The following is a 57,671-nucleotide window of genomic DNA, read 5'->3' on the forward strand; positions in this document are numbered from 1 at the left end:
GCGGGCGTGCCGGCGCCGGGCGTCGCGCGTCCCGGACCACGCCCGGGGCGTGGCAGGCTTGTCCGCCGGGTCCCGCGTGCGCGGGGCGCAGAACGGAGCGGGTGTGCAGGTCTGGACCGACGTGTCGCAGGTGCCCACGGCGTGGGGGCCGTCCGTCGTGACGCTCGGCAACTTCGACGGCGTGCACCGCGGGCACGTCGCGGTGCTCACGCGCATGGTCGCGGACGCGCGCGCCGTGGGCGCGCACGCGGTCGCGGTGACGTTCACGCCCCATCCCGCGCAGGTGCACCGTCCGCTCGAGGCGCCCCCGCTGCTGCTGGGCGACGCCGACCGCCTCGAGCTGCTCGCGGGCACCGGGCTGGACGCCGCGCTGCTGGTGACGTACACGCTGGACTTCGCGCGGCAGTCGCCCGAGGAGTTCGTGCGCCGCTACCTGGTCGACGCGCTGCACGCGCGCACGGTCGTGGTGGGACGTGACGTGCGGTTCGGCTGGCAGAACGCCGGGGACCTCACGACGATGCGCCGGCTGGGGGAGCGGCACGGCTTCACGGTCGAGGTCATCGAGGACGTGCGTCCCGACGACGCCGACGAGCCGGGCGGCTACCGCCGCTGGTCCTCGACGTGGGTGCGCGAGCTGCTCGCGGCCGGCGACGTGCGGGCTGCGGCCGACGTGCTGGGGCGCACCCACCACGTGCGCGGCGTCGTCGTGCACGGCGACGCGCGGGGCCGTGAGCTGGGCTACCCGACGGCCAACCTCGGGCACGTCGCGGGCATGGTCCCGGCCGACGGCGTCTACGCGGGCTGGCTGCGGCGCGAACGACGCGCCGACGGCACGCCGGTGCCGGCCGCCGAGCGCGTGCTGCCCGCGGCGGTGTCGATCGGCACCAACCCGACGTTCGACGGTCACGACCGCCGCGTCGAGGCGTACGTGCTCGACCGCACCGACCTCGACCTCTACGACGACGAGGTCGCGCTCGAGCTCGTCGAGCGACTGCGGCCGACGCTGCGCTTCGACTCGGTCGAGGCCCTGCTCGAGCGCATGGCCCGCGACGTCGAGGACGTCCGCGCGGTGCTCGGGCTGCCGCGCGCCTGACGGCCGCGGGTCGTCGTCCTGCGCCCGCCGCCGGGAACGCCCGGACCAGGCGCCCTCGTGCGGTAGAGTTGGCGTGCCGTTCGACCGGCCGCGGACCGAGAGAGCCCGGGTGGACATGCCCCGGCGCACCGCGCAACGAGAAACCTGAGGAGCACCGTGTCGCTCGACCCCGCCACGAAGCAGGCCATCATGGCCGAGTACGCCACCCACGAGGGCGACACCGGCTCGCCCGAGGTCCAGATCGCCGTGCTGACGCGCCGCATCAACGACCTGAACGAGCACCTCAAGGAGCACAAGCACGACCACCACAGCCGTCGTGGTCTGCTCCTCCTGGTCGGGCGCCGTCGTCGCCTCCAGGCCTACCTGCAGAAGATCGACATCAACCGCTACCGCGCCCTCATCGAGCGGCTCGGCCTGCGTCGCTGAACCACCTGGACCAGCCCGGACCGTCACGGTCCGGGCTGGTCCTGCGTACGGGGTCGGTACCCCGCACGCACGCTCCACCGCAATCCACCGCGCCGACCCGCTCGTCCGGTCCTCGGTAGTGGCCCCCGGAACTCGTGTCCGGGTACCACGGTCGAAGACCGTCGCGGGGTGGGCGGCGCCTTCGAGAACAAGGAGGGCACCCGTGGAGGGTCCCGAGATCCAGTTCGCCGAGGCCGTGATCGACAACGGTCGCTTCGGCACCCGCACCGTCCGCTTCGAGACGGGCCGCATCGCCAAGCAGGCCGCCGGCTCCGCCGTGGCCTACCTCGACGACGACACGATGCTGCTGTCGGCCACGACGGCCGGCAAGCACCCGCGCGAGGGCTTCGACTTCTTCCCCCTGACGGTCGACGTCGAGGAGCGCCAGTACGCCGCGGGCAAGATCCCCGGCTCGTTCTTCCGTCGCGAGGGCCGTCCCTCGACCGACGCGATCCTCGCGTGCCGTCTCATCGACCGCCCGCTGCGCCCCCTGTTCGTCAAGGGCCTGCGCAACGAGGTCCAGGTCGTCGTGACGGTCCTGTCGATCAACCCCGACGACGCGTACGACGTGCTCGCGATCAACGCCGCGTCGATCTCGACGCAGCTGTCCGGCCTGCCGTTCTCCGGCCCCGTGGCCGCGACCCGCCTCGCGCTCGTCGACGGCCAGTGGGTCGCGTTCCCGCGCTACTCCGAGCGCGAGCGCTCGACGTTCGACATCGTCGTCGCGGGCCGTGTCGTCGGTGACGACGTCGCGATCGCCATGATCGAGGCCGACGCGCCCGAGGGCGCGTGGAACCTCATCCACGGCGGCGGCGGCACCGCGCCGACCGAGGAGGTCGTGGCGCAGGGCCTCGAGGCGTCCAAGCCCTTCATCAAGGCGCTCGTCGAGGCGCAGCAGCAGCTCGCGGCCCAGGCCGCGAAGGAGACGCAGACCTTCCCGACGTTCCCGGACTACCAGCCCGACGCGTTCGCCGCCGTCGAGCAGGCCGCGTCCGAGCGCCTGTCGGCCGCGCTGCAGATCGCCGGCAAGCAGGAGCGCGAGAACCGCCTCGACGAGATCAAGGCCGAGGTCGTCGGCGAGCTCGCGGAGCAGTTCGAGGGGCGCGAGAAGGAGATCTCCGCCGCGTACCGCTCGCTGCAGAAGCAGCTCATCCGCCAGCGCATCCTCACCGACGGCTTCCGCATCGACGGTCGCGGCCTGCGGGACATCCGCACGCTCTCGGCCGAGGTCGAGGTGCTGCCCCGCACGCACGGCTCGGCGCTGTTCGAGCGCGGCGAGACCCAGATCCTCGGCGTCACGACGCTGAACATGCTCCGCATGGAGCAGCAGATCGACTCGCTCTCGCCCGAGACGCGCAAGCGGTACATGCACCACTACAACTTCCCGCCCTACTCGACCGGCGAGACCGGCCGCGTGGGCTCGCCCAAGCGCCGCGAGATCGGCCACGGCGCGCTCGCCGAGCGCGCGATCGTCCCGGTCCTGCCGGCGCGTGAGGACTTCCCGTACGCGATCCGCCAGGTCTCCGAGGCGCTGGGCTCGAACGGCTCGACCTCGATGGGCTCGGTCTGCGCCGCGACGCTGTCGCTGCTCAACGCCGGCGTCCCGCTGCGTGCGCCCGTCGCGGGCATCGCCATGGGCCTCGTGTCCGACACGGTCGACGGCGAGACCCGCTACGCGGCGCTCACCGACATCCTGGGCGCCGAGGACGCGTTCGGCGACATGGACTTCAAGGTCGCCGGCACGCGCGAGTTCGTCACCGCGATCCAGCTCGACACCAAGCTCGACGGCATCCCCGCCTCGGTCCTGGCCGGCGCGCTGACGCAGGCCAAGGAGGCGCGCCTCGCGATCCTCGACGTCATCGCCGAGGCGATCGACGTCCCGGACGAGATGAGCCCGTTCGCGCCCCGCGTGATCTCGGTCAAGGTGCCGGTCGACAAGATCGGCGAGGTCATCGGCCCGAAGGGCAAGATGATCAACCAGATCCAGGAGGAGACCGGCGCCGACATCTCCATCGAGGACGACGGCACGGTCTACATCGGCGCCACCGACGGTCCGTCGGCGGAGGCCGCGCGGGCGGCGATCAACGCGATCGCCAACCCGCACATGCCCGAGGTCGGCGAGCGCTTCGTCGGCACCGTGGTGAAGACGACGACGTTCGGCGCGTTCATCTCGCTGTCCCCGGGCAAGGACGGTCTGCTGCACATCTCGCAGATCCGCAAGCTCGTGGGCGGCAAGCGCGTCGAGAACGTCGAGGACGTCCTCAAGATCGGCCAGAAGGTCCAGGTCGAGATCGGTGAGATCGACCCGCGCGGCAAGCTCTCGCTGCACGCGGTGCTCGACGAGGCCGAGGCCGGGGCCCAGGACGAGGCAGCGGACGCGTCCGCCACCGCCGACGCCTGACGTGCCGCTCTCCCTCCCGTTGGTCGCCCCCGGTTCGCCGGGGGCTGACCTCGTCGTCGGGCAGGACGGAGGCGCCGCCGTGCGGCGCACCGTCCTGCCCGGCGGGGTCCGGGTGCTCACCGAGCACATGCCCGGCCTGCGCTCGGCCACGGTCGGGGCGTGGGTCGGCGTCGGCTCGCGCGACGAGACGTCGGGCCACTTCGGCTCGACGCACTTCCTCGAGCACCTGCTGTTCAAGGGCACGGCGCGGCGCACGGCGATGGACATCGCCGAGGCGTTCGACGCCGTCGGCGGCGAGGCCAACGCCGCGACCGGCAAGGAGCACACGTGCTACTACGCGCGCGTGCTCGACTCCGACGTGCCCATGGCGGTCGACGTCATCGCGGACATGGTGACCTCGGCGCGGCTCGACGCCGACGAGCTCGAGACCGAGCGCGGCGTCATCCTCGAAGAGCTCGCGATGAACGACGACGACCCGTCGGACGTCGCGCACGAGCAGTTCGCCGCCGCCGTGTTCGGCGACACGCCTCTCGGGCGGCCCATCGGCGGCACCCCGCAGGCCATCCGCGACGTGCCGCGCGACGCCGTGTGGGAGCACTACCGTGAGCACTACCGCCCCGAGACCCTCGTCGTCACCGCCGCCGGGGGAGTCGACCACGACGCCCTGTGCGCGCAGGTCGAGGCCGCGCTCGCCGCGGGCGGCTGGCCGCTCGACCCCACGGCCACGCCGCGTGCGCGCCGCACCGCCGGCGCCCCGGTGCCGCCCGCGGCGCTCGAGCTGACGATCCGCCGCTCGACGGAGCAGGCCAACGTCATCGTCGGCGGCCCCTGCCTCACCTCGACCGACCCGCGTCGGTTCGTGCTGTCGGTGCTGAGCGCCGCCCTGGGCGGCGGCATGTCCTCGCGGCTGTTCCAGGAGATCCGCGAGAAGCGCGGCCTGGCGTACTCGACGTACTCGTTCGCGACCGGCCACGCCGAGACCGGCCTGTTCGGGCTCTACGCGGGTTGCACGCCCGCGCGCGTCGACGAGGTGACCGCGCTGATGGTCGCCGAGCTCGAGCGCATGGCCGACGCGCCCATGGGTGCGGCCGAGCTCACGCGCAGCATCGGCCAGCTGTGCGGCGGCCTCGTGCTGGGCATGGAGGACACCGGGTCGCGCATGAGCCGGCTCGGCAAGGCCGAGCTGGTCCACGGCGAGCTGCTCGACGTCGACGAGTCGCTCGAGCGCGTGCGCGCCGTGACGGCGGCGCAGGTGCAGGAGCTCGCGGCCGAGCTCGCGGCCGCGCCGCGCAGCGTCGTGCGCGTGGGCCCGTTCGGCGACTGACCTCGTCGGCCCGCGCCGGGCCCCGCGACGGGCCCCGGCGTCCGCCGCGCGCGGCATGATGGGGGCATGCCCGTCGCCGTCGACCACTACCGCCGGTACCCCGTCCCCGCCGTGCTGCGCGGCGTCGCCGAGCACGCGTGGGTCGCGCGCCACGCGGCGGGCGCCGACCACGTCGAGGTGCTGCTGCCCGACGGCCGCGGGCTCCTGCAGGTCGTGCGCGGCGCGGCCGGCGAGCTCGTCGACCCGCTCACCGGTGCGCGCACGCCCGACGGCGACGGCGTGCGCGGACCCTGGACGCACGCGGTCGTCGCGCGGCAGCGCGGACCCGTGGTGCGGCTGGGCGTGCAGCTGCACCCGCTGGGTCCGGCGCGGCTGCGCGCCGGCCGGCCCCTCGCGGACGCCTGGACCGCCCTCGACGACGTCCTCCCGGCCGGGACGGCGACGCGCGTGGGCGCGCTGCTCGACGAGGGCGCGGACGACGCGGCCGTCGCGGCGCTCCTCGACGCGCTGGCGTGCCGGCCGCGGCACGACGGCGCCGAGCTCGACCGCCTCGAGGACGCGATCGCGTACGTCGAGGCGCACCGCGGCCTCGTGCGCGCGAGCGACATCGCGCGCGAGGTCGCCGCGAGCGTCGGCGACCTGCACCGGTGGTGCACGACCCTGCTGGGCGTGACGCCCGCGCAGTACCTCGCGGCGGTGCGTTTCAGCACGTTCGTGCGCGAGTCCGTCGGCACCGGGCCGGTCGACGCGGCCGCGACGGTCGCGACGGTCGAGTGGTTCGTGGACGCGGGCTACCCGCCGCGCGAGGTCGAGCGGTTCACGGGCCTGCCGCCCGTCGAGCTGCGTCGTCTGGCCGAGCACCTCGCGCAGCGGCTGGGGCCCGCCGGCGTCTGACGGGCTGGACCCGTCCGTCGGGCGCGGGTGCCGCCGGTTAGGGTGCGAGGCGTGAACGAACCGATCCGCGTGGCCGTGCTGGGATCGTCCGGACGCATGGGGGGCACCACGGTGCGCGCCGTGCAGGAGGCGGACGGGCTCGAGCTCGTCGCGACCCTGGACGCCGGGGACGACCTGCGCGCGGTCGTCGACGCGGGCGCGCACGTCGCGGTCGACTTCACGGTCCCGTCGGTCACCGAGGACCACGTGCACACGCTCGTCGAGGCGGGCGTGCACGCGGTCGTCGGGACGACGGGGTGGGACGACGCGTCGTTGGGCCGGGTGCGCGACCACCTGGTCCGCGCGCCGGGGGTGGGGGTCGTGGTCGCACCGAACTTCGCGCTCGGTGCGGTGCTCGCGATGGCCTTCGCACGGCAGGCCGCCCGGTGGTTCGAGTCGGCGGAGGTCGTCGAGCTGCACCACCCCGACAAGGTCGACGCGCCGTCCGGGACGGCGCGCCACACCGCGCAGGGCATCGCCGCGGCGCGCGCGGCCGCGGGCCTGGGCCCGGTGCCGGACGCGACGACGCAGACCGTCGACGGCGCGCGCGGCGCCGACGTCGACGGTGTGCGCGTGCACGCGGTGCGGCTGCGGGGTCTCGTCGCGCACGAGGAGATCCTGCTCGGCAACGCGGGCGAGATGCTCACGATCCGGCACGACTCGTTCGACCGCGTGAGCTTCATGCCCGGCGTGCTGCTCGCGGTCCGTCGCGTCGTCGACCGTCCGGGCCTGACGGTCGGTCTCGAGGACCTGCTGGACCTGCACGCATGACCGACGCCCCGCGCGCGCGCCGTCGCCGGACGGGCCTCGTCGCCGCCGTCGCGCTGAGCGCGCTGCTCGCGCTCTACGTGTGGCTGGTGGGCGTGCGCGCCGTGCAGCTCATGGGCACGGGCGAGCCCGTCGGCGTCGCGCTGGGCGTCGCGTTCCTCGTGGCGCCGCTGCTCGTGCTCTCGCTGATCGTGCGCGAGTGGCTGCTGGCGCTCGACGTGCAGCGCATGGCGGACGCGCTCGCGGCGGCCGGTGAGCTGCCGGTCGACGACCTGCCGCGCTCCCCGGGCGGTCGCGTCGACCGTGCCGCGGCCCGCGCCGCGTTCGAGCCGCACCGGGAGCGCGTCGACGCGTCGCCCGACGACTGGCGCGCGTGGTACCACCTCGCGTTCGCCTACGACGCGGCGGGCGACCGCTCGCGTGCGCGGGCCGCGCTGCGGACCGCGAGCCGTCTGCACCGCGGCCGACCGACCCGCACCGAGCTGCCCTGACGCCCTCGGCCGGCGGCGGTCAGATGCCCGCGTACCAGCGGCGCTCGACCACGACGTGCGCCTCCTCGTCGGGGCCGGGCCCGGTGGCGAGCCGACGCGTCAGACCGTCGGGCCCCAGCCCGGCGCCCTCGAGGAACTGCTCGCGCGCGGCGTCGCCCTCGATGACCCAGGTCTGCACCTGGTCGGCGCCGTCGGCGCGCAGCAGGTCGACCGCCGCGGCCAGCAGCCGTGAGCCGTGGCCGCCGCGCTGCGCCTGCGGGTCGACCTCGAGCGCGAGCACGACGCCCGCGGGCGCGTCGGTCGGGTCGGGGGCGGGGATCGGCGCGACCGACGCGAAGCCCACGAGGTGCGGGCCGTCGCACGCGACGAGCACGTGGTACCCGGGGCCCGGGGGAGCGGTGACGGCCTGCGCCCACTGCGCGACGAACGCGTCCTCGTCGAGCGAGCCGAGCACGACCTCACCCAGCACGTCGGCGTGCGCGGTGCGCCACGCGGCGAGCTGGATGTGCGCGATGCGGGTCTCGTCGCCGGGCACGGCGGGGCGCACGGACACGTCGGCGGTGGGGGCAGCACCCGCCGAGCCTAACGTGCGGCCCGTCAGGGCATGCCGAGCAGGCGCAGCCCCGCGGCGGTCGCCGCGGCGAGCAGCACGACCACGACGAACGGCGCGCGCAGCGCCAGCGCGACCGCCGCGACGACGAGCGCGGGCAGCCGCGCGTCGAGCGTGAGCCGGCCGCCGGTCGTGGCGGTCTGCACGGCGACCAGGGCGGCGAGCAGCGCGACCGTGACGAGCGCGGCGACCCGGGCGACGCGGGGCTGCGCGAGCCAGTGCTCGGGCAGCAGGTGACCGGCGAGCTTGATGCCCAGGCAGGCGAGCCCCGCGAGCAGCACGGCGAACCAGAGCCCGGTCACGCGGCACCGCCCGGTGCCGGGGCGGCCGGCGGCGGGCCCGTGCTGACGAGCCCGACGACGACGGCGACGAGCGCCGCGAGGAGCACGGGCACGCCGGCGGGCAGGACGGGCGTGGTCGCGAGCGCGACGACCACGGCGGCGACCGCCACGACCTGCGCGGAGCGGCCCCCGAGCCGCGGCCAGACGAGCGCGAGGAACGCGGCGGCCGCGGCGGCGTCCAGGCCGTAGGCGCGCGGGTCGCCGAGCCGGTCGCCCGCGAGGGCGCCGACGAGCGTGAACAGGTTCCACAGCAGGTAGATGCCGAGCCCGGTCCACCAGAACCCGACGCGCGCCGCCGTGCGGGTCGGCTGCGCCGTGGCGACGGCCGTCGACTCGTCGATCGTCAGGTGCGCGGCGGGCAGGCGCCGGCGCGACGGCAGCGCGAGGAGCGGCGCGAGCTGCGCGCCGTACAGGCCGTTGCGCGCGCCCAGCAGCGCGGCGGACGCGACGGCCGCGCCCGCGGCACCCCCGGCGCCGGCCACGCCGATGAACGCGAACTGCGACCCGCCCGAGAACATCAGCAGGCTGAGCGCCATGGTCTGCGCCACGTCGAGCCCGGCGGCGACGGACAGCGCGCCGAACGACACGCCGTACAGCCCCGTGGCGACCGACACCGAGACCGCCTGCCGTCGTGCGGCGGTCACGGGGTCGAGCGGTGTCACGCGGTCACTGTCGCACACGCCCTCGAGCGGTCCGCCGCGGCGTCCACGGGCCGACCGCGGCGGGCGGTGGCCTTCGCGGGCCGGGCCCGGACCCGGCGCGGCGGCTCCCGGTCAGAGCGCGACGTACACGGCCTCGAGGTACTCCTCGATGCCGGCCTCGCCGCCCTCGCGGCCGAGGCCCGAGGTCTTGACGCCGCCGAACGGCGCGGTCGCGTCGGACACCATGCCGCGGTTGATGCCGATCATCCCGGCCTCGACGTCCTCGACGAGCCGCATGGCCCGCGTCAGGTCGCGCGTGTACGCGTACGCGACGAGACCGAACGGCGTCCCGTTCGCCAGGCGCAGCGCCTCGTCGTCGTCGTCGAACGTCACGACGGGCGCGACGGGTCCGAACGTCTCGTCGGTGACGACACGCGCGTCGGGCGCGACGCCGGCGAGCACGGTCGGCGCGAAGAAGTACCCGCTGCGCCGCAGCGGGTCGCCGCCCGTCCGCACGGTCGCACCGCCGTCCGCGGCCTCGGCGACGACGTCCGCGACCCGCTCGACGGCGGCGCGCTCGATCAGCGGCCCGACGGTCACGCCGGGCTCGGCGCCGTGCCCGACGACGAGCGCGTCGAACGCGGCGGTGAGCCGGGCCGTGAACTCCTCGGCGACGGACGCGTGCACGAGGAAGCGGTTGGCGGCGACGCAGGTCTGCCCGCTGTTGCGCATCTTGGCCTGCACGGCGCCCTCGACCGCGGCGTCGAGGTCGGCGTCCGCGAAGACGAGGAACGGCGCGTTGCCGCCCAGCTCCATCGACGTGCGCAGCACGTGCGGTGCGGCGGCCGCGAGCAGCGTCGCGCCCACCTGGGTCGAGCCCGTGAAGGACAGCTTGCGCAGGCGGGGGTCCGCGAGCAGCGGCTCGCTGATGCGCCGCGCCGACGACGACGGGACGACGTTGAGGACGCCCGCGGGCAGGTCGCGGGCCTCGAGCTCGGCGCGGATCAGCTCGGCGACGTACGCGGTCGTCAGGGGCGTGAGCTGCGCGGGCTTGACGACGCACGTGCACCCGGCGGCGAGCGCCGGTGCGACCTTGCGGGCGATCATCGCGACGGGGAAGTTCCAGGGCGCGACGAGCAGCGCGGGGCCGACCGGGCGTCGCAGCACGAGCTGGTGGTGCGTGCCTGCCGGTGCGCGCCGCGCGAGCCCGTCGAGGCGCACGGCCTGCTCGCCGTACCAGCGCACGTAGTCGGCCGCGTACGCGACCTCGGCGCGGGACTCCGCGAGGGGCTTGCCGCCCTCGGCCGTCACGAGCGCGGCGACGTCCTCGGCACGCGCCGTGAGCACGTCGTACACCGCGCGCAGCAGGTCGGCCCGTCGGCGGGGCGACGTGCGTCGCCACGGCTCGGCGGCCTCGACGGCCGCGTCGAGCGCGTCGCGCGCGTCCCGCTCGTCGGCGTCCGCGACCTCGAACAGCGTCGTGGCCGTCGCGGGGTCCTCGACCGCGAACGTCGCGCCCGAGCGTGCGGGGCGCCACCGGCCCCCGACGAGCAGCCCGGTGGGCAGGTGGGCGGCGACCGAGGGGGGCAGCGACGTGCTCATGCGCGCCATCCTCGCCGCGTGGCGGCGCGCCCGCCAACCGCGGGGTGAGGGTCCCGCACCGGACGGCACGCCCGTGACGGGGCTCGCGGTCGCGGCGCGCCGGACGCCGGGCCCGTGCGTCGGCGCGGGGTGCGACGATGTGCCCATGGCCGACCTCGCCGCCGCGCCCGTCGCGCTCCCCGCCACCGTGCCCACGCCGTACGAGGACCTGCTGCGGCACGTCCTGACCACCGGCACCCCGAAGGCCGACCGCACCGGCACCGGGACGCGCTCGGTGTTCGGGCACCAGATGCGGTTCGACCTGCGGGCCGGTTTCCCGCTCGTCACGACCAAGCGGGTGTTCTTCCGCGGGGTCGCCGAGGAGCTGTTCTGGTTCCTGCGCGGCGAGTCGAACATCGCCTCGCTCGTCGCCAAGGACGTCCACATCTGGGACGAGTGGGCCGACGCCGACGGTGAGCTCGGCCCGGTCTACGGCGTGCAGTGGCGGTCCTGGCCGACGCCCGACGGCGGGCACGTCGACCAGCTGACGACGCTCCTGTCCGAGCTGCGGTCGAACCCGGACTCGCGCCGCCACGTCGTCTCGGCGTGGAACGTCGCGGCGCTCGACGACATGGCGCTCGTGCCGTGCCACGCGTTCTTCCAGTTCTACGTCGCCGACGGTCGGCTCTCGTGCCAGCTGTACCAGCGCTCGGCCGACCTGTTCCTCGGGGTGCCGTTCAACATCGCGTCGTACGCGCTGCTGACCCACATGGTCGCGCAGCAGGTCGACCTCGAGGTCGGCGACCTGGTGTGGACCGGCGGCGACTGCCACGTCTACGACAACCACGTCGACCAGGTGCGCGAGCAGCTCACGCGCGAGGCGTACCCGGCGCCGCAGCTGCACCTGCGGCGCGCCGCGTCGCTGTTCGACTACACGTGGGACGACGTCGAGGTGGTCGGCTACCGGCACCACCCGGCCATCGCGGCGCCCGTGGCGGTCTGAGCGCCGTGATCGGGCTGGTCTGGGCGCAGACGCCCGCCGGGGTCATCGGCGACGGCGGCGGAATCCCGTGGCACGTCCCGGAGGACATGGCGCACTTCCGCGAGGTCACGGCCGGCGGCACCGTCGTCATGGGGCGTGCGACCTGGCAGTCGCTGCCCGAGCGCTTCCGCCCGCTGCCGGGCCGGCGCAACGTGGTGCTGTCGCGCGACCCGGGGTTCGACGCCCCCGGCGCGGACGTGCTGGCGGACCTCGACGCCGCGCTCGCGACCGCGCCCGACGTGTGGGTCATCGGCGGGGGAGCGGTCTACGCCGCGGCGCTCGATCGCGCCGACGTGCTCGAGGTGACCGTCGTCGACCTCGACGTGCCGGGGGACACGACGGCGCCCGCGATCGGCCCCGGCTGGCGGTGCGTCGCCGGCGGTCAGGACACGCCGTGGCTCGTGTCCCGCACGGGCGCCCGCTACCGCTTCGACACGTGGCGGCGCTGACGCGCCCGTCGGTCGCGGGCGCGGGCGCGGGCCCGGCCGACCGGCGCACGGGACGCCGCCGCGCGCGGCCGTGCCCGGGCGGTACCGTGTGCGCATGCCTGCCGTGACCTCCGCCACCCACCCGTTCGGGTCGCTGCTGTCGGCGATGGTCACCCCGATGACCGCCGACGGCGCGATCGACCTCGAGGCGACGGTCCGGCTCGCGCAGCACCTCGTCGACGCGGGTCACGACGGCCTCGTACTGAACGGCACCACGGGGGAGTCCTCGACCACGCACTCGCCCGAGAAGGCCGCGGTCGTCGAGGCGGTCGTCGAGGCCGTGGGCGACCGCGCGTACGTCGTCGCGGGCGCCGGCTCCAACGACACCGCGCACGCGGTCCGCATGGCCGAGCAGGCCGCGGCCGCCGGTGCGCACGGCCTGCTCGTCGTGACGCCCTACTACTCGCGGCCCTCGCAGGAGGGCGTCGTACGGCACGTCACCGCCGTCGCCGACGCGACCGACCTGCCCGTCATGCTCTACGACGTCCCCGGGCGCGCGGTCGTCCGGCTCGCCCCGGGCACGGTCGACCGGCTCGCGGCGCACGACCGCGTCGTGGCGATGAAGGACGCGTCGGGCGACGTGGTCGAGGCCGCGCGCGCCATCCCGCGCACGGGCCTGGCGTGGTACAGCGGCGACGACGCGCTCGCGCTCGCGTTCCTCGCGCACGGCGCCGTCGGCCTCGTCGGCGTGACGACGCAGGTCGCGCCCGCCGCGTTCGCACGCCTCTTCGCCGCGTGGCACGCGGGCGACGCCGCCGGTGCGCTCGCCGTGCTGCGCGAGGTCCTCCCGGCCGTCACGGCCGTCAACGGCGCGGGCTTCCAGGCCTCCGCCGCCAAGGCCGCGCTCGTCGAGCTCGGCCTCCTGAGCAGCCGCGCGATGCGGCTGCCCCTCGTCCCCTTCACCGACGACGAGGCCGCGCACGTGCGCGCCGGTCTGGCCGCCAGCGGGCTGCTCGACGTCGTCGCGGGCGCCGACCGGGCATGACGCACGGGTCGGCACCCACCGATCACCCAGGAGATCCATGAGTCACCCCCACCCCGACCTCACCCTGCCGCCGCCGCTGCCGGAGGGCGGCCTGCGGATCGTCCCGCTCGGCGGCCTCGGCGAGGTCGGGCGCAACATGGCCGTGCTGGAGTACGGCGGGCGGCTGCTCGTCATCGACTGCGGCGTGCTGTTCCCCGAGGACCACCAGCCCGGCGTCGACCTGATCCTGCCGGACTTCGACTACATCCGGGACCGGCTCGACGACATCGACGCGATCGTCCTCACGCACGGCCACGAGGACCACATCGGTGCCGTGCCGTACCTGCTGCGGCTGCGCCGCGACATCCCGCTGGTGGGCTCGCAGCTCACGCTCGCGTTCGTCGAGGCCAAGCTCAAGGAGCACCGCATCACGCCGCTGACGCTCGCGGTGCGCGAGGGCCAGGTCGAGACGCTCGGCGCGTTCGAGTGCGAGTTCGTCGCGGTCAACCACTCGATCCCCGACGCCCTCGCCGTCGCCGTGCGCACGCCGGCCGGGACCGTGCTGCACACCGGCGACTTCAAGATGGACCAGCTGCCGCTCGACGGCCGCATCACGGACCTGCGGGCGTTCGCGCGCCTGGGCGAGCAGGGCGTCGACCTGTTCATGGTCGACTCGACCAACGCCGAGGTGCCCGGCTTCGTCACGCCCGAGCGCGAGATCGGCCCCGTGCTCGACCAGGTGTTCGCGGAGTCGACGGGGCGCGTCGTCGTGGCGTCGTTCGCGTCGCACGTCCACCGCGTCCAGCAGGTCATCGACGCGGCCGTCGCGAACGAGCGCAAGGTCGCCCTGGTCGGGCGGTCGATGGTGCGCAACATGGGGATCGCCGCCGAGCTGGGCTACCTGCGGGTGCCCGACGGCGTCCTGGTCGACCAGAAGCAGATCGAGAAGCTCGCGGACGACCGGGTCGTGCTCATGTGCACGGGCTCGCAGGGCGAGCCGATGGCCGCGCTGTCGCGGATCGCCAACGGCGACCACAAGGTCTCCGTGGGCCCCGGCGACACGGTCGTGCTCGCGTCGAGCCTCATCCCGGGCAACGAGAACGCGGTCTTCCGCGTCATCAACGGGCTGATGCGGCTCGGGGCGCGCGTCGTGCACTCCGGCAACGCGAAGGTGCACGTCTCGGGCCACGCGAGCGCCGGCGAGCTCCTGTACTGCTACAACATCCTGCGTCCGCGCAACGTCATGCCCGTGCACGGCGAGGTGCGGCACCTCATCGCGAACGCCGCGCTCGCGGTGCGCACCGGCGTCCCGGCCGACCGGGTCGTGCTCGCCGAGGACGGCGTCGTGGTCGACCTCGTCGACGGTCGCGCGAGCGTCGTCGGGGCCGTGCCGTGCGGGTACGTGTACGTCGACGGCTCGAGCGTCGGCGAGCTGACGGAGGCCGAGCTCAAGGACCGCCGGATCCTCGGCGACGAGGGCTTCGTGTCGATCTTCGCGGTCGTGTCCTCCGCCGACGGGACGGTGCTCGCCGGCCCGCAGATCCACGCGCGCGGCGTCGCCGAGCAGGACGACGTCTTCGACGGCGTGCTCCCGGACCTCACGGCCGCGCTCGAGGAGGCCGTGCGCGGCGGCGCGACCGACACGCACCAGCTGCAGCAGGTCATGCGGCGCGTCGTGGGCCGCTTCGTGTCCAACAAGCTGCGCCGTCGCCCGATGATCATCCCGGTGGTCGTCGAGGCGTAGGCGCTCGACCCGTGCGGGCGACGTGAGACGCGTCGCACGCACGGGTCGGATCGGGCGACACGGGCCCGCGAGGACCGGCTCATCGGCAGGTCGCCGCTACCGTGAGGACCATGGCGACCCGTACGACCCCAGGCACCGCGCGCTCGACGCGCGCCTCCGGAGCGTCGTCGCGGTCGCCCCAGGGCGCCAGGGCGGGCGGCGGGTCGCGTCCCGCGGCCCGCAAGCCCGCCGAGCCCCCGCGCCCGCCCCTGCCGCTGCGCATGCTGCGCGGCGCGTGGATGGGCGTCGCGCACGTCGTGGGCGGCACCGCCCGGCACGTCGGCGCAGGAGCGCGCGACCTCGACCCGGCGCACCGGCGCGACGGTCTGGCGCTCACGCTGCTCGGCCTCGCGGTGGTCGTCGCCGCACGCGAGTGGTGGGACCTGTCCGGCACGGCGGGCGACGTGATCCACAACGTCGTGGCCGGGACGTTCGGGGTCGTCGGCGTCGCGGTGCCGGTCGTGCTGCTGGGCGTGTCGGTGCGCCTCATGCGGCACCCCGAGCGCGTGCAGGCCAACTCGCGCATCGGCATCGGCCTGAGCGCGATCACGATCGCGGTCTGCGGGATCGTGCACCTCACGCACGGGCAGCCGGGCACGCAGGACATGGCGGCCGTCCGCGCGGCCGGCGGCATCGTCGGGTTCGCCGTCGGCACGCCGCTCGCGACGCTGCTGACCCCCGTGGTCGCGGGCCTGCTGCTCGGGATCCTCGCGTTCTTCGGCGTGCTGGTCGTCACCGCCACCCCCGTGCACCAGATCGGGCCGCGCCTGCAGGGCCTGTACCGGCGCCTGACGGGCCAGCACGAGAGCGCGGAGGTCGAGGACGACGAGGACGCGCCGCTGGTGATCGAGGCGCTGCACAGCGCGCGGCCCGAGCCGCCCGCGAAGAAGCGCCGCTCGCTGCTCGGCCGGCGTCGCGCGGACGACGTCCCCGACCCCGACGACCGGCGCCTCGACGAGTACGAGGGCGACGAGGCGTTCGAGCGTGCCGCCCAGGTCCACCACGAGGACCTCGACGACGTCGACGACGTCCCCGACGTGGTCGAGACGCGGCGCATGCCGCCCGCGGCCCCCACCGCGCCGACCGCGGTCGTCACGCCCGAGCTCACCGCCCCGGCCCCGACCGGCGTGCCGCGCGGCGAGCAGCCGATGCTCGAGGGCGACGTCGTCTACCTGCTGCCGCACGAGGACGCGCTCGCCAAGGGGGCGCCGCACAAGGTGCGCTCCGCCGCGAACGACCGCGTGGTCGAGTCGCTGACGTCCGTGCTCGAGCAGTTCCAGATCGACGCGCAGGTCACCGGGTTCACCCGTGGCCCCACCGTCACGCGGTACGAGGTCGAGCTCGGGCAGGGCGTCAAGGTCGAGCGCGTCACGGCGCTGAGCAAGAACATCGCGTACGCGGTCGCGAGCGCCGACGTGCGCATCCTGTCGCCGATCCCCGGCAAGTCCGCCATCGGCATCGAGATCCCCAACACCGACCGCGAGACCGTCGCGCTCGGCGACGTGCTGCGCTCGAGCGCCGCGAAGCGGTCCGAGCACCCCATGGTGATCGGCGTGGGGAAGGACGTCGAGGGCGGCTACGTCGTCGCGAACCTCGCGAAGATGCCCCACCTGCTCGTCGCGGGCGCCACCGGCGCGGGCAAGTCGTCGTTCGTCAACTCGATGATCGTCTCGATCCTCATGCGGTCCACGCCCGACGAGGTCCGCATGATCCTCGTGGACCCCAAGCGCGTCGAGCTCACGCTGTACGAGGGCATCCCGCACCTCATCACGCCCATCATCACCAACCCCAAGAAGGCCGCCGAGGCCCTCGAGTGGGTGGTCAAGGAGATGGAGGCGCGGTACGACGACCTCGCGATGTTCGGGTACAAGCACATCGACGACTTCAACGCCGCGGTCCGCGCGGGCAAGGTCAAGCCGCTGCCGGGCTCCGAGCGCAAGATCGCGACCTACCCGTACCTGCTGGTCATCGTCGACGAGCTCGCCGACCTCATGATGGTCGCCCCGCGCGACGTCGAGGCGTCCATCCAGCGCATCACGCAGCTCGCGCGCGCCGCCGGCATCCATCTCGTGCTCGCGACGCAGCGACCGTCGGTCGACGTCGTCACCGGCCTCATCAAGGCCAACGTGCCGTCGCGTCTCGCGTTCGCGACGTCGTCCCTCACCGACTCGCGCGTCGTCCTCGACCAGCCGGGTGCCGAGAAGCTCATCGGCCAGGGTGACGCGCTGTTCCTGCCGATGGGCGCCGCCAAGCCGATGCGCACGCAGGGCGCGTGGGTCGCCGAGTCCGAGATCCACGCCGTCGTCGAGCACGTCAAGGCGCAGCTCAAGCCCGTGTACCGCGAGGACGTCACCGTCGTCGCCGCCAAGAAGCAGGTCGACGAGGACATCGGCGACGACCTCGACCTGCTGCTGCAGGCCGCCGAGCTGGTCGTCACGACGCAGTTCGGCTCGACGTCGATGCTGCAGCGCAAGCTGCGGGTCGGCTTCGCCAAGGCCGGGCGGCTCATGGACCTGCTCGAGTCCCGCGAGATCGTCGGCCCCTCCGAGGGGTCGAAGGCGCGCGAGGTCCTCGTGCAGCCCGACGACCTGCCCGGCACGCTCGCCATGCTGCGCGGCGACACGGGCGCCGCGGACGGCCCGGACGACGAGGAGAGGGACGGCGGGCCCGAGCCCGCCGACGACTGAGCGGCCGTCCGGTGGGCGCAGACCTGGTCGGACCGTACGGCGTCGTCAGCGCCGTCATCGCGCTCGTCGCGATCGTCTCCCTCATGACCGTGCTGGTGCTCCTGCGGCGCGAGCGCGCGCAGACGCGCCGCAACGCCGAGCTCGTGCACGTGGCCCGGCAGCTGCGGCGGCGGTACGACGCGCTCCAGAGCGTCACGCACGAGGGCGTCGTCGTGCAGTCGCACGACGGCCGGGTGCTGGACCTGTCCGAGCGCGCGGCCGAGATCCTGGGCGTGGCCCGCGAGGCGGTCGTGGGCGTCGCGGTCGCCGACCTGCCGCTCGTGCTGCTCGACGACCACGGCCTCGCTGCGAGCCCCGCGCACGTGCTCGGACGGCCCGGCGAGCCGGAGACCACCACGGTCGTCACGCTCGTCCCGTCGTCGCCCGGTGCGCGGCCCTCGGTCGTCCAGGTCACGAGCCGCGGCGTGCCCGCCGACGACGACGAGGCCGCCGTGCTGACGACGGTCGTCGACATCACCGCGCGCCGGGACGTCGAGGTCGCGCTGTCGCGCAGCGAGACGCAGTTCCGTGTCGCGATGGAGAACGCGCCGATCGGGATGGCCCTCGTCGACCTCGAGTGGTGCATCACCGAGGCCAACGTCGCGCTCGCCGAGCTGCTCGGCACCCACGTGCAGGCGCTGCGCGGGTACCCGATGGCGGACCTCAGCGCGCCCGAGGACCGCGCCGCGCAGCGGGCGGCGACGGACCGGCTCCTGGGCGGCGGCCAGCAGCGCTTCTCGCTCGAGATGCGGTGCCGGCGTGCGGACGAGCAGCTCGTCTGGGTGGTGCTCGACGCGGCGCTCGTGCGCGGCGCCGACGGCCGACCCGACCACTTCGTCGTCCAGGTCCGCGACGCGACCGAGTCCCGCATGCAGGCCGAGATGCTCACGCACCGGGCCATGCACGACCCCCTGACCGGGCTGGCCAACCGCACGCTGCTGCAGGAGGTGCTGCACACGGCGTTGTCGCAGCCGGGCGCGGTCGACCGGGTGTCGGTGCTCGCGTGCGACCTCGACGGCTTCAAGGCGGTCAACGACCGGTACGGGCACGCCGCCGGCGACGACATCCTCGTGCACGTCGCGGGCGTGCTGCGCGCCGCGACGGCCGGCGGCGGCACGGTCGCGCGGCTGGGGGGCGACGAGTTCGTCGTGGTGCTGCAGTCGGTGCACGCGGCGCGCGCGGTGTTCGAGGTCGCCAACGCGATCCACGCCGGGCTCGCGGAGCCCGTGCGGGTGGGGCGACGCCGCCTCGCGGTGGCCGCCAGCGTGGGCATCGCGCTCGCGGACCAGCACCTCGTGGACGCCGGCGCCCCGACGCTCCTCGCGGCGGCCGACGCGGCCCTCTACCGCGCGAAGCAGGGCGGCCGCGGCCGCACCGAGGTGTACGACGCGTCGATGGAGCTGTCCACCGCCCCGACCCTGCAGCGCGAGATCGTGCACGCGATCGAGCACGACGAGCTCGTCGTGCACTACCAGCCGATCGTCGACCTGTCGGACGCCCGGGTCGTGGGGTACGAGGCGCTCGTGCGGTGGCAGCACCCGCAGCGCGGCCTGCTGCTGCCGGGCGCGTTCCTCCCGCACATCCAGGAGGCGGGCGTGTCGGTGCTGCTCGGGCAGTTCGTGGCGTCGCGCGTCGTGGAGTTCCTGGCGCGCACCGCCGACGACGCGCGCTGGGTGTCCGTCAACGTGTCGGCCGACCAGCTGGGGGACTCCGAGCTCGCGACGCGACTCCTGCAGGACCTGTCGCGGCACCGCGTGACGGCGGGGCGGCTGGTGCTCGAGCTGACGGAGTCCTCGCTCGTGGCGTCCGGGACCCGGATCCGTCACGAGCTGACCCAGCTCTCCGCCGCGGGGGTCCCGATCCTGCTGGACGACTTCGGGACCGGGGTCTCGCCGTTGTCGTACCTGCGCGACCTGCCCGTCGCGGGCGTCAAGCTCGACATGTCGTTCACGTCGGGCATCCCGCACGACCCGACCGCCGGCAAGGTGACCCGCGCGCTCGGCGCGCTCGCGCGCGAGCTCGCGATGGTGACGATCGCGGAGGGCATCGAGAACGAGGAGCAGGCCGACTTCCTGCGCCGCAACGGCTGGCGCTACGGCCAGGGGTGGCTCTACGGCGGCGCGCTGCCGCTCGCCTGAGGCGAGCCGTCACCGTCGGGCGCGCGTCCTGGACCCGTGACCTGCGGGATGCCGGTCGTGCGCCGCCCGCCCCGTAGGCTGTGGCGCGTGGTCGCCGACGCTCCCTCCGCCTGGAACCCGGCCAACGTCGTGACCGTCCTGCGGATCGCCGTCGTGCCGTTCTTCGCGGTCGCGCTCCTCGCGGACGGTGGGCACACGGTCGGCGGACGCCTGCTCGCGACGGCGCTGTTCGTCGTGGCCGCTGCCTCCGACCGGCTCGACGGCTGGCTCGCGCGCCGGTCCGGCCAGGTCACCGACCTCGGGAAGATGCTCGACCCGATCGCCGACAAGCTGCTGATCGGCGCCGCGCTCGTGCTGCTCTCGTGGCTGGGCGACCTCTGGTGGGCCGTCACGGTGCTCGTGCTCGTGCGCGAGCTCGGGATCACGGTCATGCGGTTCTTCCTGCTGCGCTACGTGGTGCTCCCGGCGTCGCGCGGCGGCAAGCTGAAGACCGTCCTGCAGTCCGTCGCGCTGTCGCTGTACCTGCTGCCGCTCGACCACCTGCCGGCGTTCGTCGGCGTCGTCGCGGCCGTGGTCATGGCGGCCGCGGTCGCGGTCACGCTCGTGACCGGTGCGGACTACGTGCGGACCGCCGTGCGGATCCGCCGCGCCGCGGGCGTCCCGCCGACGGCGGGGCTGTGAGCCCGCAGCCCGACGCCCGGGCGCTGGTCGGGCTGCTCGCCCGCACGGGCCTCACGGTCGCGGCCGCGGAGTCGCTCACGGGCGGGCTCGTCGCGGCGTCGCTCGTCGACGTGCCCGGTGCGTCGGCCGTGGTGCGCGGCGGGGTCGTCGCGTACGCCACCGACCTCAAGGCGAGCGTGCTGGGCGTCGACGCGGAGCTGCTGGCCGCGCGCGGCGCGGTCGACCCCGACGTGGCGCTCGCGATGGCCGCAGGCGTGCGTCGAGTCTGCGGCGCCGACGTCGGCCTCGCGACGACCGGCGTCGCGGGGCCCGACCCGCAGGACGGTCGCCCACCGGGCACCGTCCACGTCGCCGTCGTCGCGGCCGGGGTGCGCGAGGTCCGCAGCCTCGTGCTCGCGGGGGACCGCGCGCGGGTCCGCGCCGGGACGGTACGGGCCGTGCTCGCGCTCGCGCTCGCGGCGCTGCCGGGTGAGCGCTGACGTCGCGGGGAACACGGCGGGCCGCCCTCGCGTTGGGGACGGTGTGAACACCACCCGGACCACCACCCGCCCGTCAGGCGCACGCGTCGGCGGTGCGCGGTACGGTGGTCGCCTCCCGGCCGTGCGGCCGGGTGCAGCGAGTGGGACGGCCGCGCACCCCGCGGGACCGTCCGTCGACCGAGGACGTGACGTGAAGGGGGGAGCCCAGATGGTCGTCCTACGACGAGAGATCGGTGACGTCCTGCGGGACGCGCGCCAGCGCCAGGGCCGCACCCTGCGTGAGGTCTCCTCGGCAGCCCGTGTCTCGCTCGGCTACCTCAGCGAGGTGGAGCGCGGGCAGAAGGAGGCGTCGTCCGAGCTGCTCAGCAGCATCTGCGACGCGCTCGACGTGCCGTTGTCGCTCGTGCTGCGCGAGGTCAGCGACCGTGTCGCGGTGGCCGAGGGTCTGCACATCCCCGACACTGTCCCCGCCGACCTGGCCGCCGGGTCCGACCTCGGCGACGCCGGGTGGGCGATGCCGCGGTCGGAGCTCACGCCCGTCGGCTGACGCACAGGCATCACGAGGGCCGGGCACGCCGGGAGCGGCGTGCCCGGCCCGTCGTGCGTCCTGCCGTCGTCGACCCGCGGGCTTCAGCCGCGCCCGCGCACCTGGCAGCCCGGGCACCAGTACACCTGCCGCTGCGTCGGTGCCACGCCGATGTCGTCGCGCGCGACCCGCGCGCCGCACCGCGGGCACGTGCGACCCTCGCGCCCGTAGACCGCCGCGTCCGGCCGGCCCGTCGCGACCGACGCGCGCAGCAGCGCGCGACCCGCGCGCAGCACCTCCGCCGCGTCGTCGACCGCGTCGGCGCGGGCCCACGGCCACCAGCCGCGTGCGAACAGCGACTCCGCCATGAAGATCGTGCCGAGCCCGGCCACGACCCGCTGGTCCAGCAGCACCTCGCCGACGGGGCGGCCGCCCTGCGCGTGCCAGCGCCGCACCGCCTCGTCGATCCCCGGCGTGGGGAGGTCGAGGACCGGTGGCCCGGCCCACGGCACACCGGGCGTGTCGTCGAAGTCGCCGTCGAGGACGTCGGGCCCCAGGTGCCCCAGCAGGGTCGGCTCGGCCGACGTGGGCACGACGTCGAGCATGCCGAGCTGGTACCCGACGGCGGTCCACCGCTCGACCGCGAGCACCGCGCGCACCTGCGGTGCCCGCGCCGCCGCGCGGCGGTCCGACGACGGCACGACCCGCCACGTCCCGTCCATCCGCAGGTGCGTGTGGAGCGTGCGCCCGTCGTCGAAGCGGGTCAGCAGGTGCTTGCCGTAGGGTCGCGTGCCGAGCACCGTGCGCCCGCGCAGGTCGACTGTCGCGGCCGTCGGCCAGCGCAGGTCGGCCCGCACGAGGCGCTGCCCGGCGAGCGCACGGTCGAGGTGCGCCGCGGCGCGGCGCAGCACGTCACCCTCGGGCATCGGTCGCCCCCGGCTCCCGGGCGGCCCTCACGACGCGTGCAGCCGCAGCCCGCGCGGCGTCGTCACGAACCCGGCACCGGTCAGCGCGGTCGCGGCCGGGGTCGCGAGGACGTCCGCCGAGAGCACCTCGGCACCGTCGATGCGCCCGACGGTGAGCCGGCCCGCGCGGCGCTCGCGCACGGCGTGCACCAGCGCGTCGGCCGCCGCGCCGAGCGTCACGCGGTCGTCGCTGAACGTCAGCAGCGTCCGCCCGCCCCGTTCGAGGTACAGCGCGAGGCCGCCGTCGACGAGCACGACGAGGGCGCCGGCCTTGCGTCCCGGTCGGTGCCGCGTGCCGTCACGTCCCGCGGGAGCGTCGGGCCACGCGAGCGCCGCACCGTAAGGGTTCGCGGGGTCGGTCGCGGCCAGGACGACGACCCACGGCTGGTCGCCGGCGCGCCGGTCGGCGTCTGGCACCCCGGGCGACCACGCGCCCGGCCCGGCGGGCGCCCCCAGGCGGGCGGCGGCACGTCCTGCCACGGCAGGCCCGGACCCAGGGGAGCGGTGTCGAGCCGGTCGGCCGCGCGCTCGCGTGCGCGGTCGACCACCTCGGCGTCCGCCCGCAGCCGGTCGACGGCGCCCGGCAGCGCGAACTGCGACCCCCCGAGGCGTTCGACGAAGTAGCCGCGGCGCACCTGGCCGGACTGCTCGAGCGCGCTGAGCACGCGGTACACGTCGCCGAACCGCCCGGAGACGCCCTCGGCGGGGGCCACCGCCCGCGTGAGGACGCCGTGCCGGTCCAGCAGCTGCGCCGCCAGCGCGTGCGCCCGGACGGTCGGGTCGGGCTCGCGTGCCGGGAGCAGGGACCAGCGTCCGGCGCCCGCGCCGGACGTCGAGCCGCCGACGCGCCCGCCGTCGTCACGTGCCGTCGGCACACCCAGCCGGACCCCGGCCCGCAGCCCGAGTCGCGGTCGCAGCGGGCGCCCGCGCGCGGGGGCGGCCTGCGTGCGGTGCGCGGTCGGGCCGCCCGCGAGCCACGCGCGCAGCGGGCCGAGGCCGTCGTTCGTCACCCGGCCTGCCCACACGAGGTCCCACAGGGCCTCGAGCACGGCCGTCGTGCCCGGCGCGGGGTCGTCGTCGAGCCGGACGGCGGCGACCCGCTCGACGAGCGGACCGAGGAACCACGCGCCGCCGCCCTCGAGCGCCGCGAGCACGGCCCGGTGCACCGGGCCGCTCGCGGGCGCGTCGGTCGCGTCGAGGTCCGGCACGGGGGCGAGCGTGAGGTCCGCGACCGCGACCGGGTGCAGCGACACCATGCCGTCGTGGCCCGCGAGGGGCGAGTGGCCCGCCCACAGCACCTCACCGGCCGAGGTCAGCTCGTCCAGCATCGCGGGGGAGTAGTCCGGCACCCGCGCGGGCAGCACGTGCGTCTCGAGCGCCGACGCCGGCACGGCGAAGCCCGCGAGCTGCTCGACCGCGCGGGCCACCGCGTCCACGCCGCGCAGGCCCGAGGGTCGTCGCCCGACCGCGTGCACGCCCTGCCAGCGCGGCAGGAAGACGCCCAGCGCGCGCGGGTCGACCGGCTCGACCTGGGACCGCAGCGCCGCGAGCGAGCGCTGCCGCAGGCGGCGCAGCACGTCGGCGTCGCAGAACTCGTCGCCCGTGCCGCCCAGCACGTCGGGGCGCAGCCGCCCCTGCACGAGCACGCCGGACGCCTCGAGGCGGCGCAGCACCTCGCCGACCACGGCCACGCCGAGCCCGAACCGCGCGGCCGCCTGCGCCGCGGGGAACGGGCCGTGCGTGCGCGCGTGCCGGCGCAGCAGGTCCGCGAGCGGGTCGGGCAGGACCTCGGTGAACACCTCGGGCACCCCGACGGGCAGCGCGACGCCCAGCGCGTCGCGCAGCCGACCGGCGTCCTCGACAGCCGCCCACTGCTCGGCGCGCTCGGGCACGACGCCGCCGAGCCGCACACGGATCGCCCGGCGGGCCGCCGCGAGCTCGTCGAGCCAGTCGGGGACGAGGTCGCGCACGTCGGCGCGTGTGCGTGCCTGCACGTCGACGACCGGCAGCGGGCCGTGGCGGCGCAGCACGTCGGCGACCTGCTCGAGCGTCCCCGCCTGCCGGTCGGGCGCCGTGCCCGCGAGCTCGGCCTCGGTGCGCTCGACGGCCTCGGGGTCCAGCAGGTCCGCGAGCTGCGACTCGCCGCCCGAGCCCAGCAGCTCGGCCAGCAGGGTCGGGTCGAGCGTGAGCGCGGCCGCGCGTCGCTCCGCGAGCGGCGCGTCGCCCTCGTACAGGAACTGCGCGGTGTAGCCGAAGAGCAGCGACTGCGCGAACGGCGACGGGTGCGTCGTCGTGACCTCGACGACGCGCACCCTCCCCGAGCCGACGTCCCGCATGAGCTCGATCAGCGCGTCGGTGTCGAAGTCGTCCTGCAGGCACTCGCGCACCGCCTCGAGCAGGATCGGGAAGTCGGGGTAGCGCGCCGCGACCTCGAGCAGCTGCGCGGCGCGCTGCCGCTGCTGCCACAGCGGCTGGCGCCGGTCGGGGCGCCGTCGGGGCAGCAGCAGCGCACGGCCGGCCGCCTCGCGGAACCGCGCCGCGAACATCGCCGACGCGCCCAGCTCGTCGCGCACCGACGCGAGCACCTCGTCGGGGTCGAGCAGCAGGTCGTCGAGCGTGAGGCGCGGCCCGGCGTCGGTGCCGCCGTCGGCGACCCACGCGGTGTCCGCGGCGCCGTCGAGCACGTCGGGCAGGCGCAGCACGATGCCGTCGTCGGCGTGCATGGCGGCCGCGTCGACGCCGTACCGCTCGCGCAGGCGCGCCGCGAGCACGAGGGCCCACGGCGCGTGCACGCGCGCGCCGTACGGCGAGTGCAGCACGACGCGCCAGTCGCCCAGCTCGTCACGGAAGCGCTCGACGACGACCACGGTGTCGCTCGGGACCTGCCCCGTCGCCTCCTGCTGCTCGCGCAGGTAGGCGAGCAGGTTGTCCGCCGCCCACGCGTCGAGCCCCGCCGCCTCGACGCGCTCGCGCGCCGCGTCGTCGCCGAGCGCCGCGACCTCGCGGACCCACCCGCCCACCGCGCGCCCCAGCTCGGCGGGCCGTCCCGGGGCGTCGCCCTTCCAGAACGGCAGGCGCCCCGGGATCCCGGGGGCGGGCGTGACGAGCACGCGGTCGGGCGTGATGTCCTCGATGCGCCACGTGCTCGACCCCAGCGTGAACGTGTCGCCGACGCGCGACTCGTAGACCATCTCCTCGTCGAGCTCGCCGACCCGCTTGCCGCCGCGCACGCGGCCGCCCGAGCGCTCGGCGTCGGCCGGCACGTCGCTGGTCTCGCCGCCGCCCGCGAGGAACACCCCGAACAGGCCCCGGTCGGGGATCGTGCCGCCGCTCGTCACCGCGAGCCGCAACGCGCCCGGGCGGCCCGAGAGCACGTCGGCGACGCGGTCCCACACGATGCGCGGGCGCAGCTCCGCGAAGTCCTCCGACGGGTAGCGGCCCGCGAGCATGTCGAGCACGGCCCGCAGCGTCGCCTCGCCGAGCGTCGCGAACGGCGCCGCGCGCCGCACGACGCGCGCGAGGTCGTCGAGCGGCCAGTCGTCCACCGCGACCATCGCGACCACCTGCTGCGCGAGGACGTCGAGCGGGTTGGCCGGCACGGCCAGCGCCTCGAGCTCACCGGTGCGCATGCGCTGCGCGGTCACGGCCGCCGGCACGAGCTCGCCGCGGTACGTCGGGAAGACGACGCCCCGGGACACGGCCCCGACCTGGTGGCCCGCGCGCCCGACGCGCTGCAGGCCGCTCGCGACCGACGGCGGCGCGCCGACCTGCACGACGAGGTCGAGCGCGCCCATGTCGATGCCGAGCTCGAGCGAGCTGGTCGCGACGACCGCGGGCAGCCGTCCCGCCTTGAGCTCGGACTCGGTGCGGGTGCGTTCGGCGCGGCTCATCGAGCCGTGGTGCGCGCGCGCGACGATCGTCGCGGCGTCGCGCGTGTCGACGCCCGCCGACGTGCCGGACTGCCCGGGTGCCGCGGCCGGCTGCGCGGCGCCGGGGTCGGGCACGTCCACGCCGTGGCGCTCCGCCCAGACCTCGTTGATGCGCGCGGTGAGCCGCTCGGCGCCGCGCCGCGAGTTGGTGAACACGAGGGTCGAGCGGTGCGCCGCGACGAGGTCGACGACGCGCTCCTCGACGTGGGGCCAGATCGACGCGCGCGGCGGCCCGTCGTCGACCGCCACGGGCGCGGCCCCCGGTGCGGGCGCGCCGAACCCCGCGAGGTCGGGGTCGATCCCCGGGCCGCCGTAGCGGTTCATCGACCCCGGTGCGGTGCCCGCGGCACCGGGGCGCGCGGCGGACGCCAGGTCGCCCAGGTCGGGCACGGGCACGACGACGTCGACCTCGATGACCTTCTGCGACGGAGGCTGCACGACGACGACCTCGCGACCGCCCTCGTCGCGCGGTCGCGCGCCGCCGAGGAACGCCGCGACCGCGTCGACCGGTCGCACGGTGGCCGACAGCCCGACGCGCTGCACGGGGCCCGGCCCGCCCTCGCGCTCGAGCAGCGCGTCGAGCCGTTCGAGGCTCACGGCCAGGTGCGCGCCGCGCTTGGTGCCCGCGACCGCGTGGATCTCGTCGACGATCACGGTGCGCACCCCCGCGAGTCCCGCCCGCGCGCCCGACGTGAGCACCAGGTACAGCGACTCGGGGGTCGTGATGAGCACGTCGGGGGGTGACGTGGCGAACGCGCGCCGCTCGTTCGGCGGCGTGTCGCCGGTGCGGATGCCGACCGTGACGTCGGGCAGCGTGCGCCCGAGCCGGGTCGCCGCCTGCCGGATCCCCACGAGCGGCGAGCGCAGGTTGCGCTCGACGTCGGTCGCGAGCGCCTTGAGCGGCGAGACGTACACGACGCGGCACCGCGCACCGGGCTCGGCGGGCGGCTCGCCCGTCAGCAGGCCGTCGAGCGCCCACAGGAACGCCGCGAGGGTCTTGCCCGACCCGGTGGGGGCCACGACCAGCGCGTGGTCGCCGCCCGACACCGCCTCCCACGCTCCCGCCTGCGCGGCCGTGGGCGCGGCGAACGCGCCCGTGAACCACGCACGGGTCGGCTCCGAGAATCGGTCGAGCACCACCGGGCCATTGTGTCGGTCGGCACCGACACGCGCGGCCCGGCGCGACGGTGGCAGGCTGGGGGCGTGAGGTACCGCGAGCTGACCGACCTGGTGGACGACGTGCTGGGCCCCGTCCAGGGCCGGCTGCTGCTCGACGAGCTCGTGCTCGGCGAGCTCGGCGGCCGCACGGGCGCCGTCGCGCTCGCGGACGGCGAGGACCCGCGCGCCGTGTGGCACGCGCTGTGCGACGAGCTGGGCATCCCGGACGCCCGACGCTGGGGGAGCGACCCGCACCGGCAGGCGCCGCCGCGCCGCGCGGACCGCTGAGGGCCGTGGCCCCCGACCCGCGCCCGTCCGTGGGGGACGACCGCCGCCGGCGGCTGCTGCCGCGCGCGGTGGACGTGGGCGACGCGCTGTTCTCGCTCGTCGTCACCGCGCTCGGGCTGGGCGTGGCCATCACCGTGGTCGACGGCGTGGGCGCGACGACCCCGTGGGGCGTGCTGCTGGCGGCGCTCGCGGTCGGCGTGGGCGACCTCGTGCTGCGCGCGCCCCTGCGGCTGCTCGCGTCGGTCGCGGGCGCGGGCGGGGCGCTCGTGGCGGGGCTCGCGGCGCAGGTGCTCGTGCTGTGGGCGGCGCTGAGCGTCGCGTCGGGCGTCGAGGTCACGTCGGGCTGGGCGGTGCTGTGGGTGCTCGTGCTCACGTCGGTGGTGATGGCGGCCGGGCGCTGGCTCTGGGGGTCGAGCGACAACGAGTACGTGGTCGCGGACGTCGTGCGGCGCGCGCAGCGGTCCGCGGGCGCGCGCGACCACGACGCGGGGGACCGGCCGCGCGGCATGCTCGTGGTGCAGCTCGACGGCGTGAGCGCGCCGGTGCTCGACCAGGCCGTCGAGGCCGGGCTCGTCCCCACGATGCAGCGGTGGGTCGAGGAGGGCACGCACCGCCTCGCGACCTGGTGGGCGACCGTGCCGTCGACGACGCCCGCCGCGCAGGCCGGTCTGCTGCACGGCGCGGCCGACCAGATCCCCGCGTTCCGCTGGTGGGACCGCGGTCTGGGCCGGCTCGTCGTCACCAACCACCCCGACGACGCGGCCGTCGTCGAGGAGCGGCTGTCCGACGGCGCGGGCCTGCTGGCCGGCGGCGGCACGGCGGTCGCGACGATGTTCTCGGGCGACGCCGCGGCGTCCTACCTCGTGATGAGCCGGGGGCGCCGGCACGGCCTGGGTCCGGGGCCGGGCTACGTGCGGTTCTTCGCCCGGCCGTTCGTGCTCGCGCGCGCCGTCACGGTCACGGTCGGCGAGGTCGTCAAGGAGCTCTACCAGGCGCGCCGCCAGACCGTGCACGACGTGCGTCCGCGCGTGCCCCGCGGCGGGTGGTACGTGCTGCTGCGCGCCGTGACCAACGTGCTGCTGCGCGACCTCGCGACCTCGCTGGTCGCGGACGCGCTCGTGCGGGGCGTGCCGACCGTGTTCGTCGACCTCGTCGACTACGACGAGGTCGCGCACCACGCGGGGCCGACGCGGCCCGAGTCGCTGCGCTCGCTGGAGGGTCTCGACCAGGTGCTGCGGATCCTCGAGCAGGTCGCGCGCGTCGCGCCGCGCGAGTACGACCTCGTGGTGCTCTCGGACCACGGTCAGACGCTCGGGGCGACGTTCGAGCAGGTCGAGGGCCGCTCGCTGCTGGACACCGTGCGCGCCCTCATGGCCGAGCCGGCTGCCGAGGGCGGGGTCGAGCGCGTCGAGGGCGTCGAGAGCGCGGACGGCGAGGACTGGGGGCCGGTGAACTCCCTGCTCACGAGCGTGCTGGGACGCCCCGGCGACCCCGTCGTGCTTGGCCCGGACGCCGGGTCCGACCGACGCCGCGGGCGGGTGCGCCGCGACGAGGGCGTGCCGCGCGTGCGCGAGCACGGTCGCGCCGCACGCGGGGCCGGCTCCGACGTGCCGGACGTCGTGGTGGTCGGGTCGGGCAACCTGGGCCTCGTGTGGTTCCCGGACGCGCCCGGGCGACTGACGCTCGAGGACGTGCACGAGCGCTGGCCCGGGCTCGTGCCGGGGCTCGCGGCGCGTCCCGCGGTGGGCGTGGTCGTGGTCGACTCGCGCACGCGCGGGCTCGTGGCGGTCGGCCGCTCGGGGCTGCGGCTGCTCGAGGTCGAGGGGGACGTGGTCGAGGGGGACGACCCGCTCGCGGCGTACCCCTCGCGTGCCCGCGCCGACCTCGCGCGCGCCGCGCGCCTGCCGCACACGGGCGACCTGCTGGTCGTGTCGGCGGTCGGCCCGCGCGACCAGGTGCACGCGTTCGAGGGGCAGGTGGGCTCGCACGGCGGACTGGGCGGTCCGCAGAACCTCGCGTTCCTGCTGCACCCGGCGGAGCTCGCGGTGGACGACGCGCGCTGCGAGGACGTCGACGGCCGCCGCGTGCTCGTGGGCCCGGACGCGGTGCACGCGCAGCTCGTGGAGTGGCTCGTCGAGCGGGGGGTGCGCGCCGCGCCGCTCGCGCGCACGACCCCGGAGCCCGAGGAGGGCGCGTCGTGAGCGTGCGGGTCCGCTGGCTCGGTCACGCGACGACCGTGCTCGACGTGGCCGGGGTGCGGGTCGTGACCGACCCGCTGCTGCGGCGGCACGCCGGCGTGCTGCGCCGCCGCGGCGGCCGCGCGCCGCGGACGTCGGACTGGCGCGGCGCGGACGTCGCGCTCGTGTCGCACCTGCACCACGACCACGCCGAGGTCGGCTCGTTGCGGCTGCTCGGCCCGGTGCCCGTGCTCGCCGCGCCGACGAGCGCGCACTGGCTCGCGGCGCACGGCCTGCACGGCGTCGGGCTCGCCGACGACGAGTGGTGGCGGTGGCCGGGCACGGACGTGCGGGTGCGGACGGTCCCCGCGGAGCACGGGCACCGGCCGATGCCGCACCGCCCGAACGCGGCGACGGGGTTCGTCGTCCGCGGCGACGGGACGACGGTGTGGTTCGCGGGGGACACCGGCCCGTTCCCGGGGCTCGCGCGCGTCCCGGAGCTGGCCGGTGCGCCGGTCGACGTCGCGCTCGTGCCGGTCGGCGGGTGGGGGCCGCGGCTGTCCGGCGGGCACCTCGACCCGCTCGAGGCCGCGCGCGTGTGCGCGTCGGTCGGCGCTCGCGTCGCCGTCCCGGTGCACTGGGGCACGTTGCACGCGCCCGCGTCGCGGCGTCTGCCGCCGGGGTGGATGGACCGTGCGGGGCGCGCGTTCGAGGCCGCCGCGCGGCGCGTCGCGCCGGACGTGGAGGTGCGGGTGCTCGAGCCGGGCGACGTCACCGAGGTCCGCGCGGCGCCGTGACGGCGGGTCGTCGCCGGCGCGGGCGCGGGTGCGCGGCGCGACACGCCGGCACGCGTGCGCGCATCGAACACGTGTTCGGGTAGCGTGGGGTGCGGTGACACGGTCGAACCGACCACAGCCCCGCCCCCCGGCAGCGCCGGACGCGGGCGTGCGGCGGTCCGGCCGGGATGTCGGTGGTCGGGCATAGCGTCACGCAGGACGAGACCAGTTCCCGCAGGAGCAGCGCGACGCTGCACGAGACGACGAGGTAGCACCATGGCCGCACCTGACCGCGCGAAGGCCCTCGAGGCCGCACTCAGCCAGATCGACCGCCAGTTCGGCAAGGGGTCGGTCATGCGCCTCGGCGACGACGGCCGCGCCCCCGTCGAGGTCATCCCCACGGGGTCGATCGCGCTGGACGTCGCGCTCGGCATCGGTGGTCTGCCCCGCGGGCGCATCATCGAGGTCTACGGCCCCGAGTCCTCCGGCAAGACGACGGTCGCGCTGCACGCCGTCGCCAACGCGCAGAAGGCCGGCGGCATCGCGGCGTTCATCGACGCCGAGCACGCGCTCGACCCCGAGTACGCCAAGAAGCTGGGCGTCGACACCGACGCGCTGCTGGTCGCGCAGCCCGACAACGGCGAGCAGGCGCTCGAGATCATGGACACGCTGATCCGGTCCGGCGCCATCGACATCATCGTCATCGACTCGGTCGCCGCGCTCGTGCCCAAGGCCGAGATCGAGGGCGAGATGGGCGACTCGCACGTCGGCCTCCAGGCGCGCCTCATGTCGCAGGCCCTGCGCAAGATCACCGGTGCGCTCAACGCGTCGGGCACCACCGCGATCTTCATCAACCAGCTGCGCGAGAAGATCGGCGTCTTCTTCGGCAGCCCCGAGACGACGACCGGTGGCAAGGCGCTCAAGTTCTACGCCTCGGTCCGCATGGACATCCGTCGCATCGAGACCCTGAAGGAGGGCACCGACGCGGTCGGCAACCGCACGCGCGTCAAGGTCGTCAAGAACAAGATGGCCCCGCCCTTCAAGCAGGCCGAGTTCGACATCCTCTACGGCGTCGGGATCTCGCGCGAGGGGTCGCTCATCGACCTCGGCGTCGAGCACGGCTTCATCCGCAAGTCGGGTGCCTGGTTCACCTACGAGGGCGACCAGCTGGGCCAGGGCAAGGAGAACGCGCGCAAGTTCCTGCGCGACAACCCCGATCTCGCCAACGAGCTCGACAAGAAGATCAAGGAGAAGCTCGGCATCGGTGCCGTGGTCGACGCGCCCGCCGACGCCCCGGTCCCGGTCGACTTCTGATCGTGGGAGACCTCACCGGCCGGCCCGCGGCACGTCGCCGCGGCCGGCCGGCCGTCGAGCCGCCCGAGGTCGGCGCGGCCGCGCAGGACGCCGAGCCCGACCCCGAGTCGGTGGCGCGCGCGATCGTGCTGCGCCGGCTCACCGGGGCGGCGCAGTCACGCGCCCAGCTCGCCGACGCGCTCGCGCGCCGCGACGTCCCGGAGGGCGTCGCGACGCGCGTGCTCGACCGCTTCACCGAGGTCGGGCTGATCGACGACCAGGAGTACGCGCACATGCTCGTGCGCTCACGCCACGCCGAACGCGGGCTGTCGCGGCGCGCGCTGGCCGTCGAGCTGCGCCGCAAGGGCATCGACGACGAGACCGCCGCCGTCGCGCTCGAGGGCGTCGACGACGAGGACGAGGAGCACGCCGCGCGCGAGCTCGTGCGGCGCCGCCTGCGCACCACCGCGGCGCTCGAGCGCGACGTGCGCGTACGGCGCGTCTACGGAGCGCTCGCGCGCAAGGGCTACCCCGGTGGGCTCGTGTCACGACTCGTGCGCGAGGAGCTCGCAGCCGAGGGCTCCGACGACGAGGACGCCCCGGACGACGGCACGCTGTAACCACAGCCTTCGGGTCCGCAGGGTCGCGCGTCGTGCCCCGCACCACGCGCCACCGTGCCGCCGCCGCGCCGCCACCTGGTCAGCGGCGGGCCCGTCGCCCGGCACAATGAAGGTCACGGGTGCTGCCGCGGCTCCCGACGTCGGGAGGACCACGTGGACCAGAGCACGATCGCGACGGTCGTCGGGCTGCTCGGTGCGTGCCTCGTCGCGCTGCTGCTCGTCCTGGTCGCGCGCCGCGAGGCCGACCTGCAGCGACGCCGGGCCTCGCAGGACGTCGAGCGCATCCGCGAGGACGCGCGCGCGATGCTCGCCGACGCCGAACGGCGCGAACGGCGCGTCGTCGAGCGCGAGCAGGAGGTCGCCGCGCAGCGCGCCGAGATCGCCGAGCTCGAGCGCCGCACCCGCGCCGAGGCGGAGGCCGTCGCCGCCGCCGAGCGCAGCGCGGCCCGCGCGCTCGACCGTGCCGAGCACGTCGCCGCCCGCACGCTCGCCGACGCCGACCGCTCCGCCAACGAACGCCTCGCCGACGCCCGCGCGCAGGCGCGCGCCGAGCTCGAGTCGGTCACCGGACTCACGCAGGACGAGGCGCTCGCGGAGCTCACGCGCCGCATCGCCGACCAGGCCGCCAACGACGCCGCCGCCCGCGTGCGTCGCGCCGAGGCGCAGGCGCGTCGCACCGCCGACGCCCGCGCCCGCCGGATCGTCGCGACCGCCGTGCAGCGTCTCGCCGTGCCGAGCAGCGCGCAGCACGCGCTGACCGTGCTGCCGCTGCCGTCCGACGAGATGAAGGGCCGGATCATCGGCAAGGAAGGGCGCAACATCCGGCACTTCGAGGCACTCACCGGCGTCAACGTCCTCGTCGACGAGACGCCCGGCAGCGTGGTGCTGTCGTGCTTCGACGCCGACCGCCGCGAGCTCGCCCAGGTCGCTCTCGAGGCGCTCATGGCCGACGGCCGGATCCACCCGCAGCGCATCGAGGCCGCGTACGCCGACGCCCAGGCCGGCGCGCAGGAGCGGCACGACGCGGCGGGTCACGACGCCGCCGAGCGCGCCGGCGTGACGGGTCTGCACCCCGAGCTCGTCCGCACCATGGGACGGCTGCGCCTGCGGTCGTCGTACGGCCAGAACGTCCTCGAGCACCTCGTGGAGTGCGCCCAGGTCGCCGCCGCCACGGCCGCCGAGATCGGCGCCGACGTCGAGGTGGCGCGGCGCGGCGCGTTCCTGCACGACCTCGGCAAGGCCCTCACCGCCGAGGTGCCGGGCACCCACGCCGCCGTCGGCGCGGACCTCGCGCGCCGGCACGGCGAGAGCGAAGCCGTCGTCAACGCGATCGCCGCGCACCACGACGAGGTGCCGCCCGCGACCGTCGAGGCGGTCCTCGTGCAGGCGGCCGACGCCGTCTCGGCCGCGCGGACCGGTGCGCGGCGGCAGGACGTCGACCAGTACGTCGAGCGGATGGTCGAGCTCGAGGCACTCGTCACCGAGCACCAGGGGGTGCGTCGCGCGCTCGCGATGGCCGCCGGCCGCGAGGTGCGCGTCGTCGTCGAGCCCGAGGAGGTCGACGACCGGGCGCTGCCGCACCTCGCACGCGCCATCGCGCAGCACATCGAGGCCGACCTGACGTACCCGGGGGAGATCCGCGTGACCGTGGTCCGGGAGCTGCGCGCGAGCGCGACCGCGGGCTGACGCGACGCGCGCACTGTCGTGCCGCGTGCGGCACCGGCCGGCCGCGTCGCGCCGGGAGCGGTCCGGCCCCGGGTGCGCCGGTGCCCGGTCCGTACGGCTAGGTGGTCGCCGCCATCGCCGGGGCCTCGGCCTTGGCCGTGCCCGCCGTGAGCCGGCCGACGCGCGCCGCGAGGCGCTCGGCCAGCGTCGTGAGCGCGACGTTGATGACGATGAACACCAGCGCAGCGATCAGCAGGGCCTGCAGCATGTTGCCGTTGCCCGAGCCGAACCGGCGTGCCGCGTCCAGCAGCTCGGGGTACGTGATGATCGCGCCCAGCGCCGTGTCCTTGAGGATCACCACGAGCTGGCTCGCGATCGCGGGGAGCATCGCGATGAGCGCCTGCGGCACCTCGACGAGCCGCAACGACTGCGCGGGCCGCAGCCCGACCACCAGCGCGGCCTCACGCTGGCCCTTCGGCAGGTTGTGCACGCCCGAGCGCACGAGCTCGGCGAACACCGAGCCGTTGTACAGCGTGAGGGCCAGCACGACCGCGAGGAGCGGCACGTCGGGCGGGTCCACGACCCGCAGCTGCGCGATGCCGCTGTAGAAGAACACCATCATGAGCAGCACGGGCACGGCGCGGAAGAACTCGACGACCGTGCCGCTGACCCAGCGCACCACGCGCGAGCCGGACAGCCGGCCCATCCCGAACACCAGCCCGAAGACCGCGGAGCCGACGATCGCGAGCCCCGCCGCTCGCAGCGTCTGCAGCAGCCCCGGCAGCAGGTAGGCCGTCCACGTGCGGGGCTGGACGAAGGGCTCCCACATGGCGGGCGCGAGCTGGCCCTTGCGGCCCAGGAGCACGAGGGCCCAGACCGCGATCCCCGCGACCACGACCCCCGCGAGCACGTTGACGAGCAGCATCCGGCGTCGCGTGCGCGGCCCGGGGACGTCGAACAGGACGAGGTTGCTCACCGGGCCACCGCCAGCCGTCGCGAGAGGGACGTCGTCGCCAGGCCCACGGGCACGACGATGATCACGTAGCCGATCGCGAACGTGAGGAAGACCGCGAGGATCACGTCGGGCCGGAACTCGATCATCGTCTTCATGAGCCCCGACGTCTCGGCGACGGAGCCCGCCGCGGCCACCGTCGAGTTCTTGATGAGCGCGATCAGCACGTTGCCCAGCGGGGCGACGGCGCCCCGGAACGCCTGCGGCAGGATCACGAGGCGCGCGGCCGGCCAGAACCCCAGGCCGATCGCGCGCGCCGCCTCGGCCTGCCCGACCGGCACCGTGTTGACGCCCGAGCGCAGCGCCTCGCACACGAACGCCGCGTGGTAGACCGCGAGGCCCAGGACGGCGAGCCGGAAGAAGTTCGTCTGGAAGTCGCTCGAGAGCGTGATGCCGAGCTGGCCCCACAGTCCCAGCACGCAGAACACGATGATGATCGTGAGCGGCGTGTTCCGCAGCAGCGTGACGTACGTCGTGCCGGCCCACCGCAGGCTCGGCACGGGGGAGATCCGCATGACGGCCAGGACCGTGCCGATGACGAGCGCGAGCACGGCGGCGTACGCCGTGAGCTGGATGTTCACCCAGAACGCGCCGAGCACGTCGTACTGGTCAAACAGGGACACGAACTGGTCGAGGTAGCCCTCGTCCACGCGGCCTCCCGGGGTGCGGTGGGCGGTGCCGGGGCCGGCCCGCGCGACGTGCGCGCGGCCGGCCCCGGTCGACGGTCAGACGGGGGTCAGGCGCAGGCCTCGACCGTCGGCGGGTTGAGGGAGTCGTTCGGCTCGTACCCCGACGCACCGACGTTGTCGTCGAGCGCCTTCTGCCACGACCCGTCCTCGATCATCGCCTCGATCGCGCTGTTGACGTCGGCGCACACGTCGTTGTCCTTCGGCAGGCCCACGCCGTACTTCTCCTCGGAGAACGGGTTGCCGACCACCTTGACCTTGCCCTCGTTCGCCGGCAGCGACGCCAGGCCCGCGAGGATGATGTCGTCGGTGGTGACCGCGTCGACCGTGCCCGCGACCAGGGCGGTGACGCACTCGCCGTACCCGGGCTGCTCGAGCAGGTTCGTGCCCGCCGCGTACTCGTCCTTGATCCGCTGCGCCGACGTCGAGCCCGTCACCGAGCACAGGTTCTTGCCCTCGAGGTCCTCGGGGCCCGAGATCGAGTCGTCGTCCGCCGCGACCAGCAGGTCCTGCCCCGCCACGAAGTAGGGCCCCGCGAACGCGACGACCTCCTTGCGCTTGTCGGTGATCGAGTACGTCGCGAAGATCATGTCGACCTGGCCGTTCTGCAGCATCGTCTCGCGCTGCGCGGACGGCGCCTGCACCCACTCGATCTGGTCCGGCTCGTACCCGAGCTTGCCCGCGACGTACGTCGCGACGTCCACGTCGAAGCCCGTGTAGTCGCTGCCGTCCTGGTAGCCCAGGCCGGGCTGGTCGAACTTGATGCCGATGCGGATCTTCTCGCCCGAGCCGCCCCCCGCGGTCGCGCCGTCCGAGCCGCCGCTGCCGGCGCCGTCGTCGCCGCCGGAGCAGGCGCCGAGCGTGAGCGCGGCCACCGCCGTGAGCGCGAGGGCCAGTCGTCGTGCACGCATGTGTGCTTCCCCTTCGTTCGTCCTGCGTCGGTCAGGGTCGGGATGGTCGGTGAGGATGGGTCGCGGGTCGGGTCAGTGCGTGAGGATCTTCGACAGGAAGTCCTTGGCGCGCTCGCTGCGGGGCGCGGTGAAGAACGTCTCGGGGTCGGCCTCCTCGACGACCTGCCCGGCGTCCATGAACACCACGCGGTGCGCGGCCCGGCGCGCGAACCCCATCTCGTGGGTGACGACGACCATGGTCATGCCGTCGCGCGCGAGGCTCACCATGACGTCCAGCACCTCGTTGATCATCTCGGGGTCGAGCGCGGACGTCGGCTCGTCGAACAGCATCGCCTTCGGCTTCATGGCCAGGGCCCGCGCGATCGCCACGCGCTGCTGCTGACCGCCCGAGAGCTGCGCGGGCCGCTTGTGCGCCTGGTTGGCGACGCCGACGCGCTCGAGGAGCTCCATCGCGGTCGCCTTCGCCTGCGCGGGCCTGACGCCCTTGGCCTTGATCTGGCCGAGCGTGACGTTCTCGAGCACGGTCTTGTGCGCGAACAGGTTGAACGACTGGAAGACCATGCCGACGTCGGCGCGCAGCCGCGCGAGCTCGCGGCCCTCCGCGGGCAGGGGCCGGCCGTCGATCGTGATGGTGCCCGAGTCGATCGTCTCGAGCCGGTTGATCGTGCGGCACAGCGTCGACTTGCCGGAGCCCGACGGCCCGATGACGACGACCACCTCGCCCCGGTGCACGGTGAGGTTGACGTCCCGCAGGACGTGCAGCGCACCGAAGTGCTTGTCGACGTGGTCGAGGACGAGGAGCGGCTCGCCGGTCGGACGTGCGTCCACGTCCGCACGGCCCGGCTCCGCCGTGGTGCTGTCAACCATGGACCGAACCTACGGGTGAGATGTTGCGTATGCCACGTGTGGACGTCACGGTCGCGTAACAGCGGGTTCACACGAAACGTCCGTTCCGCGTCGCCCGTGCCGTCGGCGGGGCCCGTCCCGCGGGTGCGTCGAGGGCCGCCGGGCGGGTCGTACCCTGGTGGACGATGTCCACGACCCTGACCGACGCCGCAGCCGCGCCGCACGCGCCCGACGCGCCCGCGGGCGCCGACGCGCGCCCGCGGACCTACCTCGTCAAGACGCTCGGCTGCCAGATGAACGTGCACGACTCCGAGCACATGGCCGGCATGCTCGAGCAGGCCGGCTACGTGCCCGCACCGCCCGCCGAGGCGGCCGCCGAGGACGTCGACGTCATGGTCATCAACACGTGCGCCGTGCGCGAGAACGCGGCCGACAAGCTCTACGGCAACCTCGGGCGGCTCGCGGGCACCAAGCGCACGCGCCCCGGTGGCATGCAGATCGCCGTGGGCGGCTGCCTCGCGCAGAAGGACCGCGCGGGCATCGTCGAGCGCGCGCCCTGGGTCGACGTCGTCTTCGGCACGCACAACCTCGACGTGCTCCCGACGCTGCTCGAGCGCGCGCGGCACAACGCGGCGGCGCAGGTCGAGATCGCCGAGTCGCTGCAGGTGTTCCCCTCCACGCTCCCGACGCGGCGCGAGTCCGTGTACGCGGGCTGGGTGTCGATCAGCGTGGGCTGCAACAACACGTGCACGTTCTGCATCGTGCCGCACCTGCGCGGCAAGGAGCGCGACCGCCGCCCGGGCGAGATCCTCGCCGAGGTCGAGGCGCTCGTCGCGACCGGGGCCATCGAGGTCACGCTCCTGGGTCAGAACGTCAACTCGTACGGCGTCGGGTTCGGCGACCGGCACGCGTTCGGCAAGCTGCTGCGCGCCGTCGGCGCCGTCCCGGGCCTGGAGCGCGTGCGCTTCACGTCGCCGCACCCGGCCGCGTTCACGGACGACGTGATCGAGGCGATGGCGCAGACGCCGACCGTGATGCCGCAGCTGCACATGCCGCTGCAGTCGGGCTCCGACCGCGTGCTGCGCGCGATGCGGAGGTCCTACCGCTCCGACCGCTTCCTCGGGATCCTCGAGCGCGTGCGGGCCGCGATCCCGCACGCCGCCATCACGACGGACGTGATCGTGGGGTTCCCGGGGGAGACCGAGGAGGACTTCGCCGAGACCCTGCGGGTCGTCGAGGCGTCGCGGTTCTCCTCGGCGTTCACGTTCCAGTACTCGCCGCGCCCGGGCACGCCGGCCGCGGACCTGCCCGACCAGCTGCCCAAGGCGGTCGTGCAGGAGCGGTACGAGCGGCTGGTCGAGCTGCAGGAGCGCATCTCCGCCGAGGAGAACGCCGCGCAGGTCGGGCGGACGGTGGACGTGCTGGTCGCCGAGGGCGAGGGACGCAAGGACGGTGCGACGGCCCGGATCTCCGGACGCGCGGAGGACAACCGTCTGGTGCACCTCGCGCTGCCGGCGGACCTGGCGCCGCAGGACGCGCCGCGGCCGGGCGACCTCGTGACCGTCGAGGTCACGCACGGCGCGCCGCACCACCTGGTCGCCGACTCGGCGCTCGCGCCCGGCGGCACGTTCCGCGTCCGCCGCACGCGCGCCGGCGACGCGTGGCAGGCCCGTGCCGAGGGGCGCGACGAGCACGACCACGGCGGAGCGCCCTCGTGCGGGACGGGTGCGCCGGCACCGGCCGGACCCGTGGTGCTCGGCCTGCCGACGCTCGGTCGCCCCGCGCGCTGACGCGCGCCCGACGACGCTGCGCTGACGCGCGCCCGACGACGCTGCGCTGACGCGCGCCGACGACGCTGCGCTGACGCGCCCCGCCGGCGCGGCCGCGCGACCCGGGCCCTTCGGACCAGGAGCGGCCCGACGACCGGCGCTTCAATGAACGCGGCAGTGTCGCCACGTCGCAGCGTCAGTGGAGCCCGTCATGCGAGACGTCTTCCTGTTCCTCGCCCAGCAGCCCGTGCTGCTGCTCTTCGTCGTCATCGGCGTCGGGTCCGCGGTGGGCCACGTCAAGGTGCGGGGCGTCGGGCTCGGCGCGGCCGCCGTGCTGTTCCTCGCGATCGGGTCGTCCGCGTGGGCGGCGTCGTACGGCGTCGACCTCGAGATCACCGAGGCGCTCGGCACGCTCGGGCTCACGCTGTTCACGTTCTGCGTCGGCCTCGTCTCGGGCGCGACGTTCTTCTCGTCGTTGCGGCGCTCGCTCGCGCCGATCCTCGCGACCGCGGGCGTGCTCGTCGTCAGCGCGGGCGTCGCGGTCGGCGCCGGCCGGCTGCTCGGGCTGGACGCCCCCACGGTGGCGGGCGCGTGGGCGGGTGCGGTGACGAACACGCCCGCGCTCGCGGCGGCGCGCGACGCCGCGGGCGACGCGACGACGCCGACGATCGGCTACGCCGTCACCTACCTCTTCGGGGTGGTCGGGATGCTCGTCGCGGTGTCGGTCGCGCTGCGGCACCGCGAGCACGACACCGACGCGCCCCCGACGCTCGTGAGCCGCACCGTGCGCGTCGAGGCGACCCCGGGCGTGCGCGTGCGCGACCTCGAGCTCGCGCACCGCGACCGGATCAAGTTCTCGCGCGTGCGACGGGGCGAGACGTCGCCGATCCGGACGGCCGCCGACGCGGACCTGCTCGTGCTCGACGACCTCGTGACCGTGGTCGGCCCGGTGGACGACGTCGAGGCGGTGACGCGCGAGCTCGGGCACGCGTCGTCGCACCGCCTCGAGGCCGACCGGCTGTACCTCGACATGCGCCGGGTCACGGTCTCGGCGGACCACGCGGCGGGGCACACGATCGCCGAGCTCGACCTGCTGCACCGGTTCGGCGCGACCATCTCGCGCGTGCGTCGCGGCGACGTCGACGTCCTCGCCACGGACGACTTCCAGCTCCAGCTCGGCGACCGCGTGCGCGTGATCGCACCGCGCGAGCGCATGGCGGAGGTGTCGCGGTGGTTCGGCGACTCGTCGCGCGGGCTGTCGGACATCACGCCCGTGGTGCTCGGCGTCGGCATGACGCTGGGCATCCTCCTGGGTGCTGTCGCGTTCCCCGTGCCGGGCCGTGTGTTCTCGATCGGCTCGGCCGCCGGCACGCTGCTCGTCGGGCTCGTGCTCGGGCGCGTCGGCCGGATCGGGCCGGTCGTCACGGCCATGCCCTACACGGCGGCGCAGGCCGTCGCCGAGCTCGGGCTCCTGGTGTTCCTGGCGCAGGCCGGGTCACGTGCGGGCGCGCAGATCGGCGCCGCGTTCACGTCCGGCGAGTGGTTGCGGATCCTCGTGCTCGGTGCGCTCGTCACGACGACGGTCGCGGTGGGGCTCTCGCTCGTCATGCGTCGCGTCTTCCGGATCGGCGGCACGCGCCTGTCCGGGATCGTCGGCGGCACGCAGACCCAACCGGCCGTGCTCGCGTTCGCGAACGCGCGCACCGGGTACGACGCTCGCGTCGCGCTCGGCTACGCGCTCGTGTACCCGGCCGCGATGATCACCAAGATCGTGCTGGGGCAGGTGCTCGGCGGGCTGTGACGCCCCGCCGCCCGGGAGGCGCCGCGCCGGTGTGGGCGCTCAGTTGTCGGGCACGTCGGGCGGCGGCGGGCCGTCCGCCGGGACCACGGGGTCGAGCGCCGCGAACAGCTGCACACCCGTGCCCAGGCCGCACGCGAGCAGCTGCGCGAGCTGCAGGTCGGTGACGCCCTGCTCGAGGTCCGCCGAGACCTCGGCGTACACCGCGAGCTCGCCCTCCTCCTCGCGGACGTACGCCTTGGGCCAGATGCGCTCGCGGTTCCAGTCGTTGATGGCCAGCGCGACCGCGCGGCGCTGCTCGACCGGCAGCGTGCGGTGCCAGCGTCCGCGCACCTGCAGGATCTCGGACTGCTCGCCGAGCAGCAGGAACCAGAACCGGCTGCCGTCCCACGTGCCGGTGAGGTCGCCGTCCTCGTCGATCACGAACCGGTACCCGCGCCCCAGCAGGTAGTCCGCGACGCGGTCGCGCGTCAGGGGCTGCGGCGGCTCGTCGTCCTGGGGGCGCGTCTTCGTGGGCTTGGGCAGCCCGCCGAGCACGCGCAGCAGCCATCCCGGGGCGCTCACGGGGCCGTCCCCGCGGGGTCGGGGTACCGCTCGTCGAGCGCGTCGAACAGCATGCTGCCCGTCGACAGGCCGCAGAACAGCAGCTGGCTGAGCTGGGCGTCCGTCGCGCCGTGCTCGAGGTCCGTCGCGACCTCGGAGACCACGTGCACGCGCCCGTTGTCGCGCACGCGCGCGTACGCCTTGGGCCAGATCCGCTCGGCGTTCCACTCGTTGCACAGGTCGAGCACCTCCTCGAGGCGCTCGATCGCGAGCTCGCGGTGCCACTGCCCGCGGACCTGGAGGATCTCGGACTGCTCCCCGAACAGGAAGAAGTAGAAGAGCCGTCCGCGCCACAGCCCCCCGAGGTCGCCGTCGTTGTCGACGAAGTAGGAGAACTGGTTGTCGGACATCCACGACGCGATGCGCGCGGGGGACACGGGTGCCGGTGCCCGGGTCGCCGCGTCGGCGCCGCCGAGCTCGCGCACGAGCAGCTCGGACACGCGGTCGTGCAGCTCGCGGTCGTCGACGGAGCTCGCGTCGCGCACGGGTGCGGGACGCGTACGAGCCCTCCAGCGCGCAGCGCGCAGACGGAACCACCCCATGCGGCCGACCCTACCTGGCACCGCCGACGACGCGCGGGGCGGGGCGCCGGTCGCGGACGTGGCACGCGTTACGGTCGGTCCGTGCTCGCCGCCGCCCTCGTCCCCGACACCGTGCTGCTGCTGCCGGGTGCCGCCGGCCGCGGCCCCGACGAGGCCGCGCTGCGCGCGCTGCGCGCCGCCGCCGGCGAGGTCGTGGCGGACGCGGTGGCGGGTGCCGAACGCGTCGTGGTGGTCGCCCCGGGCGCGCGCGACCGCGCGCTGACCGGCGACGTCCCGCTCGGCGCCGGTGCGGCGGGCGTGCCGGACCACCTGCTGCGGGAGCCCGTGCCGACCGTGCGGCTGCGCCCGGCCCCCGGTGCGCCGGACGCCGCGGTCGGCGGCGCCGCGACCGGGACGGTCGTCGGGCTGTGGCTCGCGCTCGCGGCGGGTACGCGGGCCGAGCGGCTGCACGCGGTCGAGGTCGCCCCCGGGCCCGCGGGTGCGCTGCGAGCGCTCGGCGCCGCGCTGGGCGCCGACCCGTCGACCGCCCTCGTCGTGGTCGGGTCCGGGTCGGCACGCCACGGCGACGACGCCCCCCTGCCCGGCGACCCGCGCGCCGACGACCTGGACGACGCCCTGCTGCGCGCGCTCGCGGACGGTGCGGGACCCGCGCGTCGCGCGCTGGCCGCGCTCGACCCGGCGACCGCCGCGGCGCTCGCGGTGACGGGCTGGGCACCCTGGCAGGTGCTGGTGGGCGCGCTCGACGCCCGCGCGGCGACGGCGCGCGACGAGGGGCCCGCACCCGAGGTGCGGCTGGCGACGGTCTGGCGCGGCGCGGCCCACGCCGCCGTGCTGTGGCGGGCCGCGTCGTGACCCTCGTCGTGGCGCTCGTCGGCCCCACGGCGACCGGCAAGTCGGACCTCGCGCTCGAGCTCGCCCTCGCGCTGGGGGGCGAGGTCGTCAACACCGACGCGATGCAGCTGTACCGCGGCATGGACGTCGGCACGGCCAAGCTCGCGCCCGCCGAGCGGCGCGGCGTGCCCCACCACCTGCTCGACGTGCTCGACCCGCGCGACGAGGCCTCGGTCGCGGACTACCAGGTGCAGGCGCGCGCGGTGCTCGCCGACCTGGCGCGCCGCGGCGTGCGCGCCGTCGCGGTGGGCGGGTCGGGGCTGTACGTGCGCGCGCTGCTCGACCGCATGGAGTTCCCCGGCACGGACGTGGCGGTGCGCGCCGCGCTCGAGGAGCGCGTCGAGACCGAGGGGGCGCGCGCGCTGCACGCCGAGCTCGCGGCCGTCGACCCGGCGGCCGCCGAGAGCATCGGCCCGCGCAACGCCCGCCGGCTCGTGCGCGCGCTCGAGGTCGTGACGCTCACCGGGCGGCCGTACTCCGCGAGCCTGCCGCGGCACGAGTACGAGGTGCCCGCGGTGCAGATCGGGCTGGACTGCGACCGCGCGGCCCTCGACGAGCGCATCGCGCGGCGCGTCGAGCGCATGTGGGACGCGGGTCTGCTGGACGAGGTGCGCGCGCTCGCCGCCCACGGGCTGGGTCGCACGGCGTCCCGCGCGGTCGGCTACGCGCAGGCGCTCGCCGAGCTCGCGGGCGAGCTCGACGGCGCGCAGGCGCGCGCCGCGACCGCCGCGGGCACGCGCCGGCTCGCCCGCAAGCAGATGGGCTGGTTCGGCCGGGACCCCCGCGTCACGTGGCTCGACGCCCGGGACCCGGACCTCGTGGCGCGCGCGCTCGACGTGGTCGCGGCGGCCGACGCCGGGCGGCTGGACGCCCCCGTGGTCGACGCGCCCGTCCGCCGTACGCTGGGGTCGTGACCGCCACGACCACCGCCACGCCGACCGCCGCCCCGCCGGCCGGACGCCTGGTCGCCACGAAGGGCCACGGCACGCAGAACGACTTCGTGCTGCTCGACGACCGCGACGGCGCGCTCGACCTCACGCCCGCGCTCGTGCGTGCGCTGTGCGAGCGGCGTGCGGGCGTCGGCGGTGACGGCGTGATCCGGCTCGTCGCGACCGCGCACGTCGACGACGCCCCCGCCGCGGCGCGCGCCGCGCGCTGGTTCATGGACTACCGCAACGCCGACGGGTCGGTCGCGCAGATGTGCGGCAACGGCGTGCGGGTGTTCGCGGCGTACGCGCAGCGCCTGGGGCTGTGGGACCCGGCGGCGGGCCCGCTCGACGTCGGCACCCGCGCCGGGCTGCGGACGGTCGCGCAGGTGCCCGCCGACGTCGGAGCGGGGCCGTGGTTCGCGGTCGGCATGGGGGCCGTGACGCTGCCCGGCGGTGCGTCCGCGGTGTCCGACGGCGGTGACGCGCACGTCGACGTCGCGGGCCTCGCGGTCACGCGGCCGGGCCTGTCGGTCGACGTCGGCAACCCGCACACGGTGGTCGTGCTCGCGGACGGCGCCGACCTCGCGCGCGCCGACCTCACGACCGCTCCCGAGGTCGCTCCCGTGCCGCACGACGGCACCAACGTCGAGCTCGTCGTGCCGCTGGGCGAGGAGGCCGGACCCGACGGTCACCCGCGGGGGCACGTGCGCATGCGCGTGCACGAGCGCGGCGTGGGGGAGACCCGGTCGTGCGGCACGGGGGCGGTCGCCGCGGCCGCCGCGGTCCGCGCGTGGGGCGGGGACCAGGCGCCGGACGTGTGGCTCGTCGACGTGCCGGGCGGCACGGTGCGCGTCACGCTGCACGCCGACGGGCGGGCCGAGCTCGCCGGCCCCGCGACGCTCGTCGCCGAGCTGGACGTCGACCTGGCCGCGCTGCCCGCGTGACCGAGCCGCTGACGCTCACGGCGCACGACCTCGGCGGGCCGCGGGGGGAGCGGGCGACGCTCCTGCAGGTGTCGACCGCGTTCTGCGCGCCGTGCCGCGCGACGCGTCGCGTGCTCGCGCGTGTGGCAGGTTCGGTGCCCGGTGTGCGGCACGTCGAGGTCGACGTCGCGGACGCGCCCGGGCTCGCGGCCGCGCTGCGGGTCGTGAGCACCCCGACCGTCGTCGTGCTCGACGCCGACGGGCGGGTCGTGACGCGGGCCGAGGGCGTGCCGACGCCGGCTCAGGTGCTGGGTGCGCTCGCGGCGGCGCTGCCCCCGGCCGTGAGCGGGGACGCCGCTGCGGTCGGCGGCGGCGCGTCCGACCCCGCGGGCGACGGTCCCGCCGGCGGGGTGGCCGCACCGGGTGTCGGCCGGCGCTCGGTCGGCGGCACGCCGACGCGCGGCGCGACGGCCGCGGCGCCGAGCGCGAGCAGCGCCGTCAGGGCGAACGCCGCGACGAACGGCCCAGGCCCGACGTAGCCGTCGCCGCCGCCCACCGACACGACGACGACACCCGTCAGCGCGAGCGCGAGCGACGCACCCACGGAGTCGCCGATGTTGTGGGCGGCGGAGTTGCGGCCCTGGTCCTGCGGGGCCGACCAGCCCAGCACGAGGACGTTGAGCCGTGACGACGCCATGCCCATGCCGGCGCCCGCGGCGGTCCACACCGCGACGACCGCCCACGCGGGCAGGCCCAGCAGGGTGACGACCGTCGCCCCGACCACGGCGACCGCCACGAGCGCCGTGCCCAGCCGCACCGCGGTGCGGCTGGGCAGGCGGTGCCCGAGGCGCCCCTGGACGATCGACGACGCCGACCAGGCGAGCGCGGCGGTCGAGAGCCCGAGCCCGCTCGCGGACGTCGACCACCCGTCCCGGTCGACCAGCAGGTACGGCACGTACACCTGGGCGCCGAAGAACGCGCCCGACACCAGCACGCGCGTCGTGATCACGGACGGCAGGCCGGCCCGCGCGCGCAGCGTGCCGCGCGGCAGCAGCGGGCGGGCCGCGGCGAGCGCTGCGACGGCCGCGACCACGGCGACCGGCGCGGACCACGCGCGCGGCAGCTGTGCGGCGACGTTGAGGGCCAGCACGGCGGCCGCGACGAGCACGGCCCACAGGACGCGCCGGGCGGCGTCGTCACGGCCCGCGGGCGGGGCCTCGCGCGTCGCCGGCGACCCCTCGGCCGGGTCGGCGCGGGCGGGGTCGTGCCGTGCCGGGCCCAGGCCGCGGACGGCGCCCAGCAGCGGCACGGTCGCCGGCACGACGAGCAGCGCGACGCCGAGGAACACCCAGCGCCAGCCGGCGAGCTCGGCGAGGAACCCGGCGACCGCGGGCCCGACGATCGACGGCAGCACCCACGCGGTCGAGAACCACGCGAACACGCGCGGGTGCAGCACCGCGGGGTAGGCGCGCGCGACCGCCACCAGCAGCGTGACGTTGACGACGCCGCCGCCGAGGCCCTGCGCGAGCCGCCCGGCGACGAGCACGGGCATGCTCGTCGCGGCGCCCGCGACCACGAGCCCGGCGACGAACACGAGCGTTCCAGCGGCGAACGGCGCGGCCGGTCCGCGACGGTCCGCCCACGCACCCGCGACGACCATGCCCACGACCCCGGTCGCGAGCGGGCCGGCGAACGCGAACGCGTACAGCGCGCGCCCGTCGAGGACGGCCGCGACCTCGGGCATCACGGTCGTCACCGCGAACGACTCGAACGCGACCAGCACGACGAGCGCGAACATCGCGAGCGACGTCGTGCGGCGGGCGCGCCAGAGCGCGTCGGGCGAGGCCGGCGCGTCGGGCGAGGCCGGCCCGTCGGTCGTCGTCCCGCTGCCGTCGACGCTCCCGCTCACGGCGCGACCCGCAGCACGCGGAAGCCCTTGGCGCTCGCCTCGCGGGACGTGGGCAGGCCGGCCTCCTGCGTGAGCCAGCGCTGCAGCGGGTCGGCGCCGAGGTTCTTGCCCACCACGAGCCACGCGTCGCCGCCCGGCGCCAGCCGGGGCAGCCAGCGGCGCAGCAGGTCGTGCAGCGCGGGCTTGCCGACGCGCACGGGCGGGTTCGACCAGCACGTCGCGAAGCGCACGTCGTCCGGCACGTCGTCGGGCAGCGCCGCGACCACGTTGCCGAGGCCGAGGCGCGCGGCGTTGCGGCGCACGAGGTCGAGCGCGCGCTCGTTGACGTCGACCGCCCACACGCGCGCGTCGGGCGACGTGAGCGCGAGCGTCAGCGCGATCGGCCCCCAGCCGCACCCGAGGTCCAGCAGGTCGCCCGCGGCGGGCGGCTGCGGCACGGTGCGCAGCAGCACCTGCGTGCCGAGGTCGACGTGGTCGGGGGAGAAGACGCCGCCCGCGGTCTCGACCTCGACGTCGCGGCCGGCCAGGCGCACGTGCCGCGTGCGGCGCTGCTCGGCGGAGGCCGGACGGGCCGTGAAGTAGTGCTCACCCTGCGGGACGTCGGTGCCGGTCACCCGCCGAGGCTAGCGGCCGGGCCGCGCTGTGCCCGCAGCGAAATCCCGTCGCGGCGCTCGTACGTGCGTGCGATCCTGGACACACCCCGATCCCGGACGAGAGGCCCCGCGTGGACGACCGAGAGCACACCACCGACGTGACGCCGCAGGCGTCGGCGCGCAGCGCGCAGGAGGTGGCCGACGACGTCGTCGCACGGGTGCTCGCACGGGCCGGGACCGCTCTGCAGGCGGGCGGCACCGACCACACGACGTTCGACGGCGACCAGCTGGACCTCGAGGAGCGCACGTCGCTGCGGCGCGTGGCGAACCTGTCGACCGAGCTCGAGGACGTCACCGAGGTCGAGTACCGCCAGCTGCGCCTCGAGAAGGTCGTGCTCGTGGGCCTGTGGGGCGCAGGCACGGCCGAGGAGGCCGAGATCTCGCTGCGCGAGCTCGCGGCGCTCGCCGAGACGGCGGGCTCGCAGGTGCTCGACGGCCTGCTGCAGCGCCGTCGGACGCCCGACCCGGGCACGTTCCTCGGCTCGGGCAAGGCCGCCGAGCTCGCGACCGTGGTCGCGGCGGTCGGCGCCGACACGGTCGTCGTCGACGGCGAGCTCGCGCCCTCGCAGCGTCGCGCGCTCGAGGACGTCGTCAAGGTCAAGGTCGTCGACCGGACCGCGCTGATCCTCGACATCTTCGCGCAGCACGCGAAGTCCCGTGAGGGCAAGGCGCAGGTCGAGCTCGCGCAGCTCGAGTACCTGCTGCCGCGCCTGCGCGGCTGGGGCGAGTCCATGAGCCGGCAGGCGGGCGGACAGGTCGGCGGCGCGGGAGCGGGCATGGGCTCGCGCGGCCCGGGCGAGACGAAGATCGAGCTCGACCGTCGGCGCATCCGCAACCGCATGGCCAAGCTGCGCCGCGAGATCGCGGCGATGGCGCCCGCGCGCGAGACCAAGCGCGCGTCGCGGCGGCGCAACGCGATCCCGTCGGTCGCGATCGCCGGGTACACCAACGCCGGCAAGTCGTCGCTGCTGAACCGGCTGACGCACGCGGGCGTGCTCGTCGAGAACGCGCTGTTCGCGACCCTCGACCCGACCGTGCGCCGGGCGGAGACCACCGACGGGCGCGTCTACACGCTGGCCGACACGGTCGGGTTCGTGCGCGCGCTGCCGCACCAGCTGGTCGAGGCGTTCCGCTCGACGCTCGAGGAGGTCGCCGACGCCGACCTCATCCTGCACGTCGTCGACGCGGCGCACCCCGACCCCGAGGGGCAGATCGCGGCCGTGCGCCACGTGTTCGCCGACATCCCGGGCGCGATGGACGTGCCCGAGATCATCGTGCTCAACAAGGCGGACCTCGCGACGCCCGAGGCGGTCGCGCGGCTGCGCTCGCGCGAGGTGCACTCGGTCGTGGTGTCCGCGCACACGGGCGAGGGCGTGGCCGAGCTGCAGGAGCTCATCGCCGACCAGCTGCCGCGTCCGGGCGTGAGCGTCGACCTGGTCGTGCCGTACTCGCGCGGCGACCTCGTCAGCCGCGTGCACGAGCACGGCGACATCGACCACGAGGAGCACACGCCCGACGGCACGCTGCTGCGGGCGCGCGTCGACGAGAGCCTCGCGGCCGAGCTCGAGGCGGCGTCCCGCACGGCGTGAGCCCGCGGTGCGCCGACGTGACGCGACCCCGGCACGTCGGTGCGCCGCGACGCCCGCGCGGGACGCCTAGGGTCGAGGGGTGCTGCCCACCGACCTGGACCTGCTGACCACCCCCGGCGCGCCCGCGCTGCTGCCCGACGGCTCGGCGGCCGTCGTCGCCGTGACCCGGCCCGACCTGGCCGCGGACGCCTACCGCGGCGAGCTGTGGCTCGTGCCGCTCGACGCGCACGACGACGCCGCGGGCACGGGCTCCGCGCGTCGCCTCACGCACGGCCACCGCGACGCCGAGCCCGAGGTGTCGCCCGACGGCCGGTGGGTCGCGTTCACGCGCGCGCCCCTGACCGGGGGGCCGGGTCAGGTGCACGTGCTGCCGCTCGCGGGCGGTGAGCCCGCGCGACTCACCGACGCGCCGCTGGGCGCCGCGTCGCCGCGCTGGTCGCCCGACGGCACCCGCCTCGCCTTCACGGCGCGCGCGCCCGAGGCCGGGCGCTACCTGCCCGGCGGCGACCCGTCCGCCGAGGCACCCCGGCACATCACGACGTTCTCCTACCGCGAGGACGGCGCCGGGTTCGTGTCCGACCGCCCGCGGCACGTGCACGTGCTCGACGTGCCCGCCGACCCGGGCGGGGCGCCCGACGTGCCCGCGGCCGTGGCGCTCACCTCGGGTCCGCTCGAGGTCACCGACGCCGCCTGGGCCCCGGACGGCCTGGCGCTCGTCGCGACGTGCGCGCGGCACGCGACGCGCGAGCGCGACGTGCGCCGGGACGCGGTGCTCGTCGCCGCGCCGCGCGGCGCGACGGGGCCGGCGGCGGTCGTGCCGCTGACCGACGCCGACGCGGGCAGCACGCTGCGCGTCGACGCCGTGCGGGTCGACGGCGACACGCTGTGGCTGCTCGCCGCGGACCTCGGGCCGGACGGGACGGACACGGTCGCGGCCCTCACGGGCCTCTTCCGGGCGCCCCTGACGGGCGCCGGCGCCGCGCTGCGGACGGCCGCGACGCCCGAGCGGCTCACCGACGCCGAGCGCACCGACCTCGGCGGCGTCCTCCACCCGACGCGCGGCGGCGTGCTCGTGACGCTCGAGGACCGTGGCGCCGTCGTCCTCGCGCACGTGGCCGCGGACGGCACCACGACGCGCCTGCTGGACGCGCCGCACGTCGTGCTCGGCGCCGCGGCCGTCGTCCACGACGGCGACCTGCGCATCGTCGCGAGCGCCGCGACCCCGACGAGCGCCGGAGCCCTGCTGCGCGTCGACGACGACGGCCGGGTCCTCGCCGACTGGTCCGGCCCGCTGCGCGCGACCGGCCGCACGGTGCTGCCGACGCCCCTGACGGCCACGTCGCCCGACGGCTACGAGGTGCACGGCTGGCTCGCGCTGCCCGACCCCGCGCGCCACGGCGCGGGTCCGCACCCGACGCTGCTGATGATCCACGGCGGCCCGTTCGCGCAGTACACGCACGCGCTGTTCGACGAGGTGCAGGTGCTCACGGGCGCGGGCTACGCGGTCGTGCTCGGCAACCCCCGCGGGTCCTCCGGCCGGGGGCGCGCGCACGGCCGCGCGATCCGGCAGGCGATGGGCACGGTCGACGCCGACGACGTGCTCGCGCTGCTCGACGCCGCGCTCGAGGCCCACCCGCAGGAGCTCGACGCGGCACGTGTCGGCGTCCTCGGCGGGTCGTACGGCGGCTACCTCACGGCGTGGCTGACGACGCGCACCGACCGGTTCGCCGCCGCCGTCGTCGAGCGGGGGTTCCTCGACCCCGTGAGCTTCACGGGGTCGGCGGACATCGGCTGGTGGTTCGGGCTGGAGTACGTCGGCGACCACGCGGTCGACCCGGCCGCGGTGGCCGCGCAGTCGCCCATGGCGCACGTCGGGCGGGTCACGACCCCCACGCTGGTCGTCCACTCGGAGCAGGACTGGCGCTGCCCCGTCGAGCAGGGGCAGCGCTGGTACGTCGAGCTGCGCCGCCGCGGCGTCGAGGCCGAGCTGCTGCTGTTCCCCGGCGAGGGGCACGAGCTGTCCCGCTCGGGGCGGCCGACGCACCGGCGCGCGCGGTTCGAGCACCTGATCGACTGGTGGGCGCGGCACCTGCCCGTCGGCGGCTGAGCCCGGGGCGTGCCGACCCGCCAGGTCGCGGGTGCCGGGGGTGTCGGGGGCCGCGACTACGCTGTCGCGGTGCCCGACCCCGACCCGACCCCTCGCCCGGCCGCCCCGGCGCAGGGCACGTCGGCCGTGACCGCACCCGGCCGCGACGCGCAGGAGGTCGCCGAGGTCGGCGAGCTGCTCGACCTCGCGGTCGGTGCGCTGGGCGGCGGTCGCCGCGAGGGTCAGCACACCATGGCCGTCGCGGTCGCCGAGTCGCTGCGCACGGGTGAGCACCTGCTGGTCCAGGCGGGCACCGGCACGGGCAAGTCGCTGGGCTACCTCGTGCCGGCGGTGCGGCACGCGGTCCGCGCGGACGAGCGCGTCGTCGTCTCGACCGCGACGCTCGCGCTGCAGCGGCAGGTGCTGACGCGCGACCTCCCGCTCGTCACCACCGCGCTGGCGTCCCACCTGCCGCGGCAGGCGCAGATCGCGCTGCTCAAGGGCTGGCACAACTACCTGTGCGTCCACAAGGTCGCGGGGGGCTACCCGTCCGACGAGCAGGGCACGCTGTTCGACGTCCCCGAGCGGCCGGGCGCCGCGGAGCACCCGCCCGAGGAGACCGAGTCCGGGCGCGAGTCCCTCGGCGACCAGGTCGTGCGCCTGCGCGAGTGGGCCGAGGAGACGACCACGGGCGACCGCGACGACCTCGTCCCCGGCGTCTCCGACCGCGCGTGGCGGCAGGTCTCCGTGACCGCCATGGAGTGCCTCGGCGGGCAGTGCCCGATGCTCGCGCAGTGCTTCCCGGAGGCCGCACGCGCGCGGTCGCGCGAGGCCGACGTCGTCGTCACGAACCACGCGATGCTCGGCATCGCGGCCTCGGGGTCCCCGAACGTGCTGCCCGAGCACCAGGTGATCGTCGTCGACGAGGCGCACGAGCTCGCCGACCGCGTGACCGCGCAGGCCACCGCGGAGCTGTCGCTGCCGACCATCGAGCACGCCGCGCGGCTGGCCCGCCGGCACGGCGGCGTGCCCACCACCGACGTCGACACCGCCGGCCAGCACCTCGCGAGCGTCATCGTCCCGCTGCCCGAGGGGCGCTTCCCCCAGGGGCTCCCCGAGGACGTCCGCACCGCTGTCGCGACCGTCCGCGACGCCGCGCGCACCATGCTCACGGCGCTCAAGCCCGAGGGCGGGTCGCGCGACGCGGCCGACGGCGGCCGCAAGATGGCGACCTCGGCCATGCTCGCGCTGTTCGAGGTCGCCGAGCGCATGGCCGCCGACCCCGAGCAGAACGCCGCGACCGTGCTGTGGTGCGCGCGCGGCGAGGACCGCCGCGGCGTCCCGACGACCCGCCTGCACGCCGCCCCGCTCGCGGTGGCGGGCCTGGTGCGGACGCACCTGCTGGCCGGCCGCTCGGGGGTGCTGACGTCGGCGACCCTGACGCTCGGCGGGTCGTTCGACGCGACCGCGCGCGCCGTCGGCCTCGTGCAGCGCCCCGACGCCGCACCCGTCGGTCCGACCACGCTCGAGGGCGCGCATGACGAGTCCGTCGCCGGCGCGACGGAGCCGACGGGGACGGCGAGCCGCGCGTCCTCCGCGGCCGCGGTCCCGGCGACGGGCGACCGACCCCGGCGCCCCGAGGCCGACGAGCCGCCGCGCTGGCGCGGGCTCGACGTCGGCAGCCCGTTCGACTACCCGCGGCAGGGCATCTGCTACGTCGCCAGGCGACTGCCGCCGCCGGGCCGCGAACCGGCCACGGAGGCGCAGCTCGACGAGATCGCCACCCTCGTCGAGGCGGCCGGCGGGCGCACGCTCGGCCTGTTCACGTCGCGTCGTGCCGCGACCGTCGCGGCCGAGGCGATGCGCGAGCGGCTCGACGTGCCCGTGCTGCTGCAGGGCGACGACCAGCTGCCCACGCTCGTCGCGCGCTTCGCGGCCGACGAGCCGACCTGCCTGTTCGGCACGCTCTCGCTGTGGCAGGGCGTCGACGTGCCCGGCCCGGCGTGCCGGCTCGTCGTGATCGACCGCATCCCGTTCCCGCGGCCCGACGACCCGGTGCGGTCCGCGCGCTCCGACGCGGTCGCGCGAGCCGGCGGCAACGGCTTCATGTCGGTGTCCGCGACGCACGCGGCGCTGCTGCTCGCGCAGGGTGCGGGCCGGCTCGTGCGGTCCTCGCAGGACCGCGGCGTCGTCGCCGTGCTCGACCCGCGGCTCGCCACGGCGCGGTACGGCGAGTACCTGCAGCGGTCGATGCCGCCGTTCTGGCGCACCACGGACCGCGACGTCGTGGTCTCCGCGCTACGTCGGCTCGCCGGATCCGACTAGCCTCGTGCAGGGGAGGTGCCGCACCGGGCGGGCCCGTCCCGCACCACCGGTTCCGCGCCCGTGACGAGGGGAAACGACCATGGTCGACGCCATCGAGGGCGACGAGTACGCCTTCAGCCCGACGCCGTCCGTGCCGCGGCGCACGTCCAAGCTCGGGATCGTGGGGGCGGGTGCGGTCGGCTCGACCATGGCCTACGCGGCGCTCATGCGCGGCGCGGCGCGCACGGTCGCGCTGCTCGACGTCAACAAGGCGAAGGTCGAGGCCGAGGTCCTCGACCTCTCGCACGGCATCCAGTTCATGTCGATGGCCGAGGTCATGGGCTCCGACGACGTGTCGGTCATGGCCGACTGCGACGTCGTCATGTTCACCGCGGGTGCCAAGCAGAAGCCGGGGCAGTCGCGGCTGGACCTCGCGGAGGCGACGATCTCGCTCGTGCAGAAGGTGCTGCCGGGCATCGTCGAGGTCGCGCCGAACGCGGTCTACGTCATGGTGACCAACCCGGTCGACGTCGTCACGTACGCGGCGCTCAAGATCTCGGGCCTGCCGCCGTCGCAGCTGTTCGGCTCGGGCACGGTGCTCGACTCCTCGCGCCTGCGCTACCTCATCGCGCGCCACACGGGCGTCGCGGTGCAGAACGTCCACGCGTACGTCGCGGGCGAGCACGGGGACACCGAGCTGCCGCTGTGGAGCTCGGCGACGATCGGTTCCGTCCCGATCCTCGAGTGGGCGAGCGGTGACGGCGGGCCGCTGACGCGCGAGGTGCGCGACGCGATCGCGCGCGAGGTCGTCGAGTCCGCCTACCGGATCATCGAGGGCAAGGGTGCGACGAACTACGCGATCGCGCTCGCGGGGTCGCGCATCATCGAGGCCGTGCTCAAGGACGAGCGCCGCATCCTGCCCGTGTCGTCGCTGCTCGACGGCTATCTCGGCATGTCCGACGTGTGCCTCAGCGTGCCGTCGATCGTCGGGTCGTCGGGCGTGCGCGAGCGGCTCGAGGTGCCGATGTCCTCCGACGAGCTGATGGGCATGCGCCGCTCGGCGGAGGCCGTGCGCTCCGTCGCCCGGCGGTTCGGCTTCTGACGAGGTCGGCGTGCGACGAGGGCCGGACGGGGACTCCCGTCCGGCCCTCGTGCCGTCCGCGGTCGCGGGAGCGTCAGTGGTGGCGCAGCGCGTCGATGAGCTCGCCCTTGCGCATGCGTGACCGACCCTCGACGCCGATCTCCGCGGCGCGGCGGCGCAGGTCCTCGACCGTCCACTCCTCGTAGTCGCGCGAGCGCCCGCCGGACCGGCCGACGGACGACCGCCCGCGTGCCGCCGCCGCGTTCGCGATCCGCGCGGCCTTCTCCTTGCTGCTGCCCTCGTCGCGCAACGACTCGTAGAGCTCGGGGTCCTTGACGCTGGGGCCGGGGTCACGTCGTGCGGGCATGCGGCGCCTCCTCACCGGTGACGGCGCCGGCGGCTCCGGCACCGGCGACCAGCGTCGCGCGGCGGGCAGCGCCCCGCACGCGGTCGGCGTCACAACGCGCGCAGCACGCTCACGACCCGGCCCAGCACGGTCGCGCCGTCGCCGTCGATGGGGGAGTAGGCGGCGTTGTGCGGCAGCAGCCACACGTGGCCGTCGACCCGCTTGAGCGTCTTGACCGTCGCCTCGCCGTCGATCATCGCCGCGACGATCTCGCCGTTCTCGGCGACGGGCTGCCGGCGGACGACCACCCAGTCGCCGTCGCAGATGGCGGCGTCGACCATCGAGTCGCCCGCGACCTTGAGCAGGAAGAGCTCACCCTCGCCGACGAGCTGGCGAGGCAGCGGGAAGACGTCCTCCACCACCTGCTCGGCGAGGATGGGGCCACCAGCGGCGATGCGCCCGACGACGGGGACGTACGAGGGCGTCGGGGCGCCGTCGCGCTCCGCGGCGTCGCCGTCGCCGAGCGCCACGCCCGCGCGGTCGCCGAGCGCCGTGACGGTCCGCGCGTCGTCGGGCTGCACGACCTCCATCGCGCGCGGCCGGTTCGGGTCGCGGCGCAGGTAGCCCTTGCGCTCGAGCGCGGTCAGCTGGTGCTTGACGCTCGAGGGACTGGTCAGCCCGACCGCGTCGCCGATCTCGCGCATGCTCGGCGGGTACCCCCGCCGCTCGACCGAGGACCGGATGGTCTCGAGCACGAGCCGCTGCCGGGACGTGAGGCCGTCGCCCGGGACCTCCGCGACCTCGGGCGCCGCGGTCCCCGCGGCGCGCGTCCGGTCGGTGCCCGTCGTCGAGCGCTCCTGCACGTCCACTGCGCCTCCTGCTGTCGCGTCGGCGCGGGCCGGGGGGCGCGCGCCCAGCGTCGCCCCGCCGCGTCGAGGCCCGGACCCGCTGGTGGTGCGGGAACGGCGCCCCTGCGCACCGACGTCGCCCGGGGGAGATGTCGGTGGTCGGTGGTGCACTCGCTGCAGCAGCCACCCTAGGCGGGCGGCCCGGGCGGATCAAACATCTGTTCGAGCGTGTCTCGACGGATGTCGGTCGGCTCTGGTAGACATCGTACAGACGTTCGACGAACAGACGTTCGAATCCGAGCGGCACCCCGGAGGCCGGGGTCCGGCGGCGAGAGGGGTACGGCATGAGTGCGATCACCATCGCTCCCGGCGCGTTCCGGGGTGGGCGGGCGTCCTCGACGGCTGCGCCGCGGCGCCCCGCACCGCGCGCCGAGGCTCCTCTGCGCCTGACGGTGCGCGGTCGAGTCGTCGTGTGGGGCCTGGGCCTGCTGGTCGCCGCGGGTGCGGGAGGGGTCGCCGTCTCGGCGCACGCCGACGGTCCTCGGTCGGCGATGGAGGTCGAGCGCGTGGTCGTGGCGCCCGGGCAGACGCTGTGGGGCATCGCGTCGGAGGTCGCCGCGCCCGGTGAGGACGTCAGGGACGTGGTGCTGCGCCTGCAGCGGCTGAACGAGCTGCCGTCGGCCGGGCTCACGGCTGGGCAGACGCTCGTCGTGCCCGTGGGCTGACCGTGGACGCGGGTTGTCAGTGCCGACGCCTCCGGCTAGGTTAGCCTTACCTCATTCGGCAGGCTGGGGGGCCAGCCGGAGGTGTGTGCGGCGACCCGGCGCGTCCGGGTCCGCCAGCGCGCAGCAGCAGGTGGCGCCGAGGCGAGTCGGCGCCACGAAGGGACGGGGGCGTCCCGGCGAGGGTGGCCGTCGCACGGCGGCCGCCCTCGCGCTGCCGAGGCACGCGATGTTGCAGTTGCGCCTGCGACGTCCTACCGTCGCGTGCGTCCGTCCGGCGCGTGTCGTGGCGGGCGCCGTCCCGTGATCGGCAACGCCGAGAGGTTCGTTGTGCACTGTCCCTTCTGCCGGCACCCCGACTCGCGCGTGGTGGACTCCCGCACGTCCGACGACGGGTCCTCGATCCGTCGGCGGCGCCAGTGCCCCAGCTGCCAGCGGCGGTTCACGACCATCGAGACCGCGAGCCTGTCCGTCGTCAAGCGCTCCGGCGCGACCGAGCCGTTCAGCCGCACCAAGATCGCGAACGGCGTCCGCAAGGCCTGCCAGGGTCGGCCCGTGAGCGAGGACGACCTCGCGCTGCTCGCGCAGAAGGTCGAGGAGAACCTGCGGACCGCGGGCTCGGCCGAGATCGACGCCGGCGACATCGGCCTGGCGATCCTGGGCCCGCTGCGCGAGCTCGACGAGGTCGCGTACCTGCGGTTCGCGTCCGTCTACCAGGCGTTCGACTCGCTCGACGACTTCGAGTCGGCGATCCGCACGCTGCGCGCCGAACGAGCCGAGACGGCGGCCGGTACCCCGCAGGCCGCGGCGGTGACCACGGCCGAGGGCTGATCCGGCCGAGCCGGCCCGCCCGAGGCCGGTCGCACCAAACCGTTTG

50 protein-coding genes are annotated in these 57,671 nt (G+C 75.8%); 33 read left to right on the forward strand and 17 right to left on the reverse strand.

Annotated features, from left to right (window positions below; translation table 11 throughout):
• Positions 1 to 103 precede the first annotated feature (103 nt).
• The 7 genes from GY42_RS02525 (at position 104) to GY42_RS02555 (ending at position 7,475) form a co-directional block, all read left to right on the forward strand.
• Positions 104 to 1,093 (forward strand): bifunctional riboflavin kinase/FAD synthetase, encoded by a 990-nt coding sequence (locus tag GY42_RS02525; protein ID WP_046528126.1) that lies wholly within the window; start codon positions 104 to 106, stop codon positions 1,091 to 1,093.
• A 156-nt stretch (positions 1,094 to 1,249) separates the two neighbouring features.
• Entirely contained in the window at positions 1,250 to 1,519 is a 270-nt protein-coding gene (gene rpsO, locus GY42_RS02530; protein ID WP_046528127.1) for a 30S ribosomal protein S15, read from the forward strand.
• 202 nt (positions 1,520 to 1,721) lie between these two features.
• Positions 1,722 to 3,959 (forward strand): polyribonucleotide nucleotidyltransferase, encoded by a 2,238-nt coding sequence (locus GY42_RS02535; protein ID WP_046528128.1) that lies wholly within the window; start codon positions 1,722 to 1,724, stop codon positions 3,957 to 3,959.
• Between the two features lies 1 nt (position 3,960).
• Entirely contained in the window at positions 3,961 to 5,283 is a 1,323-nt protein-coding gene (locus GY42_RS02540; RefSeq protein ID WP_046528129.1) for a M16 family metallopeptidase, read from the forward strand.
• Positions 5,284 to 5,349: 66 nt separating this feature from the next.
• The gene (locus tag GY42_RS02545; protein ID WP_046528130.1) at positions 5,350 to 6,177 is read left to right on the forward strand and encodes an AraC family transcriptional regulator; all 828 of its coding nucleotides are present in this window, start codon (positions 5,350 to 5,352) and stop codon (positions 6,175 to 6,177) included.
• 51 nt (positions 6,178 to 6,228) lie between these two features.
• Positions 6,229 to 6,987 carry a 4-hydroxy-tetrahydrodipicolinate reductase gene (gene dapB, locus GY42_RS02550; RefSeq protein ID WP_082131328.1) on the forward strand — a complete coding sequence of 253 codons (759 nt, stop codon included), beginning with the start codon at positions 6,229 to 6,231 and terminating at the stop codon, positions 6,985 to 6,987.
• A complete protein-coding gene (locus GY42_RS02555; RefSeq protein ID WP_046528132.1) occupies positions 6,984 to 7,475 on the forward strand; it encodes a hypothetical protein in 492 nt (163 codons plus the stop codon). The genes dapB and GY42_RS02555 overlap by 4 nt, the downstream gene beginning before the upstream one ends.
• A 19-nt stretch (positions 7,476 to 7,494) precedes the next feature.
• On the opposite strand, the gene GY42_RS02560 is transcribed toward GY42_RS02555, so the two are convergent.
• The 4 genes from GY42_RS02560 to GY42_RS02575 form a co-directional block, all read right to left on the reverse strand.
• Entirely contained in the window at positions 7,495 to 8,028 is a 534-nt protein-coding gene (locus GY42_RS02560) for a GNAT family N-acetyltransferase (RefSeq protein ID WP_046528133.1), read from the reverse strand.
• Positions 8,029 to 8,072: 44 nt separating this feature from the next.
• Positions 8,073 to 8,387, reverse strand: coding sequence for an AzlD domain-containing protein (locus GY42_RS02565; protein ID WP_046528134.1), 315 nt, complete (start codon positions 8,385 to 8,387; stop codon positions 8,073 to 8,075).
• Positions 8,384 to 9,088, reverse strand: coding sequence for an AzlC family ABC transporter permease (locus tag GY42_RS02570; RefSeq protein WP_082131329.1), 705 nt, complete (start codon positions 9,086 to 9,088; stop codon positions 8,384 to 8,386). The genes GY42_RS02565 and GY42_RS02570 overlap by 4 nt, the downstream gene beginning before the upstream one ends.
• A 111-nt stretch (positions 9,089 to 9,199) precedes the next feature.
• On the reverse strand, positions 9,200 to 10,669 hold the full coding sequence (locus GY42_RS02575) for an NAD-dependent succinate-semialdehyde dehydrogenase (RefSeq protein WP_046530454.1): 1,470 nt from the start codon (positions 10,667 to 10,669) through the stop codon (positions 9,200 to 9,202).
• A 145-nt stretch (positions 10,670 to 10,814) separates the two neighbouring features.
• Between GY42_RS02575 and GY42_RS02580 the strand changes: the two genes are divergently transcribed.
• The 9 genes from GY42_RS02580 to GY42_RS02625 all read left to right on the forward strand — a co-directional run bounded on the left by GY42_RS02580 (position 10,815) and on the right by GY42_RS02625 (position 21,496).
• Positions 10,815 to 11,651, forward strand: coding sequence for a thymidylate synthase (locus GY42_RS02580; RefSeq protein WP_046530455.1), 837 nt, complete (start codon positions 10,815 to 10,817; stop codon positions 11,649 to 11,651).
• A gap of 5 nt (positions 11,652 to 11,656) precedes the next feature.
• Positions 11,657 to 12,139: a dihydrofolate reductase gene (locus tag GY42_RS02585; protein WP_046528136.1), complete on the forward strand. Its 483-nt coding sequence runs from the start codon at positions 11,657 to 11,659 to the stop codon at positions 12,137 to 12,139.
• A 94-nt stretch (positions 12,140 to 12,233) separates the two neighbouring features.
• Positions 12,234 to 13,163: a 4-hydroxy-tetrahydrodipicolinate synthase gene (gene dapA, locus GY42_RS02590; RefSeq protein ID WP_046530456.1), complete on the forward strand. Its 930-nt coding sequence runs from the start codon at positions 12,234 to 12,236 to the stop codon at positions 13,161 to 13,163.
• Between the two features lie 37 nt (positions 13,164 to 13,200).
• Positions 13,201 to 14,886 (forward strand): ribonuclease J, encoded by a 1,686-nt coding sequence (locus tag GY42_RS02595; protein ID WP_046528137.1) that lies wholly within the window; start codon positions 13,201 to 13,203, stop codon positions 14,884 to 14,886.
• A gap of 110 nt (positions 14,887 to 14,996) precedes the next feature.
• On the forward strand, positions 14,997 to 17,612 hold the full coding sequence (locus tag GY42_RS02605; RefSeq protein ID WP_082131330.1) for an FtsK/SpoIIIE family DNA translocase: 2,616 nt from the start codon (positions 14,997 to 14,999) through the stop codon (positions 17,610 to 17,612).
• An 11-nt stretch (positions 17,613 to 17,623) separates the two neighbouring features.
• Positions 17,624 to 19,789, forward strand: a complete 2,166-nt coding sequence (locus GY42_RS02610) for an EAL domain-containing protein (protein ID WP_046528140.1) — start codon at positions 17,624 to 17,626, stop codon at positions 19,787 to 19,789.
• 87 nt (positions 19,790 to 19,876) lie between these two features.
• Positions 19,877 to 20,470, forward strand: coding sequence for a CDP-diacylglycerol--glycerol-3-phosphate 3-phosphatidyltransferase (gene pgsA, locus GY42_RS02615; protein WP_052748179.1), 594 nt, complete (start codon positions 19,877 to 19,879; stop codon positions 20,468 to 20,470).
• On the forward strand, positions 20,467 to 20,949 hold the full coding sequence (locus tag GY42_RS02620) for a CinA family protein (protein ID WP_046528142.1): 483 nt from the start codon (positions 20,467 to 20,469) through the stop codon (positions 20,947 to 20,949). Before pgsA ends, GY42_RS02620 begins: the two co-directional genes overlap by 4 nt.
• 208 nt (positions 20,950 to 21,157) lie before the next feature.
• Positions 21,158 to 21,496 (forward strand): helix-turn-helix domain-containing protein, encoded by a 339-nt coding sequence (locus tag GY42_RS02625; RefSeq protein ID WP_046528143.1) that lies wholly within the window; start codon positions 21,158 to 21,160, stop codon positions 21,494 to 21,496.
• 83 nt (positions 21,497 to 21,579) lie between these two features.
• On the opposite strand, the gene GY42_RS02630 is transcribed toward GY42_RS02625, so the two are convergent.
• The 3 genes from GY42_RS02630 to GY42_RS02640 are packed head-to-tail and all read right to left on the reverse strand — an operon-like array spanning position 21,580 to position 27,509.
• A complete protein-coding gene (locus GY42_RS02630; protein ID WP_046528144.1) occupies positions 21,580 to 22,401 on the reverse strand; it encodes a DNA-formamidopyrimidine glycosylase family protein in 822 nt (273 codons plus the stop codon).
• Positions 22,402 to 22,428: 27 nt separating this feature from the next.
• Positions 22,429 to 22,695: a hypothetical protein gene (locus GY42_RS19740; protein ID WP_046528145.1), complete on the reverse strand. Its 267-nt coding sequence runs from the start codon at positions 22,693 to 22,695 to the stop codon at positions 22,429 to 22,431.
• Positions 22,638 to 27,509: an Lhr family helicase gene (locus GY42_RS02640; RefSeq protein ID WP_236686692.1), complete on the reverse strand. Its 4,872-nt coding sequence runs from the start codon at positions 27,507 to 27,509 to the stop codon at positions 22,638 to 22,640. Before GY42_RS02640 ends, GY42_RS19740 begins: the two co-directional genes overlap by 58 nt.
• A gap of 63 nt (positions 27,510 to 27,572) precedes the next feature.
• Here GY42_RS02640 and GY42_RS02645 point away from each other — a divergent pair, with 63 nt between their 5' ends.
• The 6 genes from GY42_RS02645 (at position 27,573) to rny (ending at position 34,367) form a co-directional block, all read left to right on the forward strand.
• A complete protein-coding gene (locus tag GY42_RS02645) occupies positions 27,573 to 27,815 on the forward strand; it encodes a DUF3046 domain-containing protein (RefSeq protein WP_046530458.1) in 243 nt (80 codons plus the stop codon).
• Between the two features lie 5 nt (positions 27,816 to 27,820).
• Positions 27,821 to 30,016: a phage holin family protein gene (locus tag GY42_RS02650; RefSeq protein WP_236686693.1), complete on the forward strand. Its 2,196-nt coding sequence runs from the start codon at positions 27,821 to 27,823 to the stop codon at positions 30,014 to 30,016.
• The gene (locus GY42_RS02655) at positions 30,013 to 30,789 is read left to right on the forward strand and encodes an MBL fold metallo-hydrolase (protein ID WP_046528146.1); all 777 of its coding nucleotides are present in this window, start codon (positions 30,013 to 30,015) and stop codon (positions 30,787 to 30,789) included. Before GY42_RS02650 ends, GY42_RS02655 begins: the two co-directional genes overlap by 4 nt.
• A gap of 255 nt (positions 30,790 to 31,044) precedes the next feature.
• The gene (gene recA, locus GY42_RS02660; protein ID WP_046528147.1) at positions 31,045 to 32,082 is read left to right on the forward strand and encodes a recombinase RecA; all 1,038 of its coding nucleotides are present in this window, start codon (positions 31,045 to 31,047) and stop codon (positions 32,080 to 32,082) included.
• A 2-nt stretch (positions 32,083 to 32,084) separates the two neighbouring features.
• Positions 32,085 to 32,681, forward strand: a complete 597-nt coding sequence (locus GY42_RS02665) for a regulatory protein RecX (RefSeq protein ID WP_046528148.1) — start codon at positions 32,085 to 32,087, stop codon at positions 32,679 to 32,681.
• A gap of 153 nt (positions 32,682 to 32,834) precedes the next feature.
• Positions 32,835 to 34,367, forward strand: a complete 1,533-nt coding sequence (gene rny / locus GY42_RS02670) for a ribonuclease Y (RefSeq protein WP_046528149.1) — start codon at positions 32,835 to 32,837, stop codon at positions 34,365 to 34,367.
• Positions 34,368 to 34,464: 97 nt separating this feature from the next.
• Here the strand turns inward: rny and GY42_RS02675 are convergent, their stop codons facing one another.
• From GY42_RS02675 to GY42_RS02690, 4 genes are all read right to left on the reverse strand, one after another.
• On the reverse strand, positions 34,465 to 35,322 hold the full coding sequence (locus GY42_RS02675) for an amino acid ABC transporter permease (RefSeq protein WP_046528150.1): 858 nt from the start codon (positions 35,320 to 35,322) through the stop codon (positions 34,465 to 34,467).
• Positions 35,319 to 36,008: an amino acid ABC transporter permease gene (locus GY42_RS02680; protein ID WP_046528151.1), complete on the reverse strand. Its 690-nt coding sequence runs from the start codon at positions 36,006 to 36,008 to the stop codon at positions 35,319 to 35,321. The genes GY42_RS02675 and GY42_RS02680 overlap by 4 nt, the downstream gene beginning before the upstream one ends.
• 86 nt (positions 36,009 to 36,094) lie before the next feature.
• A complete protein-coding gene (locus tag GY42_RS02685; protein WP_046528152.1) occupies positions 36,095 to 36,955 on the reverse strand; it encodes a glutamate ABC transporter substrate-binding protein in 861 nt (286 codons plus the stop codon).
• 72 nt (positions 36,956 to 37,027) lie between these two features.
• Positions 37,028 to 37,822, reverse strand: coding sequence for an amino acid ABC transporter ATP-binding protein (locus tag GY42_RS02690; RefSeq protein WP_046528153.1), 795 nt, complete (start codon positions 37,820 to 37,822; stop codon positions 37,028 to 37,030).
• 164 nt (positions 37,823 to 37,986) lie between these two features.
• Between GY42_RS02690 and miaB the strand changes: the two genes are divergently transcribed.
• Positions 37,987 to 39,591 carry a tRNA (N6-isopentenyl adenosine(37)-C2)-methylthiotransferase MiaB gene (gene miaB / locus GY42_RS02695; protein WP_046528154.1) on the forward strand — a complete coding sequence of 535 codons (1,605 nt, stop codon included), beginning with the start codon at positions 37,987 to 37,989 and terminating at the stop codon, positions 39,589 to 39,591.
• Between the two features lie 190 nt (positions 39,592 to 39,781).
• Positions 39,782 to 41,371 carry an aspartate:alanine exchanger family transporter gene (locus tag GY42_RS02700; RefSeq protein ID WP_046530460.1) on the forward strand — a complete coding sequence of 530 codons (1,590 nt, stop codon included), beginning with the start codon at positions 39,782 to 39,784 and terminating at the stop codon, positions 41,369 to 41,371.
• A 39-nt stretch (positions 41,372 to 41,410) separates the two neighbouring features.
• On the opposite strand, the gene GY42_RS02705 is transcribed toward GY42_RS02700, so the two are convergent.
• Both GY42_RS02705 and GY42_RS02710 read right to left on the reverse strand, forming a co-directional pair.
• Positions 41,411 to 41,932, reverse strand: a complete 522-nt coding sequence (locus tag GY42_RS02705) for a YbjN domain-containing protein (protein WP_046528155.1) — start codon at positions 41,930 to 41,932, stop codon at positions 41,411 to 41,413.
• Positions 41,929 to 42,513 (reverse strand): YbjN domain-containing protein, encoded by a 585-nt coding sequence (locus GY42_RS02710; RefSeq protein ID WP_046528156.1) that lies wholly within the window; start codon positions 42,511 to 42,513, stop codon positions 41,929 to 41,931. The genes GY42_RS02705 and GY42_RS02710 overlap by 4 nt, the downstream gene beginning before the upstream one ends.
• Before the next feature lie 81 nt (positions 42,514 to 42,594).
• Here GY42_RS02710 and GY42_RS02715 point away from each other — a divergent pair, with 81 nt between their 5' ends.
• Genes GY42_RS02715 through dapF form a run of 3 tightly spaced genes read left to right on the forward strand, consistent with a single transcriptional unit; the run spans position 42,595 to position 45,277 of the window.
• On the forward strand, positions 42,595 to 43,365 hold the full coding sequence (locus tag GY42_RS02715) for a hypothetical protein (protein ID WP_052748180.1): 771 nt from the start codon (positions 42,595 to 42,597) through the stop codon (positions 43,363 to 43,365).
• The gene (miaA, locus tag GY42_RS02720; protein WP_046530462.1) at positions 43,362 to 44,318 is read left to right on the forward strand and encodes a tRNA (adenosine(37)-N6)-dimethylallyltransferase MiaA; all 957 of its coding nucleotides are present in this window, start codon (positions 43,362 to 43,364) and stop codon (positions 44,316 to 44,318) included. Before GY42_RS02715 ends, miaA begins: the two co-directional genes overlap by 4 nt.
• Positions 44,315 to 45,277 (forward strand): diaminopimelate epimerase, encoded by a 963-nt coding sequence (dapF, locus tag GY42_RS02725; protein WP_046528157.1) that lies wholly within the window; start codon positions 44,315 to 44,317, stop codon positions 45,275 to 45,277. The genes miaA and dapF overlap by 4 nt, the downstream gene beginning before the upstream one ends.
• 280 nt (positions 45,278 to 45,557) lie before the next feature.
• Here the strand turns inward: dapF and GY42_RS02730 are convergent, their stop codons facing one another.
• Complete coding sequence (locus tag GY42_RS02730; protein ID WP_046528158.1) at positions 45,558 to 47,165, reverse strand: MFS transporter; 1,608 nt, start codon at positions 47,163 to 47,165, stop codon at positions 45,558 to 45,560.
• Positions 47,162 to 47,779: a class I SAM-dependent methyltransferase gene (locus tag GY42_RS02735; protein WP_046528159.1), complete on the reverse strand. Its 618-nt coding sequence runs from the start codon at positions 47,777 to 47,779 to the stop codon at positions 47,162 to 47,164. Before GY42_RS02735 ends, GY42_RS02730 begins: the two co-directional genes overlap by 4 nt.
• A 110-nt stretch (positions 47,780 to 47,889) precedes the next feature.
• On the opposite strand from GY42_RS02735, the gene hflX reads away from it, so the two are divergent.
• The 4 genes from hflX to GY42_RS02755 all read left to right on the forward strand — a co-directional run bounded on the left by hflX (position 47,890) and on the right by GY42_RS02755 (position 54,899).
• Positions 47,890 to 49,407, forward strand: a complete 1,518-nt coding sequence (gene hflX, locus GY42_RS02740) for a GTPase HflX (protein ID WP_046528160.1) — start codon at positions 47,890 to 47,892, stop codon at positions 49,405 to 49,407.
• A 79-nt stretch (positions 49,408 to 49,486) separates the two neighbouring features.
• Complete coding sequence (locus GY42_RS02745) at positions 49,487 to 51,514, forward strand: S9 family peptidase (RefSeq protein ID WP_046528161.1); 2,028 nt, start codon at positions 49,487 to 49,489, stop codon at positions 51,512 to 51,514.
• Positions 51,515 to 51,583: 69 nt separating this feature from the next.
• Entirely contained in the window at positions 51,584 to 53,818 is a 2,235-nt protein-coding gene (locus tag GY42_RS02750) for an ATP-dependent DNA helicase (RefSeq protein WP_082131677.1), read from the forward strand.
• 79 nt (positions 53,819 to 53,897) lie between these two features.
• Positions 53,898 to 54,899 (forward strand): L-lactate dehydrogenase, encoded by a 1,002-nt coding sequence (locus tag GY42_RS02755; RefSeq protein ID WP_046528162.1) that lies wholly within the window; start codon positions 53,898 to 53,900, stop codon positions 54,897 to 54,899.
• A gap of 73 nt (positions 54,900 to 54,972) precedes the next feature.
• On the opposite strand, the gene GY42_RS02760 is transcribed toward GY42_RS02755, so the two are convergent.
• Together GY42_RS02760 and lexA are read right to left on the reverse strand one after the other, a co-directional pair.
• Positions 54,973 to 55,245 carry a Rho termination factor N-terminal domain-containing protein gene (locus GY42_RS02760; RefSeq protein WP_046528163.1) on the reverse strand — a complete coding sequence of 91 codons (273 nt, stop codon included), beginning with the start codon at positions 55,243 to 55,245 and terminating at the stop codon, positions 54,973 to 54,975.
• An 89-nt stretch (positions 55,246 to 55,334) separates the two neighbouring features.
• The gene (lexA, locus tag GY42_RS02765) at positions 55,335 to 56,093 is read right to left on the reverse strand and encodes a transcriptional repressor LexA (protein ID WP_046528164.1); all 759 of its coding nucleotides are present in this window, start codon (positions 56,091 to 56,093) and stop codon (positions 55,335 to 55,337) included.
• A gap of 323 nt (positions 56,094 to 56,416) precedes the next feature.
• Here lexA and GY42_RS02770 point away from each other — a divergent pair, with 323 nt between their 5' ends.
• Together GY42_RS02770 and nrdR are read left to right on the forward strand one after the other, a co-directional pair.
• Positions 56,417 to 56,797: a LysM peptidoglycan-binding domain-containing protein gene (locus tag GY42_RS02770; RefSeq protein ID WP_046528165.1), complete on the forward strand. Its 381-nt coding sequence runs from the start codon at positions 56,417 to 56,419 to the stop codon at positions 56,795 to 56,797.
• A gap of 327 nt (positions 56,798 to 57,124) precedes the next feature.
• Positions 57,125 to 57,625, forward strand: coding sequence for a transcriptional regulator NrdR (nrdR, locus tag GY42_RS02775; RefSeq protein WP_046528166.1), 501 nt, complete (start codon positions 57,125 to 57,127; stop codon positions 57,623 to 57,625).
• Positions 57,626 to 57,671: the final 46 nt, after the last annotated feature.

Source organism: Cellulomonas sp. FA1, from assembly GCF_000986825.1.
Lineage (GTDB): Bacteria > Actinomycetota > Actinomycetes > Actinomycetales > Cellulomonadaceae > Cellulomonas > Cellulomonas iranensis.

Excerpts from the sequence above, each read along its gene's own strand:
- GY42_RS02770 (WP_046528165.1), top strand. The coding sequence starts at position 56,417 with ATGAGTGCGATCACCATCGCTCCCGGCGCGTTCCGGGGTGGGCGGGCG.
- GY42_RS02605 (WP_082131330.1), top strand. The coding sequence starts at position 14,997 with ATGGCGACCCGTACGACCCCAGGCACCGCGCGCTCGACGCGCGCCTCC.
- GY42_RS02545 (WP_046528130.1), top strand. The coding sequence starts at position 5,350 with ATGCCCGTCGCCGTCGACCACTACCGCCGGTACCCCGTCCCCGCCGTG.
- GY42_RS02555 (WP_046528132.1), top strand. The coding sequence starts at position 6,984 with ATGACCGACGCCCCGCGCGCGCGCCGTCGCCGGACGGGCCTCGTCGCC.
- GY42_RS02685 (WP_046528152.1), bottom strand. The coding sequence starts at position 36,955 with ATGCGTGCACGACGACTGGCCCTCGCGCTCACGGCGGTGGCCGCGCTC.
- GY42_RS02625 (WP_046528143.1), top strand. The coding sequence starts at position 21,158 with ATGGTCGTCCTACGACGAGAGATCGGTGACGTCCTGCGGGACGCGCGC.
- miaB (WP_046528154.1), top strand. The coding sequence starts at position 37,987 with ATGTCCACGACCCTGACCGACGCCGCAGCCGCGCCGCACGCGCCCGAC.
- GY42_RS02710 (WP_046528156.1), bottom strand. The coding sequence starts at position 42,513 with ATGGGGTGGTTCCGTCTGCGCGCTGCGCGCTGGAGGGCTCGTACGCGT.
- GY42_RS02575 (WP_046530454.1), bottom strand. The coding sequence starts at position 10,669 with ATGAGCACGTCGCTGCCCCCCTCGGTCGCCGCCCACCTGCCCACCGGG.
- GY42_RS02595 (WP_046528137.1), top strand. The coding sequence starts at position 13,201 with ATGAGTCACCCCCACCCCGACCTCACCCTGCCGCCGCCGCTGCCGGAG.
- GY42_RS02580 (WP_046530455.1), top strand. The coding sequence starts at position 10,815 with ATGGCCGACCTCGCCGCCGCGCCCGTCGCGCTCCCCGCCACCGTGCCC.
- GY42_RS02760 (WP_046528163.1), bottom strand. The coding sequence starts at position 55,245 with ATGCCCGCACGACGTGACCCCGGCCCCAGCGTCAAGGACCCCGAGCTC.
- GY42_RS02630 (WP_046528144.1), bottom strand. The coding sequence starts at position 22,401 with ATGCCCGAGGGTGACGTGCTGCGCCGCGCCGCGGCGCACCTCGACCGT.
- recA (WP_046528147.1), top strand. The coding sequence starts at position 31,045 with ATGGCCGCACCTGACCGCGCGAAGGCCCTCGAGGCCGCACTCAGCCAG.
- GY42_RS02690 (WP_046528153.1), bottom strand. The coding sequence starts at position 37,822 with ATGGTTGACAGCACCACGGCGGAGCCGGGCCGTGCGGACGTGGACGCA.
- dapA (WP_046530456.1), top strand. The coding sequence starts at position 12,234 with ATGCCTGCCGTGACCTCCGCCACCCACCCGTTCGGGTCGCTGCTGTCG.
- GY42_RS02755 (WP_046528162.1), top strand. The coding sequence starts at position 53,898 with ATGGTCGACGCCATCGAGGGCGACGAGTACGCCTTCAGCCCGACGCCG.
- GY42_RS02700 (WP_046530460.1), top strand. The coding sequence starts at position 39,782 with ATGCGAGACGTCTTCCTGTTCCTCGCCCAGCAGCCCGTGCTGCTGCTC.